This is a genomic window from Streptomyces sp. NPDC059224, assembly GCF_042754285.1.
GTDB lineage: Bacteria > Actinomycetota > Actinomycetes > Streptomycetales > Streptomycetaceae > Streptomyces.
In genome coordinates this window covers 1-57,671 of the sequence record NZ_JBHZAN010000030.1, presented here as the reverse complement: position 1 = coordinate 57,671, position 57,671 = coordinate 1, and the positions used below count along the sequence as shown (strand labels likewise).

At 71.1% G+C, this 57,671-nt stretch carries 46 protein-coding genes and 1 tRNA gene (1 of these 47 running past the window's edge); 17 read left to right on the top strand and 30 right to left on the bottom strand.

The genetic code is table 11. The features are described from left to right. From ACFXI4_RS30985 to bldG, 13 genes are all read right to left on the bottom strand, one after another. Positions 1-905, bottom strand: the 5' end (the start) of a protein-coding gene (locus ACFXI4_RS30985; protein WP_384997132.1) for a BTAD domain-containing putative transcriptional regulator. 2,221 nt of this gene lie to the left of the window's left edge; 905 of the gene's 3,126 nt are visible here — the first part of the coding sequence; the start codon lies at positions 903-905; the stop codon falls past the left edge of the window. A 430-nt stretch (positions 906-1,335) separates the two neighbouring features. Beyond that, on the bottom strand, positions 1,336-2,229 hold the full coding sequence (locus ACFXI4_RS30980; RefSeq protein WP_384997130.1) for a glycosyltransferase family 2 protein: 894 nt from the start codon (positions 2,227-2,229) through the stop codon (positions 1,336-1,338). A gap of 421 nt (positions 2,230-2,650) precedes the next feature. Further along, a tRNA-Thr gene (locus tag ACFXI4_RS30975) sits at positions 2,651-2,724 on the bottom strand. A gap of 107 nt (positions 2,725-2,831) precedes the next feature. Continuing rightward, the gene (locus ACFXI4_RS30970; protein ID WP_384997128.1) at positions 2,832-4,433 is read right to left on the bottom strand and encodes an alpha/beta hydrolase; all 1,602 of its coding nucleotides are present in this window, start codon (positions 4,431-4,433) and stop codon (positions 2,832-2,834) included. 133 nt (positions 4,434-4,566) lie between these two features. Further along, entirely contained in the window at positions 4,567-5,772 is a 1,206-nt protein-coding gene (locus ACFXI4_RS30965) for a DNA polymerase III subunit delta' (RefSeq protein WP_384997126.1), read from the bottom strand. A gap of 265 nt (positions 5,773-6,037) precedes the next feature. Beyond that, positions 6,038-9,292, bottom strand: coding sequence for a dTMP kinase (gene tmk / locus ACFXI4_RS30960; RefSeq protein WP_384997124.1), 3,255 nt, complete (start codon positions 9,290-9,292; stop codon positions 6,038-6,040). Between the two features lie 188 nt (positions 9,293-9,480). Further along, the gene (gene topA / locus ACFXI4_RS30955) at positions 9,481-12,312 is read right to left on the bottom strand and encodes a type I DNA topoisomerase (protein ID WP_384997122.1); all 2,832 of its coding nucleotides are present in this window, start codon (positions 12,310-12,312) and stop codon (positions 9,481-9,483) included. A gap of 254 nt (positions 12,313-12,566) precedes the next feature. Beyond that, the gene (locus tag ACFXI4_RS30950) at positions 12,567-12,764 is read right to left on the bottom strand and encodes a hypothetical protein (RefSeq protein WP_351747218.1); all 198 of its coding nucleotides are present in this window, start codon (positions 12,762-12,764) and stop codon (positions 12,567-12,569) included. Positions 12,765-13,061: 297 nt separating this feature from the next. Next, complete coding sequence (locus ACFXI4_RS30945; RefSeq protein ID WP_384997120.1) at positions 13,062-14,591, bottom strand: methyltransferase; 1,530 nt, start codon at positions 14,589-14,591, stop codon at positions 13,062-13,064. A gap of 187 nt (positions 14,592-14,778) precedes the next feature. After that, a complete protein-coding gene (locus tag ACFXI4_RS30940) occupies positions 14,779-15,381 on the bottom strand; it encodes a small secreted protein (protein WP_362733060.1) in 603 nt (200 codons plus the stop codon). Positions 15,382-15,711: 330 nt separating this feature from the next. Beyond that, entirely contained in the window at positions 15,712-18,123 is a 2,412-nt protein-coding gene (locus tag ACFXI4_RS30935; RefSeq protein WP_362723304.1) for a sodium-translocating pyrophosphatase, read from the bottom strand. A gap of 327 nt (positions 18,124-18,450) precedes the next feature. After that, the gene (locus ACFXI4_RS30930) at positions 18,451-18,885 is read right to left on the bottom strand and encodes an ATP-binding protein (RefSeq protein WP_384997118.1); all 435 of its coding nucleotides are present in this window, start codon (positions 18,883-18,885) and stop codon (positions 18,451-18,453) included. A gap of 238 nt (positions 18,886-19,123) precedes the next feature. Then, complete coding sequence (bldG, locus tag ACFXI4_RS30925) at positions 19,124-19,465, bottom strand: anti-sigma factor antagonist BldG (protein WP_010986038.1); 342 nt, start codon at positions 19,463-19,465, stop codon at positions 19,124-19,126. Positions 19,466-19,548: 83 nt separating this feature from the next. Between bldG and ACFXI4_RS30920 the strand changes: the two genes are divergently transcribed. Continuing rightward, complete coding sequence (locus ACFXI4_RS30920; RefSeq protein ID WP_384997116.1) at positions 19,549-22,011, top strand: DEAD/DEAH box helicase; 2,463 nt, start codon at positions 19,549-19,551, stop codon at positions 22,009-22,011. 4 nt (positions 22,012-22,015) lie between these two features. Here ACFXI4_RS30920 and ACFXI4_RS30915 read toward each other — a convergent pair whose 3' ends face one another. From ACFXI4_RS30915 to ssd, 7 genes are all read right to left on the bottom strand, one after another. Beyond that, positions 22,016-22,411 carry an Rv3654c family TadE-like protein gene (locus ACFXI4_RS30915; RefSeq protein WP_384997114.1) on the bottom strand — a complete coding sequence of 132 codons (396 nt, stop codon included), beginning with the start codon at positions 22,409-22,411 and terminating at the stop codon, positions 22,016-22,018. Then, complete coding sequence (locus tag ACFXI4_RS30910) at positions 22,408-22,728, bottom strand: TadE family type IV pilus minor pilin (protein ID WP_384997245.1); 321 nt, start codon at positions 22,726-22,728, stop codon at positions 22,408-22,410. The genes ACFXI4_RS30915 and ACFXI4_RS30910 overlap by 4 nt, the downstream gene beginning before the upstream one ends. A 28-nt stretch (positions 22,729-22,756) precedes the next feature. Further along, on the bottom strand, positions 22,757-22,936 hold the full coding sequence (locus ACFXI4_RS30905; RefSeq protein WP_384997112.1) for a DUF4244 domain-containing protein: 180 nt from the start codon (positions 22,934-22,936) through the stop codon (positions 22,757-22,759). Positions 22,937-22,998: 62 nt separating this feature from the next. Then, on the bottom strand, positions 22,999-23,778 hold the full coding sequence (locus ACFXI4_RS30900; protein ID WP_384997110.1) for a type II secretion system F family protein: 780 nt from the start codon (positions 23,776-23,778) through the stop codon (positions 22,999-23,001). Continuing rightward, on the bottom strand, positions 23,775-24,635 hold the full coding sequence (locus ACFXI4_RS30895; protein ID WP_384997108.1) for a type II secretion system F family protein: 861 nt from the start codon (positions 24,633-24,635) through the stop codon (positions 23,775-23,777). Before ACFXI4_RS30895 ends, ACFXI4_RS30900 begins: the two co-directional genes overlap by 4 nt. Positions 24,636-24,654: 19 nt before the next feature. After that, positions 24,655-25,836 carry a TadA family conjugal transfer-associated ATPase gene (locus ACFXI4_RS30890; RefSeq protein ID WP_384997106.1) on the bottom strand — a complete coding sequence of 394 codons (1,182 nt, stop codon included), beginning with the start codon at positions 25,834-25,836 and terminating at the stop codon, positions 24,655-24,657. After that, the gene (gene ssd / locus ACFXI4_RS30885; RefSeq protein WP_384997103.1) at positions 25,833-26,930 is read right to left on the bottom strand and encodes a septum site-determining protein Ssd; all 1,098 of its coding nucleotides are present in this window, start codon (positions 26,928-26,930) and stop codon (positions 25,833-25,835) included. Before ssd ends, ACFXI4_RS30890 begins: the two co-directional genes overlap by 4 nt. A gap of 594 nt (positions 26,931-27,524) precedes the next feature. On the opposite strand from ssd, the gene ACFXI4_RS30880 reads away from it, so the two are divergent. Continuing rightward, positions 27,525-28,349, top strand: a complete 825-nt coding sequence (locus ACFXI4_RS30880) for an HAD family hydrolase (RefSeq protein WP_362725683.1) — start codon at positions 27,525-27,527, stop codon at positions 28,347-28,349. A 399-nt stretch (positions 28,350-28,748) separates the two neighbouring features. Here ACFXI4_RS30880 and ACFXI4_RS30875 read toward each other — a convergent pair whose 3' ends face one another. Continuing rightward, positions 28,749-29,570, bottom strand: a complete 822-nt coding sequence (locus ACFXI4_RS30875) for an oxidoreductase (RefSeq protein WP_384997101.1) — start codon at positions 29,568-29,570, stop codon at positions 28,749-28,751. Positions 29,571-29,671: 101 nt separating this feature from the next. On the opposite strand from ACFXI4_RS30875, the gene ACFXI4_RS30870 reads away from it, so the two are divergent. Continuing rightward, positions 29,672-30,652, top strand: a complete 981-nt coding sequence (locus tag ACFXI4_RS30870; protein WP_384997099.1) for an ATP-binding protein — start codon at positions 29,672-29,674, stop codon at positions 30,650-30,652. Between the two features lie 39 nt (positions 30,653-30,691). On the opposite strand, the gene ACFXI4_RS30865 is transcribed toward ACFXI4_RS30870, so the two are convergent. Beyond that, a complete protein-coding gene (locus ACFXI4_RS30865; protein ID WP_384997097.1) occupies positions 30,692-31,951 on the bottom strand; it encodes a hypothetical protein in 1,260 nt (419 codons plus the stop codon). A 340-nt stretch (positions 31,952-32,291) separates the two neighbouring features. On the opposite strand from ACFXI4_RS30865, the gene ACFXI4_RS30860 reads away from it, so the two are divergent. From ACFXI4_RS30860 to ACFXI4_RS30835, 6 genes are all read left to right on the top strand, one after another. Continuing rightward, entirely contained in the window at positions 32,292-34,691 is a 2,400-nt protein-coding gene (locus ACFXI4_RS30860; RefSeq protein WP_384997095.1) for a SulP family inorganic anion transporter, read from the top strand. Between the two features lie 173 nt (positions 34,692-34,864). Next, positions 34,865-36,823, top strand: a complete 1,959-nt coding sequence (acs, locus tag ACFXI4_RS30855; protein WP_384997093.1) for an acetate--CoA ligase — start codon at positions 34,865-34,867, stop codon at positions 36,821-36,823. A 204-nt stretch (positions 36,824-37,027) separates the two neighbouring features. Next, a complete protein-coding gene (gene nhaA / locus ACFXI4_RS30850) occupies positions 37,028-38,416 on the top strand; it encodes a Na+/H+ antiporter NhaA (protein WP_384997091.1) in 1,389 nt (462 codons plus the stop codon). Between the two features lie 207 nt (positions 38,417-38,623). Continuing rightward, entirely contained in the window at positions 38,624-39,109 is a 486-nt protein-coding gene (locus ACFXI4_RS30845) for a phage holin family protein (protein ID WP_351713371.1), read from the top strand. Further along, positions 39,106-40,026, top strand: a complete 921-nt coding sequence (locus ACFXI4_RS30840) for an alpha/beta fold hydrolase (protein WP_384997088.1) — start codon at positions 39,106-39,108, stop codon at positions 40,024-40,026. The genes ACFXI4_RS30845 and ACFXI4_RS30840 overlap by 4 nt, the downstream gene beginning before the upstream one ends. A gap of 127 nt (positions 40,027-40,153) precedes the next feature. Next, on the top strand, positions 40,154-40,333 hold the full coding sequence (locus ACFXI4_RS30835; protein WP_362727662.1) for a hypothetical protein: 180 nt from the start codon (positions 40,154-40,156) through the stop codon (positions 40,331-40,333). Between the two features lie 4 nt (positions 40,334-40,337). Here ACFXI4_RS30835 and ACFXI4_RS30830 read toward each other — a convergent pair whose 3' ends face one another. The 3 genes from ACFXI4_RS30830 to nth form a co-directional block, all read right to left on the bottom strand. After that, positions 40,338-41,537: a MarP family serine protease gene (locus ACFXI4_RS30830; RefSeq protein WP_384997243.1), complete on the bottom strand. Its 1,200-nt coding sequence runs from the start codon at positions 41,535-41,537 to the stop codon at positions 40,338-40,340. Between the two features lie 13 nt (positions 41,538-41,550). Then, on the bottom strand, positions 41,551-42,258 hold the full coding sequence (locus tag ACFXI4_RS30825; protein WP_384997086.1) for an NUDIX hydrolase: 708 nt from the start codon (positions 42,256-42,258) through the stop codon (positions 41,551-41,553). A gap of 97 nt (positions 42,259-42,355) precedes the next feature. After that, positions 42,356-43,420 carry an endonuclease III gene (gene nth, locus ACFXI4_RS30820; protein ID WP_384997241.1) on the bottom strand — a complete coding sequence of 355 codons (1,065 nt, stop codon included), beginning with the start codon at positions 43,418-43,420 and terminating at the stop codon, positions 42,356-42,358. A gap of 399 nt (positions 43,421-43,819) precedes the next feature. Between nth and ACFXI4_RS30815 the strand changes: the two genes are divergently transcribed. Further along, a complete protein-coding gene (locus ACFXI4_RS30815; protein WP_018547939.1) occupies positions 43,820-44,494 on the top strand; it encodes a Crp/Fnr family transcriptional regulator in 675 nt (224 codons plus the stop codon). Positions 44,495-44,587: 93 nt separating this feature from the next. Then, positions 44,588-45,418 (top strand): nucleotidyltransferase, encoded by an 831-nt coding sequence (locus ACFXI4_RS30810; RefSeq protein WP_384997083.1) that lies wholly within the window; start codon positions 44,588-44,590, stop codon positions 45,416-45,418. Between the two features lie 8 nt (positions 45,419-45,426). Here ACFXI4_RS30810 and ACFXI4_RS30805 read toward each other — a convergent pair whose 3' ends face one another. The 4 genes from ACFXI4_RS30805 to ACFXI4_RS30790 all read right to left on the bottom strand — a co-directional run bounded on the left by ACFXI4_RS30805 (position 45,427) and on the right by ACFXI4_RS30790 (position 48,122). Continuing rightward, positions 45,427-46,257, bottom strand: coding sequence for an MBL fold metallo-hydrolase (locus tag ACFXI4_RS30805; protein WP_384997081.1), 831 nt, complete (start codon positions 46,255-46,257; stop codon positions 45,427-45,429). A 2-nt stretch (positions 46,258-46,259) separates the two neighbouring features. Then, on the bottom strand, positions 46,260-47,135 hold the full coding sequence (locus ACFXI4_RS30800) for an NUDIX hydrolase (RefSeq protein WP_384997079.1): 876 nt from the start codon (positions 47,133-47,135) through the stop codon (positions 46,260-46,262). A 349-nt stretch (positions 47,136-47,484) separates the two neighbouring features. Beyond that, a complete protein-coding gene (locus ACFXI4_RS30795; RefSeq protein WP_384997077.1) occupies positions 47,485-47,952 on the bottom strand; it encodes a RidA family protein in 468 nt (155 codons plus the stop codon). After that, the gene (locus tag ACFXI4_RS30790; protein WP_352092726.1) at positions 47,949-48,122 is read right to left on the bottom strand and encodes a DUF4177 domain-containing protein; all 174 of its coding nucleotides are present in this window, start codon (positions 48,120-48,122) and stop codon (positions 47,949-47,951) included. The genes ACFXI4_RS30795 and ACFXI4_RS30790 overlap by 4 nt, the downstream gene beginning before the upstream one ends. 25 nt (positions 48,123-48,147) lie before the next feature. On the opposite strand from ACFXI4_RS30790, the gene ACFXI4_RS30785 reads away from it, so the two are divergent. From ACFXI4_RS30785 to ACFXI4_RS30765, 5 genes are all read left to right on the top strand, one after another. Then, positions 48,148-49,806 carry a recombinase family protein gene (locus ACFXI4_RS30785; protein WP_384997075.1) on the top strand — a complete coding sequence of 553 codons (1,659 nt, stop codon included), beginning with the start codon at positions 48,148-48,150 and terminating at the stop codon, positions 49,804-49,806. Between the two features lie 371 nt (positions 49,807-50,177). Then, the gene (locus ACFXI4_RS30780; RefSeq protein ID WP_384997073.1) at positions 50,178-50,906 is read left to right on the top strand and encodes a hypothetical protein; all 729 of its coding nucleotides are present in this window, start codon (positions 50,178-50,180) and stop codon (positions 50,904-50,906) included. 180 nt (positions 50,907-51,086) lie between these two features. Beyond that, positions 51,087-51,350, top strand: coding sequence for a helix-turn-helix domain-containing protein (locus ACFXI4_RS30775; RefSeq protein ID WP_384997071.1), 264 nt, complete (start codon positions 51,087-51,089; stop codon positions 51,348-51,350). Positions 51,351-51,837: 487 nt separating this feature from the next. Continuing rightward, positions 51,838-52,815: an ArsA-related P-loop ATPase gene (locus ACFXI4_RS30770; protein ID WP_362722864.1), complete on the top strand. Its 978-nt coding sequence runs from the start codon at positions 51,838-51,840 to the stop codon at positions 52,813-52,815. Then, a complete protein-coding gene (locus ACFXI4_RS30765; protein WP_384997069.1) occupies positions 52,812-54,326 on the top strand; it encodes an ArsA family ATPase in 1,515 nt (504 codons plus the stop codon). The genes ACFXI4_RS30770 and ACFXI4_RS30765 overlap by 4 nt, the downstream gene beginning before the upstream one ends. A gap of 113 nt (positions 54,327-54,439) precedes the next feature. Here the strand turns inward: ACFXI4_RS30765 and wblA are convergent, their stop codons facing one another. Continuing rightward, positions 54,440-54,778, bottom strand: a complete 339-nt coding sequence (gene wblA / locus ACFXI4_RS30760) for a transcriptional regulator WblA (RefSeq protein WP_063777071.1) — start codon at positions 54,776-54,778, stop codon at positions 54,440-54,442. Positions 54,779-55,325: 547 nt separating this feature from the next. Between wblA and ACFXI4_RS30755 the strand changes: the two genes are divergently transcribed. Next, complete coding sequence (locus tag ACFXI4_RS30755; RefSeq protein WP_384997067.1) at positions 55,326-57,620, top strand: transglycosylase domain-containing protein; 2,295 nt, start codon at positions 55,326-55,328, stop codon at positions 57,618-57,620. Positions 57,621-57,671 lie beyond the last annotated feature (51 nt).

Below are 57,671 nucleotides of genomic sequence, written 5' to 3'. Positions count from 1 at the left end.
TCGGCGTCGCCGCCGTCGTCCGCCGATCGCCGGTCACCCGACGCCTCGGTCACGGAGACACCCGAACCCGTCCGTCCGCCGCCCCCTGCCTGCGCACTTGGCGGACTCCCGTCGCTCGCACCCTGGTACGGCGCGCCCTCCCCCGCCCCGTCGCTCCCTCGCAGCACCCGCACATGGGCCTCGCGTACGGCCGTTCCCGGCTCGACGCCGAGTTCCTCGATCAGCCGGTTGCGGAGGTCGCGGTGGACGGCGAGGGCCTCGGCCTGACGGCCGGTGCGGTGCAGGGCGAGCATCAACTGACGGTGGTAGGCCTCACGGAGCGGGTACTCCGCGACCAGCGCCGTCAGCTCCGGGACGACACCGCCGAGCCGCGGGCCGCCGAGGGCGAGTTCCGCGTCGTAACGCCACTCCAGCAGGAGCAGCCGGGCCTCCTCCAGGCGCTGCACGAAGGCGTAGCCGCCGAAGCCGGCGGGGAGGCCGCAGAGCGGGCTGCCGCGCCAGAGCCCGAGCCCGTCGGCGCACACGCTCAGCACCGTCGCCCACTCCCGGCGCCCGTGTGCCGCGCGCGCCTGCGCCACCCGCGTGTCGAACACCTCGACGTCCAGCTCACCGCCGTCGACGCGCAGCAGGTAGCCGGGCGGTACCGCGCGCAGCCGCTCCGGGTCGTCGAGGAGCCGGCGCAGCCGGGTGACGTGGTTGTGCAGCGAGGCCTGTGCGGACACCGGGGGCGCCCCGCCCCACAGCGCGTCCTTGACCGAGCCGACGGAGACGATCCGCCCCGCCTCCAGGAGGAGCGTGGCGAGCAGCGCGCGCACCTTGGGGCTGCCGATCGGCCGCACCTCGCCGCCGGGCAGATACAGCACCGGAGCTCCCAGCAGTCCGAACCGCAGCTCGTACCGCCGCATCACCGCGCCCCTCGCCTTCCCTACGGTCGTGGCCGACCGCGCCGTACGGCGGGGATGCCCGCCGCTGCCTGGCGCCTGACCTGGCTTCTGGCGGAAAGCGATCCCGTCGTGGACGAGTTCCCGCCACCTTCTCCGTGCCGTCGGAGCCGGAATCCCGCAGGGTTTCCGGCTTGTGCCCGGAGGCGTACCACGGCTTCACGCCAACCGGTCGGCGACCTCCAGGAGAACCGCTGGCCATATGTTAGCGATCCGTTGGCGAGCCCTGATGTGATCTTTGTATCGGACCGGGCCCGACGGCGCGCGTGTACACCGCGCAACTCGGGGGAGTGTCGCCGCAGGCCTGGATCCGGGGACGCGAGAGGGTCCCGGTCGGCGGAGGTGAACGACCGGGCCCTCGTCGTGTTTCCGGTCTCCGGCGGAGCCACCGGACTCAGATGACGGGTGGGCGGCCGAGCCGGGTGAGCCGCCAGACCGTGCGCCAGCGCATCGGCCGCCGCTCGCCGGCAGGTTCACGCATCCCCTCCGCGAAGCCCGCGAACCAGGCCCGCAGCCCGCCCGGCGACCGGGTACGCAGGACGGTGATCAGCATCCACACGGCCAGATGCACCGGGATCAGCGGCAGGGGCAGCCGACGGCGGGTCAGCCAGACCCGGTTGCGGGCGGTCACCCGGAAGTAGACGGCATGCCGGGCCGGCGAGGTCCGGGGGTGCTGGAGGAGCAGCTCGGGCGCGTAGAGGATCTTCCAGCCGGCGTCGGCGGCCCGCCAGGCCAGGTCGGTCTCCTCGTGCGCGAAGAAGAACTCGGCGGGCCAGTCGCCGGTCTCCGTGAGCATGGCCATGCGCAGGGCGTGCCCGCCACCGAGGAAACCGGTGACGTACCCCCCGCGCATCGGGTCGGCGTTCCCGACGCGCGGCACGTGCCGCTGCTGGGTCGCGCCCTGCTCGTCCGCGATGCGGAAGCCGACGATGCCGAGGCGGGGGTCGGCGGCGAACAGATCCCGGACCTGCCGGAACACCTCGACGTCGACGAGCACCCCGTCGTCGTCCAGTTCGACGACGACGTCCACGTCACCGAACATCCGCAGCCGGGCGAGGGCGACGTTGCGGCCGCCGGGGCAGCCGAGGTTGTCCTCGACGTCGACGGTGGTGACCTCGCCGGGCAGGCCGAGGCGGTGCGCGAACTCGGGGAGCCGGCAGCCGTTGCCGACGATCACGATGCGGTCGGGGGCGAGGTCCTGCTTGGCGACGGACCTGAGCAGGGCGTCGACTTCGTCGGGCCGGTTCCCCATCGTCACCACGGCCACCGCGAGCCTCGGCTGCGCCATGCCCTCACCCCATCCAGCCGATTCCGGCACCCTCGCGTCGAACGGGCAACCCTCATTGTTCATAAAAAAGTTGTCCCGAGTACTCCGGCACTCCAGAAATGGCCGCGCCTTGCGGTGAATTTGAGGGTGACTTGATGTCACTTCCCACGCTGTCGGGCTCTCGCGCGCGACAGCGCCCGCCGCCCCTCCGGCACGAGCTCTGCAGCCCGAGGTGGCGGCTTCAGCGCCTCACCCGACGACGCGGCTGCGGGAACGCCCGAGTGTGCGGTGGGAAGGGCCGGCGGTTCGATCCGTGCCGGAACCGCGACCAGGGCCGGAACGGAGACCGCCGACAGCCGCGCGGCCCGTTCCCAGCGCCGTCGCCGCATCCACTGAACGAGAAAACCCAGCTCAGAGAGTGTCTGAGCTGGGTTTCCAGTAGAGCCGCCTTCGGGATTCGAACCCGAGACCTACGCATTACGAGTGCGTTGCTCTGGCCATCTGAGCTAAGGCGGCGCGTCGCCCGCACTATGGTGCGATCAGCGACGTCGGTAAGTCTACACAGTTTCCGAGGATGCTCAGGACACGCCCCGGGAGCGCGGCTCCCGGGACGCGTGCAGGGGCTATGAGCAGCGCTTTCCCTCCGCCGGCGGGGTGCCCTTGAGGAGGTAGGCGTCGATCGCCGAGTCGATGCAGGTGCTGCCCCGGCCGTACGCGGTGTGACCGTCGCCGACGTAGGTGAGGAGACGGGCCGAGGTGAGCTGGCGGGCCAGGGACTGGGCCCAGGGGTACGGCGTCGCCGGATCACGGGTGGTGCCGACCACGACGATCGGGGCGGCGCCCTCCGCCTTGATGCGATGCGGCTCCCCCGCGGCCCGCACCGGCCAGTACGTGCAGTTAAGCGAGGCCCACGCCAGGTTGGCCCCGAACACCGGCGACGCCTTCTCGAACTCGGGCAGCGTCTTGTCGACCTGCTCGGGTCCGTTGAAGGCGGGCGGCAGGTCCAGGCAGTTCACCGCCGCGTTGGCGAACATCAGGTTCGAGTACCGGCCGTCCGCGTCCCGCTCGTAGTAGCTGTCGGAGAGGGCGAGCAGGCCCGCGCCGTCGTTGTCCTTCATCGCCGCGTGCAGCGCGTCGCGCAGCCGCTCCCACTCCGCCTGGTCGTACATGGCCGCGATCACCCCGGTCGTGCCGAGGGACTCGGTGAGCTTGCGGCCGTCCGCGTCGCCGGTCGGGATCGGGTGTGCGTCGAGCTTCCGGAAGAACGTGCCGAGGTTGTCCGCGATCTCGGTGGGCGAGCTGCCCTTCGCGCCCAGCGGACAGTCCGTGCGTTTCGCGCAGTCCTTCGCGAACGACTGGAACGCCGTCTCGAACCCGGCCGTCTGCTCCAGGTTCATCTGGCGCGCGGACAGGGAGGGGTCGATCGCGCCGTCCAGGACCATCCGCCCGACCCGCTCGGGGAACAGCCCCGCGTAGGTCGCACCGAGGAAGGTGCCGTACGACGCCCCCACGTAGTTCAGCTTCGGGTCGCCGAGCACCGCACGCAGGATGTCCATGTCGCGTGCCGAGTCGGCGGTGGAGACATGGCGCAGCAGCTCCGCCGAGTGCCTCCCGCACTCCTCGGCGAACTTCTTGAACTGCCCGACCAGTTCGTCCGTCTCCCTCTGGTCGTCGGGTGTCACGTCGGTCTCGGTGAACCTGTCCATCTGCGGTCCGTCGAGACACTCGACGGGCTCGCTGCGGGCGACCCCGCGCGGGTCCATCGCGACCATGTCGTAACGCGCCCGCACCTCGGCGGGGTAGCCGATGCCGGCGTACTGCTGGAGGTAGTCCACCGCCGAGCCACCCGGGCCGCCCGGGTTGACCAGCAGCGACCCGAGCGGCTTGGTCTTGCCTGTGGCCTTCTTCCGGGCGACCGCCAGCCGGACGTCGCCCGCGCCGGGCTTCCCGTAGTCGAGCGGGGCCTTCATCGTCGCGCACTGGAAGCCGGGGACTCCGCAGCTGCGCCAGCTGAGCTTCTGGTCGTAGTACGGCGCCAGCGCGGACGGCGTCGACCGGGGCAGCGCGGCCAGCTCGGCGATGCCGGCCGACGCGGATGTCGACGCGCTGTCCGGGGCGGAGCACGCGGAGACGAGCAGGGCAGCGGCCGACAGCAGAGCCACCGAGGTCAGGGCGCCGGCGCGAGTCCGGGTCCGGATACGGCGGAGGGTTCGCCTGGTGTGCATCAATCGAGCGTAACGCTGAGAGATGATCTCCGTGCGGTGCGTGTTGACCATGGCTCGTACGGGTGACCCCGGTCAACCGGCGGCCCCACCTCCCCGGGGACCGTGCCGAGCCCGCTCACCCAGCTCGGCCCGCTCAGCCCGCTCTGAGCGCCATCGTCATCGCCTCCACCGCGAGCAGCGGCGCCACATTGCGGTCGAGGGCGTCCCGGCAGGCCGTGATCGCCTCGATCCGGCGGAGCGTGGCCTCGGGCGAGCCGGCGCGGGCCAGCCGCTGCAGGGCGTCCTCGGCGTCCCCGTTGGCGATCGCGACCCGCGAGCCCAGCTGGAGGGCGAGGACATCGCGGTAGAAGCCGATGAGGTCGGTGAGGGCGACGTCGAGGCTGTCCCGCTGGGTCCGGGTGCGACGGCGCTTCTGCATGTCCTCCAGGTCCTTCATCACGCCCGCCGTGCCACGCGGCAGCCGCCCGCCCTCGGCGGCGCCGAGCGCCGCCTTCAGCTCCTCGGTCTCCTTGCCGTCCGTCTCCTCGGCGAGCTGCTTGGCGTCCTCGGCCGCCGCGTCGACCAGCTCCTGGGCGGCCTTCAGGCACGCGCCGATCTCGTCCAGCCGCAGCGGCAGCTTCAGCACGGCGGCACGGCGCGCACGGGCGGCCGGGTCCGAGGCCAGCCGGCGGGCCCGGTCGACATGCCCCTGGGTGGCGCGGGCGGCCGCCGCGGCCACCTCGGGCTCGATGCCCTCGCGCCGTACGAGCATGTCGGCGACCGCCTGCACCGAGGGAGTGCTGAGGTTCAGGTGACGGCAGCGGGAGCGGATCGTGGGCAGCACGTCCTCGACGGACGGCGCGCACAGCAGCCAGACCGTGCGGGGCGCGGGCTCCTCGACGGCCTTGAGCACGGCGTTGGCCGACTTCTCGTTCAGCCGCTCGGCGTCCTCGACGAGGATGATCTGCCAGCGGCCGGTCGCCGGGGCCGTGTAGGACTTGCGGACCGTGTCACGCATGTCCCTGACCAGGATCTCGGAGCCGACGGCCGCGACCGAGGAGACGTCCGCGTGGGTGCCGATCAGGGCGGTGTGACAGCCGTCGCAGAAGCCGCAGCCGGGGGCTCCGCCTAGGGCGCGGTCGGGGCTCACGCACTGCAGGGCGGCGGCGAAGGATCGCGCCGCCTGGATCCGTCCGGCCCCCGGCGGGCCCGTGAACAGCCAGGCATGCGTCATCTTCGACGTCTCCGGCAGCGGCTGCTGAGCCGCGGCGGCGGTGACCAGGGCGTCGGCGTCCCGGGCGGCGGCGGTGAGCACCTCGCTCACCCGCTCCTGCCCGACGAGGTCGTCCCATACGGTCATGGGTCACGCCGCCCTTCCGTCCGTGCCACGTCGTGATTCTCTTTCCGGATCCGCAGGCCACCGGTTCCGTGGTGCGGACTCCATTGTGCGGGCGCCCACTGACAACGGGGCCGCGCCGGCGGGAGGCCCCAGGCCGGCGGAGGGTCCCTGCCGCCGTGCGGACGTCCGCCGCCGTGCGCACCTGCGCACGGCGGCGGGGGCGGCACCGGCCGGCATCCCGACCCGTACCGCCCCCGTACGAGCGCTTCCGGCCTCAGGGGCCGGGTCAGCCGCGCCGCCCACGGCCCCGGCGGCCCCGCTCGTCGTCGAACTCCTCTTCCTCGTACGACCCCAGCAGCTCGTCCGCCAGCGACGGCAGGTCGTCCAGCGGGGTCTCCTCGGCCCAGTCGGGCCGGGGGCGCTGCCGCCGGGCCGTACCGTCGCCGTCCACCTGCGGCAGCTCGCGCGTACGGCCTTCGGATCCGTCGGGGTTGCCGTCCGGACCGCCCTCCCGCTCGTCCCGGAAGAAACCGGGCGGCATCCGGTCCGCCGGGGCGTCCGTGGGAGCGGTGGCGTCGTCGCGCACCGAAGGCAGCACGGCCGTCTCATCGGCGGCGCCGGGCACCACGGGCGGCAGGACCGCCGTCTCGTCCGCTGCCCCCGGTACCACCGGAGGCAGCACGGCCGTTTCGTCGGACGGCCCCGCAGGCGGCTGCGGCAGCTGCGCCGTCACCTCGGACTCGGACTCCCGGGCCGCGGGCTCGCGGTCCGCGCGCACCGGGCGCAGTACCGCCGTCTCGTCCGCCGCGCGCTGCGGCGCCGCGGGCGGTTCGTCGTCGGGGCGCACCACCGGCGTCGGCATGGTCGTCGCCTCCGGTGTGACACCGGGCGCGGTCGGCCGGGGGGCGGCCGACTCCCGGGCGGCCACGTCGGCCGCGGCCGCCGCCTCCGCCGCCGCACGCCGCGCCTGCTCGGCCTTGAGCAGGGCTTCCTCGGCCTTACGCTGCTTCTCCAGGCGCCGTTCCTCGGCCTCGGCGTGCAGCCGGGCCTCCTCCTCGGCCTGCTGGCGGCGCCGCTCCTCCTCGGCCCTGCGGCGGGCCTCGGCCTCCGCTCGGGCCTGCTCCTCGGCGAGCAGCCGGGCCTGCTCCTCCTCGGCACGCCGGCGGGCCTCCTCGGCACGCAGCCGGGCCTCCTCCGCCTGCCGTTCGGCCTCGCGGCGCTGCGCCTCCTCCAGCTCGCGGCGCTTGCGCTCCTCCTCCTCGGCGCGGAGCTTGGCGAGCTGCTCCTGGCGCTCCCGCTCCTGACGCTCCTCCTCGGCCTTGCGCGCGGCCTCTTCCTCGGCCTTGCGGCGGGCCTCCTCCTCGGCGGCCTTGCGCGCCTCCTCGGCGGCCTTGACCTCGGCCTCGGACAGCGGCAGCACGGTGTCGAGCCGCGCCCGGATGACGGTGGTCACCGACTCGGGCTCCTGGCCGGCGTCGACGACCAGGTAGCGGCCGGGGTCGGCGGCGGCCAGCGTCAGGAACCCGGCCCGCACGCGCGCGTGGAACTCGGCGGGCTCCGACTCCAGCCGGTCGGGGGCCTCGGTGAACCGCTCGCGGGCGGCCTCCGGCTCCACGTCCAGCAGGACCGTCAGATGCGGGACCAGTCCGGCGGTGGCCCAGCGGTTGATGCGGGCGACCTCGGTCGGGGACAGGTCCCGGCCGGCGCCCTGGTAGGCGACGGAGGAGTCGATGTAGCGGTCGGAGATGACGACCGCGCCGCGCTCCAGGGCGGGCCGGACGACGGTGTCGACGTGCTCCGCGCGGTCGGCGGCGTACAGCAGCGCCTCCGCGCGGTGCGACAGTCCGGCCGAGGAGACGTCGAGCAGGATCGAGCGCAGCCGCTTGCCGACCGGGGTGGCACCGGGCTCGCGGGTGAGGACCACCTCGTGGCCCTTGGCGCGGATCCACTCGGCGAGGGCCTCGGCCTGGGTGGACTTCCCGGCGCCGTCGCCGCCCTCCAGGGCGATGAAGAAGCCGTTGGCCGTGGGCTCCTGCACCGGGTCGTCGCCGCCGAGCAGCGCGTCCCGCAGATCGTGCCGGAGCGGCACGCCCGCGCGGTCGTCGACCTTGGCCAGCACCAGCGCGGCCACCGGCAGCAGCAGCGCGCCGACCAGCATCAGGGTGAACGCGGCGCCGCCGTGCGCGAACACGAACTTGCCGTTCTCCAGGCGGTGCGGCCCGATCAGGGCGGCCACCAGGGGGGCGATCAGCGCGCCGAGCGCTATGGCGACCCGGACCACCGCGTGCAGGTGCTCGGTGGTCCGCGGCTTGCGGTAGTCCTCGGTCTCCTGGTCGAGCAGGGTGTGCCCGGTGTTGGCGGCCACACCCGCGCCGACACCGGCCAGCGCGACGATCAGCAGCACGGTGGTGACGTCCGGGACCAGACCGCCGGCCAGCAGCGCGACACCGGTGAAGGCGATCGCCAGCGACAGCAGCCGGCGCCGGGAGAGCGTCGGCAGCAGCGCGGGCGCGGTGCGGATGCCGACGGCCACCCCGCCGGTCAGCGCGAGCACCAGCAGGCCGTACAGCACCGGGCCGCCGCCCAGGTCCTTGGCGTGCAGCACGGAGACGGCGACCGCGGCGGAGATGGCGCCGGCGACCGCGGCGCAGGCCGTCACCAGCAACGGGATGGCGCCGGTACGGCCCCTGTCGGTGCCGGTGCCGGCCCTGGGGCGGCGCAGGCCCTCCAGCGGTGACCGCGCGCGCGGGGTGCGCGCGCCGGGCACCTCCAGGTAGACCAGCACCGAGAGGGAGGCGGCGAACAGGCCCGCCGCCACGTACGACCCGAGGGCCGCCTGGTGCTGGGCGAACCACTCGATGCCGGTGCCCAGCAGGTTGTTGACCAGGGAGGCGACGACCAGCGCCGCGGCCGCGAGCGGGACGGCGAGGAACGTCGTCCGCAGCGACAGGCGGCGCAGCGCGTCCAGGTGGTCCGGCAGCGGCCGTACCGTGGCGCCCTCCGGGGGCGGGGCCGGCAGCAGCGCGGGGGCCGCGCTCTCCCGGCAGACCGTCCAGAAACGCTCGGCGACGGCGGTGACGAAGGCGGTGACCAGAAGCACCGCCGGGGCGTTCTCCGGCGTCCAGTCGATCCACAGGGGGGCGACGATCAGCAGGATCGCGCGCAGGCCGTCGGCTCCGACCATGGTCCAGCGGCGGTCCAGCGGGCCGTCCTGGGCGGTCAGCGTGGTCAGCGGGCCCAGCAGGACCGCGCCGAAGAGCAGGGTGCCCAGAATGCGCACGCCGAAGACGACCGCCACCGCGAACGCCACACCGCGGTAGCCCCCGCCGAACGAACCCTGCACGATCGCCGCTTGAAGCGTGAGCACGACAAGCACGAGGAGGGCCAGCGTGTCGCCGACACCACTGACGAGCTGCGCGCTCCACAACCGCCTCAGCTCGGGTCGGCGCAGCAGCGAGCGGACGGCGCGTTCGCGGGAATCCGCTACCAGTGCGTCGTCCGGTTCTGTCCGGGGGGCCGTTGGCTGCTCGGCTGGCGTCATGCTTTCAGCCTATCGGCAGCCGCCGACAGCCAGCCGCGCCGTCCACAGGTACACACACCCCGACACCAAGTTGATGCCGGGGCGTGCGCGTTGCGAAGACACCGTGAACCGGTGTGACCGATATGAACCGGATTCGCCGACAGGAATCGGTATGCCCGGTGTGACCGGTACAACGTTCTGAGGGTGGCTCAGTCCTCCGCGGCCGCCTTGGCAGCCGCCGCCTTCTTGGCGGTCGTCTTCTTCGCGGCCGTCGTCGTCTTGGCAGCGGTCTTCTTGGCGGCCGTCTTCTTGGCGGGCGCGGCCTTCTTGGCGGCAGCCGTCTTCTTGGCGGGCGCCTTCTTCGCCGTCTTCTTGGCGGGCGTCTTGGCCCGCTTCTCGGCGAGCAGTTCGAAGCCGCGCTCCGGGGTGATCTCCTCGACGCTGTCGCCGGAGCGCAGGGTCGCGTTGGTCTCCCCGTCGGTGACGTACGGACCGAAACGGCCGTCCTTCACCACGACGGGCTTCTCGCTGACCGGGTCCGTGCCCAGCTCCTTCAGCGGCGGCTTGGCGGCGGCCCGGCCCCGCTGCTTGGGCTGGGCGTAGATCGCCAGCGCCTCTTCGAGGGTGATCGTGAAGAGCTGGTCCTCGGAGGTGAGCGAACGCGAGTCCGTGCCCTTCTTCAGGTACGGCCCGTAGCGCCCGTTCTGCGCGGTGATCTCCTGGCCCTCGGCGTCGGCGCCGACGACCCGCGGCAGCGACATCAGCTGGAGCGCGTCCGCCAGGGTGACCGTGTCCAGGGCCATGGACTTGAAGAGTGATGCCGTGCGCGGCTTGACCGCGTTCTTGCCGGTCTTCGGGGTGCCCTCGGGGAGCACCTCGGTGACGTACGGGCCGTAGCGGCCGTCACGGGCGATGATCTGGTGGCCCGTCTGCGGGTCCACGCCCAGCTCGAAGTCACCGCTCGGCTTGGCGAGCAGTTCCTCCGCCAGCTCGACGGAGAGCTCGTCGGGTGCCAGGTCCTCCGGCACGTCCGCGCGCTGGTGGCCCTCGGAGTCCTTCTCGCCGCGCTCGATGTACGGGCCGTAGCGCCCGACCCGCAGCACGATGCCGCTGCCCACCGGGAACGAGGACACCTCACGGGCGTCGATCGCGCCCAGGTCGGTCACCAGTTCCTTGAGGCCGCCGAGGTGGTCCCCGTCGCCGTTGCCGGCGTCGGCCGCGCCGCCCGTGGCGGTGTCCTCACCGCCCTCTCCGAAGTAGAAGCGCTTCAGCCACGGCACCGCCTGGGCCTGTCCGGCGGCGATGCGGTCGAGGTCGTCCTCCATCCTCGCGGTGAAGTCGTAGTCGACCAGCCGGCCGAAGTGCTTCTCCAGCAGGTTGACCACGGCGAAGGAGAGGAAGGACGGCACGAGGGCCGTGCCCTTCTTGAAGACGTAGCCGCGGTCGAGGATCGTGCCGATGATCGACGCGTACGTCGACGGGCGACCGATCTCGCGCTCTTCCAGCTCCTTGACCAGCGAGGCCTCGGTGTAGCGGGCCGGGGGCTTGGTGGAGTGCCCGTCGACCGTGATCTCCTCGGCGGAGAGCGCGTCGCCCTCGCCGACCTGGGGCAGCCGGCGCTCGCGGTCGTCCAGCTCCGCGTTCGGGTCGTCGGCGCCCTCGACGTAGGCCTTGAGGAAGCCGTGGAAGGTGATCGTCTTGCCGGAGGCGCTGAACTCCGCGTCCCGGCCGTCGGCGGCGGTGCCCGCGATCTTCACGGTGACGCTGTTGCCGGTCGCGTCCTTCATCTGGGAGGCGACGGTCCGCTTCCAGATCAGCTCGTAGAGCTTGAACTGGTCGCCGGTCAGTCCGGTCTCCGCCGGGGTGCGGAAACGATCACCCGAGGGGCGGATCGCCTCGTGCGCCTCCTGGGCGTTCTTGACCTTCCCGGTGTACACGCGGGGGGAGGAGGGCAGGTAGTCGGCGCCGTACAGCTGCGTGACCTGGGCCCGCGCGGCGGCGACGGCCGTGTCGCTCAGCGTCGTGGAGTCGGTACGCATGTAGGTGATGTAGCCGTTCTCGTACAGCTTCTGCGCGACCTGCATGGTGGCCTTGGCGCCGAAGCCGAGCTTGCGGCTGGCCTCCTGCTGGAGGGTCGTCGTACGGAACGGGGCGTACGGCGAGCGGCGGTACGGCTTGGACTCGACCGAGCGGACCGAGAACCGGGTGTTCTCCAGGGCGGCGGCGAGGGCGCGGGCGTTCGCCTCGTCGAGGTGGAGGGTGTTCGCGGTCTTGAGCTGCCCGAGCGAGTCGAAGTCACGGCCCTGGGCGACGCGCCTGCCGTCGACGGCCTGCAGTCGGGCGACGAGCGTCGACGGGTCCGACGGGTCGCCGGCACGGCCGGTCGCGAAGGTGCCGGTCAGGTCCCAGTAGTCGGCGGAACGGAACGCGATGCGGTCGCGTTCCCGCTCCACCACGAGCCGGGTCGCCACGGACTGGACACGGCCGGCCGACAGGCGCGGCATGACCTTCTTCCACAGGACCGGCGAGACCTCGTAGCCGTAGAGGCGGTCGAGGATGCGGCGGGTCTCCTGGGCGTCGACCATGCGCTGGTTCAGGTCGCGCGGGTTGGCGACGGCCTCGCGGATCGCGTCCTTGGTGATCTCGTGGAAGACCATCCGCTTGACCGGGACCTTGGGCTTGAGGACCTCCAGGAGGTGCCAGGCGATGGCCTCCCCCTCGCGGTCCTCATCGGTGGCGAGGAAGAGTTCGTCGGAGTCCTTCAGCAGGTCCTTGAGCTTCTTGACCTGCGCCCTCTTGTCTGCGTTGACGACATAGATCGGCTCGAAGTCGTGCTCGACGTCCACGCCGAGGCGGCGGACCTCACCGGTGTACTTCTCGGGCACCTCCGCGGCGCCGTTGGGAAGGTCACGGATGTGCCCGACGCTCGCTTCGACGACGTATCCGGGGCCCAGATAGCCCTTGATCGTCTTCGCCTTGGCAGGCGACTCGACGATGACGAGTCGGCGGCCGCCCTGTGCGGTCTCGCTGGTCGGGGACAACTTCGCTCTTCTCTCCGGTCGACGCTGGGCCTCCCCAGGCCTTGCTCCCGGGGCCGTGGCACGGGCACGGACGCCCGCTCACTTGGTGACGCTGCGGAGTGTGACGGTACATCCCGCCCCCGTGTCAAACGGGAAAAGCCCACAACGGCCACTCGAACGGTAACCCGACTACCGCCATTCCTGCCGCCCGGAGTCCCCGGCCACTCGCCCGGCCCTGTCCGGAGCGTGATGCTCCGATCACCGGAACGTGGCGCTCAGAGGCGGGTCAGGCAGTACGCGCCGAGGCCCAGCGCGATCACCGCGGCAAGGCTTGCGAGGGTGGCCGATGCGACCTGACTCACACCCTGGGCGACGGGTTCACCACGCCGGACCCGGATGCCGGTCCACACCAGCAGTGCGCCTCCGAACAGGGCGAACACCGCCCCCGCGAAGATCGCCGGTCCGCTCTCCATGACCCGCGCGCCCCTTCCCTGCCGTCCGTGACTGCCCAGCGCGGGGAGACTGGCACGGACGGACGGCGGGCGGGAGGCCGACGGGCGAAATCGCGGTGAACGAGGCACCCTCAGTCTTTCGAACATGCGATCGAGTGACTACGGGGTGAACATTCTGGCCACATTTTTCCGGCCTTTTTCCTTTCCCGGCGTGTCCGTGGGGCCGGGACGCCCGTCGACAGGCCGGGAGGACCTTCGGCAGAACGGGAGGACCGCCGGCCCACCGGCCCACCGGCCCCCGTCAGCCCGCCGGCCCCGTCACCCCGCCGGCTCCAGGAACCCCTGCTCCACCAGCAGCCGGATCTGTGCGGGCGTACGGTCGCGCAGCAGCACCGGATCCTCGCCCATCAGCTGGGCGATGGCGTCGAGGATCCGCCCCGCGCTCAACGAGCCGTCGCACACCCCGGCGAACCCGGCACCCACGGTGTCCACCTTGGTCGCGCGCCGCATCCCGCGGTGCTGGCGCAGCACCACATGCTCCGGGTCCTCGGCGCCGGGAAGCCCTACCTGCTCCTGAACCACCTCGACGGCGAGCCGGAAGTGACCTTCGAGCAGATCCGCGTCGTCGTGCCCACGGAGATAGTCGAGACGGTCGAAGTGCGCGCGGATCGTCTCACCGAGCGGCTGTTCGACCGGATGCGGCCACTCCTCCACCGTGACCGACGGCACGGCGGCCGCCGTCCTCCGCAGCGTGATCCAGCCGAATCCCACACCCTTGACCTTGCGCGCCTCGAACTCGTCGAGCCACGCGTCGTACCGCGCCTGGTACTCCGCCGCGTCCCCGCGGTGGTCGCCGGAGTCCCGGAGCCACAACTCGGCGTACTGGTTGACGTCCTGCACCTCGCGCTGCACGATCCACGCGTCGCACCCGCGCGGCACCCATGACCTGACCCTGTCCTGCCAGTCCTCCCCCGCGACGTGCTGCCAGTTGGCGAGGAACTGCGCGAACCCGCCCTCGGTCAGCCGCTCCCCGGCCTGTTGAACGAGCGAGCGGCACAGATCGTCCCCGCTCATCCCGCCGTCCCGGTACGTCAGCCGGGCACCCGGCGAGATCACGAAAGGCGGGTTGGACACGATGAGGTCGTACGCCTCCCCGTCCTTGACCGGCTCGAACAGCGAGCCCTCGCGCAGGTCGGCCGCCGGGGCCCCGGACAGTGCCAGCGTGAGCGCCGTGATGTGCAGCGCGCGCGGGTTGAGGTCGGTCGCCGTCACGTGCGTGGCGTGCTGGGCGGCGTGCAGCGCCTGGATGCCGGAGCCGGTGCCGAGGTCGAGGGCGGCGGAGACGGGGGTACGGACAGTGATGCCGGCCAGCGTCGTGGACGCGCCGCCGACCCCCAGGACGACGCCCTCGTGGCGCTGCCCGATGCCGCCGGCACCGCCTACCGCGCAGCCGAGGTCGGAGACGATGAACCAGTCCTCGCCGTCGGGCCCGCCGTACGGCCGGACGTCGACGGTGGCCGTGACCTCGTCGCCGCCCGCGCGGGTCAGCCAGCCGCCCTCCAGGAGGGCGTCCACGGGCAGCACGTCCGCCACGCGCGCGTGCGGTACGGGCTGCTGGAGCAGGAACAGCCGGACGAGCGTCTCCAGTGGCGTGTCCCCGCGGGTGGCCCGGAGCGCGGGCACCGTCTCGCTGCGGGCCAGCGCCGCGTAGGCGGGCGCGCCCAGCAGCTCCAGGAGCCCGTCGGCGGTGAAGGAGGCGCCCAGCAGGGCGGTGCGCAGCCTGGCGGCGACGTCGGGTCGGTCGGAGGCGGGAAGAGTGGCGAGGCCGGAGTCAGTCACGCCCTCCATTGTGGCCCGCGCCACCGCTCGGAGACCGCCTCAGCTCGCGGCGGCCGAGGCCCGGCGGGCGGCCACCGTCCATCGGCTCCCGGCACCGTGCGGGCGCGCCCCGCACGCCCGGACACCACCCGGCTCCCGGCACGCCACGCGTCCCGAGGCGGTCGCCGTCGCCTCGGGTGGACCTGAGCCCGGGGGGTCAGCTCGCGGTCGACGAGGCCGACGCGGAAGCCGTCACGGAGACCTTCTTGCAGCTGGCCTGCTCGGCGATCGCGTTCTTGACCTCGCCCTGCTCCAGGGCCTCCAGGGCCGCGGTGCCGCTCTTGTTCTGCGTCTCCAGGTCCGCCATCTGGGAGGCGACGTCGTGCAGGCCGGTGGCGAACTTCGCCTGGCTCTTGGTGTCGAGCGCGTCGACCTTCTTCTTCAGGTCGGCGTAGGACGCGGACAGGCTGTTGAGGTTCTTGACGACGTCCTGCTGGCGCTTGGCACCGTCGTCGATCCCAGGGGGCGCACCGGCGCTGCCGATGGCCGAGGCGAGCGCCTTGTAGCCGTCGGACATGTCCTGGAAGGCCTGGGAGTCGGTCTTCTGGATGGTCGCGGGCGAACTCGTGGTGTCCGAGGCCGTCTGCGCGATGGCCGCGTTGGCCGCCTTGATCTTCGCGTCCTGCGCCGGCACCGCGTCACACACGGTCTTGGCCCAGGCGATCAGCTTGGGATCGGTCCCCTTGTTGCTGCTGCACCCGGACAGTGCCACTACCAGTACCGCACCGCCGGACAGTGCGGCCGCGAGCTTCTTGTTCACCGGATAGGTCCCTTCAATGGCTCTCGGCCCCCGGAATCTACACGGCACCCGGACAGCACCCTCATGAAGACTGTCCATTAATTACACTTTTGGACGGTTTCACACCGTGAGAGAGAAGGCTCACGACGAGACGAGGCACACACCCCGAGCCGGAGGGCGCATCCGCACCCGGCCGCGCGCGGGAACCGTGACCGCCCCACCCGGCCGCGCACGGCAACCCGTGACCGCCCCTCGCGCGCGAAACGGGCGGACGGCGCGTCAGCACGCGCCGTCCGCCCGCTCGTTGGCCCGGCTCCCGCGCGGGATTCCGGGTGGCCGTCGTAAGGCCGCCTACGAAACCACCGCTGGGTCGGCGGACTTGGCCACGTGTTCCGCGCCGTCCTCGTCGTCGTCGCCGACGGCGATGCCGCGCCGCTTGGAGATGTACACCGCGCCGACGATCACGACCAGGGCGAGGACCGAGATCAGGATCCGGATGCCGATGCTCTTGTCATGACCGTACGAGAACTTGATCACCGCCGGTGCGATGAGCAGCGAGACCAGGTTCATGACCTTGAGCAGCGGGTTGATCGCAGGTCCCGCGGTGTCCTTGAAGGGGTCGCCGACCGTGTCGCCGATCACCGTGGCGGCGTGGGCGTCACTGCCCTTGCCGCCGTAATGGCCGTCCTCGACGAGTTTCTTGGCGTTGTCCCAGGCGCCTCCGGAGTTGGCCAGGAACACGGCCATCAGGGTGCCCGCGCCGATCGCACCGGCGAGGTAGGAGCCGAGGGCCCCGACGCCGAGCGTGAACCCGACGAAGATGGGCGCCATCACGGCGAGCAGTCCCGGCGTGGCCAGCTCCCGCAGGGCGTCCTTGGTGCAGATGTCGACGACCTTGCCGTACTCGGGCGTCTCCGTGTAGTCCATGATCCCGGGGTGCTCGCGGAACTGCCGCCGCACCTCGTAGACCACCGAACCCGCCGACCTCGACACCGCGTTGATGGCAAGCCCGGAGAAGAGGAAGACGACCGCCGCGCCGGCGATGAGGCCGACGAGGTTGTTGGGCTGCGAGATGTCCATCGACAGGGTCAACGGCGCGCCCGTGCCGGTCAGTTTCGCTCCCACGTCCCGCACGTTCGTGGTGATCGCGTCCCGGTACGACCCGAAGAGCGCCGACGCCGCCAGCACGGCGGTGGCGATGGCGATGCCCTTGGTGATCGCCTTGGTGGTGTTGCCGACGGCGTCCAGGTTGGTGAGCACCTGCGCGCCCGCGCCCTCGACGTCGCCGGACATCTCGGCGATGCCCTGGGCGTTGTCGGAGACCGGCCCGAAGGTGTCCATGGCGACGATCACACCGACCGTGGTGAGCAGGCCGGTGCCGGCCAGCGCCACCGCGAACAGCGCCAGCATGATCGACGTGCCACCGAGCAGGAACGCCCCGTAGACGCCGAGGCCGATCAAAAGTGCGGTGTAGACGGCCGATTCGAGACCGACCGAGATCCCCGCGAGGACCACGGTGGCCGGGCCGGTCAGCGAGGACTTGCCGATGTCCATGACCGGACGCCGGTTGGTCTCGGTGAAGTAGCCGGTCAGCTGCTGGATGACGGCCGCCAGCAGGATGCCGATGGCGACCGCGACCAGCGCGAGGATCCGCGGATCGCCGTCCTTGGCCTTGATGGCGGCGTCGGAGATGCCGTCGAGGTCGGCGTACGTGCCCGGCAGGTACACGAAGACCGCGACCGCGACCAGCGCGAGCGAGATCACCGCGGAGATGAAGAAGCCGCGGTTGATGGCGCTCATGCCGCTGCGGTCGCTGCGGCGCGGGGCGACCGCGAAGATGCCGATCATGGCGGTGAGCACACCGATGGCCGGCACCAGGAGCGGGAAGGCGAGACCCGCGTCCCCGAAGGCCGCCTTGCCGAGGATCAGCGCGGCGACCAGGGTCACCGCGTAGGACTCGAAGAGGTCGGCCGCCATGCCCGCGCAGTCGCCGACGTTGTCGCCCACATTGTCGGCGATGGTCGCGGCATTGCGCGGGTCGTCCTCCGGAATGCCCTGTTCGACCTTGCCGACCAGGTCGGCGCCGACGTCGGCGGCCTTGGTGAAGATGCCGCCGCCGACACGCATGAACATGGCGATCAGCGCGGCGCCCAGGCCGAAACCTTCGAGCACCTTCGGCGCGTCGGCCGCGTACACCAGCACCACACAGGAGGCGCCGAGCAGGCCGAGCCCCACCGTGAACATGCCGACCACGCCGCCCGTGCGGAAAGCGATCTTCATGGCTTTGTGCGAGACGGCGGTGAGATCCTTTTCCGGTTCGCCTTCCGCCGGGGTGGCTTCCCGGGCGGCCGCGGCGACGCGGACATTGCTGCGTACGGCGAGCCACATGCCGATATAGCCGGTGGCCGCCGAGAAGGCCGCGCCGATCAGGAAGAAGATCGATCGGCCGGCGCGTTGGTTCCAGTCGTCCGCGGGCAGCAGCAGAAGCAGGAAGAACACCACGACAGCGAATACGCCGAGGGTGCGCAGCTGCCGGGCCAGATAGGCGTTCGCGCCTTCCTGGACCGCCGCCGCGATCTTCTTCATGCTGTCGGTGCCTTCGCCGGCCGCGAGCACCTGGCGCACCAGGATCCAGGCGACCACGAGCGCGGCCAGCGCCACGACGGCGATCACCGCTACCAGGACCCGGTTGTCGTCGGTCAGGACCGCGGCCGCGAGGGTTGTTGGGTGACCGAACTGATGAGGGGTAGGAAGCCCCGCCATTCGTCCTCCTTGACGCTTGGGCTGAGCTCAAGATGTGGACGGATTCTAGGTACCCGCGAGTGATCTAAACAGGGGACGGTAAGCGGAATTGACCTTCTCGTGCTCTTCAGCAAATGATCGAGGTCACGGCGGCGAACCCGAAAGTGGTAACGCCCTAAAAGCATTGACGATCACCACTGGCCTATTCGGCGCTTGATCAAATTATCGGGCGATCCGCCGGCGCATTGATCGTGAATTCTTTCACGAATTCGGCGACCGGATGACATTGGCCGGAAAATAACAAGAAGGGCCCTGCTGAGCAGGGCCCTTCTCATGATCGGGTGACTCTCATGTGAGCGTGACCCCGGGCGGGGTGGTGGGCCAGGTCATGCGGATCAGGCCACCGTGCTCTCCGGCGGTGACCTCCACGTCGTCGACGAGACCGCTGATGACCGCGAGGCCCATCTCGTCCTCCTCGGCCTCCACGTCCGCGTCCGGCGCCGCACCGGTCGCCCGGTCGACGGGAACGGATCGCGGTGCCTCGTCGCCGACCTCGATGGAGAACTGTTTCTCGTCCTCGATCAGCGCCACCCGCACCGGCTCGTTGATGCCGACGCTCTGGTGCAGTCCGACAGCGCGGGAACAGGCCTCGCCGACGGCCAGCCGGACCTCGTCCAGGACGGCCTCGTCCACTCCGGCCCTGCGTGCCACCGCCGCCGCCACCAGTCGGGCGGTGCGGACGTGCTCGGGCAGCGCGCTGAAGCGGAGTTCAACGGTGGCCATACGTCCCCCTCGGAACTACAGGCGTGCGGTAGGGGGCCGGATCGCCGAAAACCCGGCCCCCCGATGAATTGCGTCCGCCCCAGGCCTGCGACCCGTGAGCGGCTGCCGACACGGGCTGTGCGAGCCCGAGCGGGCGGGGGCGACACGGGCTTGCGTACGGCTTCGTACGACCCCGTGTCGGAGGCCGACCGGACGGCGCGGACCGATCGGCGGTCCGGAAGCCGTCGGCCGGCCCGGGTCAGTCGGTGGCCGCTACCGCTTCCTCGACCGAGGTGTGAATCGGGAACACCTTGGTGAGGCCGGTGATGCGGAAGATCTTCAGAATGCGCTCCTGGTTGCAGACCAGGCGCAGCGAGCCCTCATGGGCACGCACCCGCTTCAGGCCTCCGACCAGCACGCCGAGTCCGGTGGAGTCGAGGAAGTCCACGCCCTCCATGTCGACGACGAGGTGGAAATTCCCGTCGTTCACCAGCTCGACCAGCTGCTCGCGCAGCTTGGGCGCGGTATATACGTCGATTTCGCCACCGACCTCAACGACCGTGCGATCGCCGACGGTACGGGTCGACAGGGACAGGTCCACGGATCCTCCAGCACCTTGCTATCGAGCGGGTCGCCCCTTGGGACACCTCGGCCTGCGGCCCCCGGGACGGTACGCCAGCCGCGATGGCATTCAATCACTTACCGGCAGGCGTGCACGACGCCTTGGCCCCATTGTCCGTCACGCCGGTGACACACTCGGTCCCGATGGCCATAAATCACCGATCCGATCGACCCTTGGTTCCGGCCGCGTCCGGGTTCTCTCCGGGCACGGTCCTGGACCGGCTCGCCTCCGGGCCGAGCCGGGCTTCGCGCATCACTCATACGGAGCACTTGCCCCCGCGAGCGGGTCGGCATGCCGTCTGGCCTGACCGGATTCGCTCAGAGGTGGTCGCGGCCGTTCAGGCATGCGGCATCGACCATCCGTGGGAGCACCAGGCCCTGGCCGCCGAGCACGCCCTGGACGGCGACTCGGTGGTGGTCGCCACCGGCACCGCCTCGGGCAAGTCGCTGGCCTATCTGGTACCGGTCCTCTCCACCCTCCTGGACGGCTCCGAGGCGCCCAACGGCCGCGGAGCCACCGCTCTCTACCTGGCACCCACCAAGGCGCTGGCGGCGGATCAGTGCCGATCGGTGAAGGAACTTTCACAACCGCTGGGCAACGCCGTACGGCCCGCCGTGTACGACGGTGACACCCCTTACGAGGAACGGGAGTGGGTCCGCCAGTACGCCAACTACGTGCTCACCAACCCGGACATGCTGCATCGCGGGATACTTCCCGGGCACGCCCACTGGTCCTCCTTCCTGAAGTCGCTGAAGTACGTCGTCATCGACGAATGCCACACCTACCGGGGCGTCTTCGGCTCTCACGTCGCCCAGGTACTGCGCCGGCTGCGCCGGCTGTGCGCCCGCTACGGCGCCTCCCCGGTCTTCCTGCTGGCATCCGCGACCGCCGCCGAGCCGGCCGTCGCCGCCCGCCGGCTCACCGGCCTGCCGGTCGTGGAGATCGCCGACGACGCCTCCCCGCGCGGCGAACTGGTCTTCGCCCTCTGGGAACCGCCGCTGACCGAGCTGCACGGCGAGAAGGGCGCCCCGGTCCGCCGTACCGCCACCGCCGAGACCGCCGACCTGCTGACCGACCTCGCCGTGCAGGGCGTGCGCTCGGTGGCCTTCGTCCGCTCCCGGCGTGGCGCCGAGCTGATCGCCCTCATCGCCCAGGAACGGCTGGCCGAGGTGGACCGCTCCCTGGCCCGGCGTGTCGCGGCCTACCGCGGCGGCTATCTCCCCGAGGAGCGGCGCGCCCTGGAACGCGCCCTGCACTCCGGGGAGCTCCTCGGGCTTGCCGCCACGACGGCCCTGGAGCTGGGCGTGGACGTCTCCGGGCTGGATGCCGTACTGATCGCCGGGTATCCGGGTACGAGGGCCTCTGTGTGGCAGCAGGCGGGCCGCGCGGGCCGCTCCGGTCAGGGCGCCCTCGCGGTACTGGTGGCACGCGACGACCCGCTGGACACGTTCCTCGTCCATCATCCCGAGGCCCTGTTCGACCAACCGGTGGAGTCGACGGTCCTCGACCCGGACAATCCGTACGTCCTGGCACCGCATCTGTGTGCCGCCGCGGCCGAGATCCCGCTCACCGAGGACGACCTCGTCCTGTTCGGTCCCGCCTGCGAGGAGCTGCTGCCGCAGCTGGAGGCCGCGAAGCTGCTGCGCCGCCGTACCAGGGCCTGGCACTGGACCCGCCGGGAACGGGCCGCCGACCTGACCGACATCCGCGGCGAGGGCGGCCGCCCGGTGCAGATCGTCGAGGCGGGCACGGGGCGGCTGCTGGGCACGGTGGACGCGAGCGCCGCGCACTCCACGGTCCACGAGGGCGCGGTCCATCTGCACCAGGGCCGCACCTACCTGGTGCGCTCCCTGGACCTGGAGGACTCGGTCGCCCTGGTCGAACAGGCCGAGCCGCCGTACTCCACGGTCGCCCGCGACACCACGGCCGTCTCCGTCCTGGAGACCGACACCGAGATCCCCTGGGGCGACGGCCGCCTCTGCTACGGCTCCGTCGAGGTCACCAACCAGGTGGTCTCCTTCCTCCGCCGCCGGCTCATCACCGGCGAGGTGCTGGGTGAGACGAAACTCGACCTTCCGCCTCGGACACTGCGGACCCGCGCGGTGTGGTGGACCGTCACCGAGGACCAGCTCGACGAGGCCCGGATCATCCCGGAGATCCTCGGCGGCGCCCTGCACGCCGCCGAACACGCCTCCATCGGCCTGCTGCCGCTCTTCGCGACCTGCGACCGCTGGGACATCGGCGGCGTGTCGGTCCCCCTGCACCCCGACACGCTGCTGCCGACGGTCTTCGTCTACGACGGCCACCCGGGCGGCGCGGGCTTCGCGGAGCGCGCCTTCCACACGGCCCGCGCGTGGCTCACGGCCACCCGCGAGGCGATCTCCGCGTGCGAGTGCGAGGCCGGGTGCCCGTCCTGCATCCAGTCGCCCAAGTGCGGGAACGGGAACGATCCCTTGCACAAACGGGGCGCGGTACGGCTGCTCACGGTGCTGCTGAAGGGGGCACCGGACCAGGCACCGGACTAGACGGTCACCCGGGGGCGGCCCGGGGGCCGGTCGCGCACTCCCCCGCGTCCCCGGGGAGGACGACGCAGCGGGGGCCGGCTCTTGCCCGGACCTCTGCCGTGAACGGCCCGCCGCCCGAGGCCGCCGACACGTCCGAGACGTCTCCCACGATCACGCACCGCGTCAGCCGCGCACCCTGTGCCCGTGCCACCCGACCGGCCCGGGCACAGGCTCCCGCGGTCCCTTCGGCCCAGTGGTCCGCCGCCGCGAGCGCGGCCATGTCGGCGCCGCCGGCCGCACGGTGCCGGACCACCACCGCCTGCCCCAGCCCGAGCACCACGCCGAACACCACGCACAGGACGGCGATCGCTCCGAGGCTCCAGACGGTGGCCGACCCCCGATCCGCGTACCGGCTCCTCACGGCCCCGCCTCCTCCGCCAGCGCCACCGCCGACTCCCGCACCTCGAACGGCAACGCGCCGAGCACCGGCGGCCTCGCCACCACCGTCACCCGGACCTGGTCACCCTCCCGGCCGACGGTGACCGTCGCCCCGTCCGGCGCCACCGCCTCCGTCACGGCGACCACCGCGCCCTCGGCGTCCTGCCGGGCAGCGGCCCGGGCCCCGGCGCGGGCCGCGTCCACGCACCGGATCTGGTCGGCCACCACGAGCAGCCCCCACACCAGTGCCATCGTGAACGCCACCAGCACCGGCAGCACCACGGCCGCCTCCGCCGTCACGAACCCGTGGTCCGCCCCGCGCCGCCGTTCACGTACCCGCACTGAGGGCTCGTTTCACGATGTCCTGGAGCTCCGCACTGACCTGCCCGCTCGTCACGACCGCGTAGAGAACCGCCGCGAACCCGACGGCGGCGATGATCCCCATCGCGTACTCGGACGTGACCATTCCCGCGTCCCGGCGCAGCAGTTTCCGCATTTTCCCGCACATCTCGACTCCTCTGAATTCCGAATCCGGTGATCTGATCCCGCCGACTGCCCGTATGGCCGCTTTCATCCACCACCCCCTCGCATCACCCCGCCCGCCAGCCCGATCACCACGGGCAGCACTCCGACCGCGATGAAGGCGGGCAGGAAACACAGCCCCACCGGCGCGGAGATCAGCACGGCCGCCCGCCGCGCCCGTGCGGTCGCGTTTCTCGCCCACTCGGCGCGGGCGTCCGCGGCCAGCCGGGCGACCGGTGCGGCCGCCGGCAGCCCGGACTCGTCCGCGCGCGCCAGCAGCCGGGCCAGGGCGGCGGCCCCCGGCAGTGCCGCCAACCGCCGCCAGGCGTCGGCCGGTTCACCGCCCAGCCGGACCTCCGCCGCGCCCCGTGCGAGCCCCTCCCCGACCGGCCCTCCGAGCGCCTCTCCCACAGCCTGGGCGGCGACCACCGGGCCCGCCCCGGCGGCGATGCAGGCGGCCAGCAGGTCGGAGGCGAGCGGGAGCTGGCGGGCGGCACGGGACGCCTCGTCCTGCGCCGCCCGTCCCGCGTCCCCCTCCCGGCGCCGCCACTGCCACAGCCCCGCGGCGACGCCCAGGCCCAGCAGCACTCCAACGGCCCCACCGGCCAGCGCCCAAGCGCCGCACACCACGACGGCCACCGGCAGCCAACCGCGGACGGCCACACCGACGTCGGACCTCCGCTCCGGCATCTCCAGGCCCAGCAGTTCGGCCACCTTGCGCCGGGCCCAGCGCCTGCGCCGGGCGGTCCACAGCCGCCACGCCGACCACCCCAGGGCCGACAGCGCCACGACCGCCACCCCCAGCCCCTGGACGAGTTCCGCGTTCACGCCGCCTCAGCTCCCCGGACGATCCGGGCCGCCCACCACACCCCGGCGGCCTCGAACACCGCTCCGACGACCAGGCAGCCCAGTCCGGCCCCGGTGTGCAGCAGCACGCGCAGCGGGTCGGCGCCCATGGCCGAGCCCAGCAGGAGGCCGAGGGCGGGCAGCGCGGCCAGCAGCACCACGGTGGCCCGCGCGCCGGACAACTGAGCACGCAGGTCGGCCCGCTGGTCCCGTTCGGCGCGCAGCGCCGCGTCCAGGCGGTCGAGGCCGGCCGCGAGCCCGGCGCCCTGGTCGACGGCCACCCGCCAGCACGCCGCGAGCCCCAGCAGGCCTTCGGCACCCGGCCGGCCCGCGGCCGTCGCGAGCGCGCCGGGCACGTCCCCGCCGAAGCGTGCCGCCGCCACCACCGCCGCCCGGGCCTCGCCGAGTCCGCCGGAGTCCCGCGCGGCCCGCAGCAGCGCCTCGCCCGGCTGCCGTCCCGCGCGCACCTCACCCGCGAGCGCCCCGCACAACGTGATCACCGCGTCGGCACGCGCCTGCCGGACCTGGCCCGCCTGCCGGGCCAGCCGCAGCCGGCGCAGCGCCGGCACTCCGGCCGCACCGGCGAGAACCGGAAGCACCGAGGCGGCGACGAGGGCCAGCACGATGCCGACGGCCAGGGCCCACCACTCGCCCCGCCAACGGCCGCGCAGCCGCCGCAGCTCCCCGACCGTCCGCTCCCAGGAGGGCGGTCCGGCCGACACCGCCCCACCCCCGGCGAGCAACAGCCGGGCCCGCCGGACCTCGCGCTGCCGTTCCGCGAGGAGCCACGCCACGACCCCGCCGCACACCACGGCCGCGCCGATCGTCGTCTCACCCATCACACAAACCCCTTCCGACTCACAGATCACGTACGCCACTTGGCAGCAGTCCCCGCAGCCGCTCCCACCCCGGTTCGCGCACGAAGGCCTCCGCGCCCCAGCGCAGTGCCGGTACCGTCCGGACCAGGCCCGAGGGATCCCGCTCCAGCACATGCACCTCGGCGATCCGCCGCCGCCCCGCGCGGTCCCGTACGAGGTGCAGCACCACCGAGAGCGCGGCCGCCAACTGACTGTGCAGGGCGGCCCGGTCGAGCCCTGCGGCCGTGCCGAGTGCCTCCAGACGGGCGGGGACGTCCGCCGCCGCGTTGGCGTGCACCGTGCCGCAGCCGCCCTCGTGCCCGGTGTTGAGCGCGGCCAGCAGGTGCACGACCTCGGGTCCGCGCACCTCGCCGACGACCAGCCGGTCGGGGCGCATCCGCAGCGCCTGCCGGACCAGGTCCTCCAGGGTGACCAGGCCGGCGCCCTCCTGGTTGGCTGGTCTGGTCTCCAGCCGCACGACGTGCGGGTGTTCGGGCCTGAGCTCCGCCGAGTCCTCGGCGAGCACGATCCGCTCCCCCGCGCCCACCAGGCCGAGCAGCGCGCTCAGCAGGGTCGTCTTGCCGGTCCCCGTGCCGCCGCTGACGAGGAACGAGAGCCGGGCCGTCAGCAGCGCGTGCAGGATCCGGTCACCGCCCGGTGGCACGGTCCCGGCCGCCACCAGTTCGTCGAGCGTGAACGCCCGCGGTCGCACCACCCGCAGGGACAGGCAGGTGCAGCCCACCGCCACCGGGGGCAGCACCGCGTGCAGGCGGGTGCCGTCGGGCAGCCGGGCGTCCGCCCAGGGCCGGGCGTCGTCCAGGCGCCGGCCGGCCACCGCGGCCAGCCGCTGCGCGAGCCGTCGTACGGCCGCCGCGTCCGGGAAGGCGACCGGGGTCAGTTCCAGTCCGCCGCCGCGGTCCACCCAGACCCGGTCCGGGGCGGACACCAGGACGTCGGTGACCGTGGGGTCGGCGAGCAGGGGTTCCAGGGGGCCGCTGCCGACCAGTTCGGAACGCAGTCGCTCGGCCGCGCCGAGGACCTCGGCGTCGCCGAGCACCCGGCCCTGTGCGCGCAGCGCCTGTGCCACGCGCGCGGGGGTCGGTTCGGCGCCGCTCTCGGCAAGCCAGCGCCGGACCCCGTCGAGCAGGGCCGGGCCGTCCGCCTCCCCGGGGCCGGGCCTCATGTGCCACCCGCCTCGACGAGTGTGCGCTCCCAGAAGTCCTTGCAGAAGCGGGCCAGCGGTCCGCGTGCGGCGGACCCCGGGGGTTTCCGGTTCGGTCGGGACAGGCCCGGTTCGGCGGGCACCTCGCCGACCAGCGGCAGGCCGAGCAGCCGGGCCACCTCGCGGTCGTCCAGTCCCGGCGCGTACGGGCCCCGCACCGCCACCCGCAGATCGCGCACGACCATGCCGACGGTGGCCGCGACCCGGCCCGCCGCCGCGACCGCGCGGAGTTCGGCCGGGACCACCAGCACGGCGAGGTCCAGCTGGGTGAGGACCTCGGCGACCTCGTCGTCCAGGCGGCGCGGCAGGTCGACGACGACCGTGCCGCCCCGCCTGCGGACGGCGGCGAGCACCGCGCGCACGGCGGGCGGCGGGATCGCCACGCTGTCCCCCCGGTCCCAGCTGAGGATCCGCAGCGAGTGCAGTTCCGGCAGCGACTCCTCCAGGGCACCGCTGCCGAGGCGGCCGCGGGAGGCGGCGAACGCGGGCCAGCGCAGGCCCTCGGCCGACTCGGCGCCGAGGAGGACGTCGATTCCGCCGCCCAGTGGATCCGCGTCCACGAGAAGGGTGCGCACTCCCTCCCGCGCGGAGGTGACGGCGAGCGCGCAGGCCAGCGTGGAAGCGCCGGCCCCGCCGCGGCCGCCGATCACCCCGACGGTGAGGGCCGGGCGGCACACGCCCTCGACGACGTCGGCGATCCGGTCCACGAGCCACTGTTCGCCGTCGGGGAGCATCAGGACGTGGTCGGCGCCGATCTCCACGGCCCGTTTCCACACATCGGGGTCGTCCTGGTCCTGGCCGACCAGCACCACCCCGCGCCGGCGCGCGGCCCCGCGCACCCGGCGTGCGGCGTCGTCGCCGACCAGGACGAGCGGGGCCGACTCCCAGCCCCCGCCGCGTTCCGGTACCCCGTGGTGGACCTCGGGTTTGGCACCGGCCGCCGCGCACAGGCGCAGCAGGTCGTCGAGGAGTCCGGCGTCCTCGGTGACGATCATCGGGCGTCCGGGCCGTCCCGGGGCGGCGGACGGTGGTTCGTGGGTGACAGTTCCGGCCACGTGAGCTTCCCCCTTGGCTGCGTTCTCACGCGCGGCCTCCGGGGCCACGCGATTCCCATACCTGTGAAGAACCGGCGAGCGGCCTCCATATGCGCGGCCGACAGAAACCGGCCATTGGCGTCCGGCAATCGGAACCGGCCATGAACTCGCCGCCGCCGGAGCGCGCTGGAATCACGGTGCAGCGAACCCGGAAATCGTGTGGATCTTGGTCCAAAACTGTGGACAACTCGGCGGCTGTGAATATCGCCGTCACCCATACCGGTGAGGCCTGTTCTGCGCTCTGTGCGAGTTCCACAGAGCAGCGAAACGGCTACCCGGCGTGACGGATCATGGGTGTGCGGAAGGGGCGGCAGCAGCCGCCCGGCAAGGCCTCAGGGCCAGGAGAGGAATCTGAAGAGGAGGGGAAAAACCCGTCCGGACATGCGACGACCCCCACCGGGGGGGAGAGTGGGGGTCGTCTCCACGGCCGACTCGGGGGGGGAGGAGCCGGACCGGGTTAGCACGGTCGCGAACGATCCGTGACTTCCATGGTGTACCCGAGAGCCCTCTCAGGCAAACCCACGCGCCACACCTTACGCCGAATGGTGGGCGCCTATGCTCGGGGACGTGGAAAACCACTCCTTGCCCCGCACAGCGGCCTTCTTTGACCTGGACAAGACGGTCATTGCGAAGTCGAGCACGCTCACCTTCAGCAAGTCGTTCTACCAAGGCGGTCTGATCACCCGCAGGGCCGCGCTGCGCAACGCGTACTCCCAGTTCGTGTTCCTGGTCGGCGGTATGGACCACGACCAGATGGAGCGCACCCGCGCCTACCTGTCCGGTCTGGTCCGTGGCTGGAATGTCCAGCAGGTCAAGGAGATCGTCGCCGAGACCCTGCACGACCTGATCGACCCGATCATCTACGACGAGGCCGCCTCCCTCATCGAGTCCCACCACCGGGCCGGCCGGGACGTCGTCATCGTCTCCACCTCGGGCGCCGAGGTGGTCGAGCCCATCGGCGAACTGCTGGGCGCCGACCGGGTGGTGGCCACCCGCATGGTCGTCGGGGACGACGGCTGCTACACCGGCGAGGTGGAGTACTACGCCTACGGTCCGACGAAGGCCGAGGCGGTCCGGGAACTGGCCGCCTCCGAGGGGTACGACCTCGACCGCAGCTACGCGTACAGCGACTCGGCGACCGACCTGCCGATGCTCCAGGCGGTCGGGCACCCGCACGCGGTCAACGCGGACCGGGCGCTGCGCCGCGAGGCACTCGCGCGCGGCTGGCCGATCCTGGACTTCCACCGCCCGGTCCGGCTCAAGCAGCGGATCTCCGCGCCTCCGCGTCCGGCGCTGGTCGCCGCGGCCGCGATAGGAGCGGCGGCGGCCACCGCGGGTCTGGTCTGGTACGCGAGCAGGCGCCGGAACCCGGTCGCCTGAACCGGTACAGCAGCTCCTTTTTCGCCCGTTCAGCGGATCGATGCCCCTTTAGTAATCCTTAGTTCCTCTTTGAACCCAAAAGTAAAGAACTACAGGCAGGGGTTCCGCTTGCTCCGGGCTTGCAGTACAAAGGGGTTAGCGGCCCGCGAGACCGAAGGACATCCGAGAGGATCACCTTTTAAAACGCATTTGGCCCCACGGACCCAGCATGGACACCGAGCACCCACGCGACGTCGACCCGTCGATTACGGGCCAGCCGCACCAGGTGACGGGCAAAGCACCCGACCTGATGGGCGACATTTCGAGGACGCTTGGTAACCCGGTGGACATGCCAGCGGCGGTACGAGAACTCGTACCGCCGCAACCCGTTGCGGCGGACTCCCCGGCCCGCCACCGCCGTTACGCCGCGCCGCGCTGCAGCGCCTCGCACACCGCGGTCGACTCCCGGACGCCCAGCTCGACCGCCCGCCCGCAGTGCCTGATCCAGGCCGCCATGCCGTCCGGAGTGCCCGAGACATAGCCGCTGAGGGCCGCCGCATAGGACGCTCGGCCCAGTTCGGCGTGGCCGACCTCGGCGGGGCAGACCGATTTGGGGTCGAGGCCGCTGCCGATCAGCACGATCCGTTCGGCGGCGCGCGCGATCAGCCCGTTGTGCGAGGTGAAGGGCCGCAGCGCGAGCAACTCCCCGTGCACCACGGCGGCCGTCACCAGCGCCGGCGCGGAACTCCCCGCGCTGATCAGCTCGGAGAGGCCGTCGAGACGCCCCGACACCTCGTCGGCGTCCGGCAGCGGCAGCTCGATCAGCGGCTCGTCGACGACCTCACCGGCCCGGCGCGGCCGGCCCACCTCGTCGTCCCCGGTCGCGGCCGCCACCAGGTGCAGCCGGGCCAGCACCCGCAGCGGCGACTGCCGCCAGATGGAGAGCAGTTGGCCCGCCTCGGCGGTGAGCCGCAGGGCCGCCCCCACCACGCGCGCGTCGTCGGCACCGAAGTCGGAACGCCGCCGGACCTCCTCCAGCGCCCAGTCGGCGCCGGACAGCGCCGCACTGCCCCGGGCGCCACGCAGCGCGGCCTCGGACGTGACGGCGTTGCTGCGGCGCCGCATGACCCGGTGCCCGTACACCCGGTCCACGGCCTTGCGCACGGACTCCACGGACTCGGCCACACCGGGCAGCGAGCCCAGGGCCGCGAGCGGATCGGCGGTCGCACGTGTCGTACTCATGAGTACGACCCTACGCACCCACTGCCCGCCACTCCACGAAGGAGTGGTCTTCTTCACTTCGCCAGACACGTACAGCCACCAAACGACTACCCTTCGTGAACATGAAAATTGCTTTCGTCGGGAAGGGCGGCAGCGGCAAGACCACGCTCTCCTCCCTGTTCATCCGCCACCTCGCGGCCGCCGGCGCTCCGGTCGTCGCCGTCGACGCCGACATCAACCAGCACCTGGGTCCCGCGCTCGGCCTCGACGAGTCGCAGTCGGCCGCGCTGCCCGCGATGGGCGAACAGCTCTCCGTGATCAAGGACTACCTGCGCGGCAACAACCCGCGCATCGCCTCCGCCGCGACGATGATCAAGACCACCCCGCCCGGCGAGGGTTCGCGGCTGGTCCGGGTACGGGAACCCAACCCGGTGTACGACGCCTGTGCGCGCCCGGTGGAACTCGACGGCGGCGCCGTCCGTTTGATGGTCACCGGGTCCTTCACGGACTCCGACCTGGGCGTCTCCTGCTACCACTCCAAGACCGGAGCGGTGGAGCTGTTCCTGAACCACCTCGTCGACGGCCCCGACGAGTACGTCGTGGTCGACATGACGGCGGGTTCGGACTCCTTCGCCTCCGGCATGTTCACCCGCTTCGACATGACCTTCCTCGTCGCCGAGCCGACCCGCAAAGGCGTCTCCGTCTACCGCCAGTACAAGGAGTACGCCCGGGACTTCGGCGTCGTGCTGAAGGTCGTCGGCAACAAGGTGCGGGGACAGGACGACATCGACTTCCTCCGCGCGGAGGTCGGGGACGACCTGCTGGTCACGGTGGGGCACTCGGACTGGGTGCGCGCCATGGAGAAGGGCCGCCCGCCCCGGTTCGAGCTCCTGGAGGACGCCAACTCCCGCGCCCTGCGCACCCTCAAGGTCGCCACTGACGCCACGTACGACCTGCGGGACTGGGAGCGCTACACCCGGCAGATGGTGCACTTCCACCTGAAGAACGCCCAGTCGTGGGGCAACGAGCGCACCGGGGTCGACCTGGCGGCGCAGATCGACCCCGGCTTCGTCCTCGGCGAGGGAGTGGCGGCTGCCGTCTGACGGAGGTGGGCACTCCGCCGGCAGGGCGCCGGTCCCCGCCTACTGCTTGACCGCCGGCGCCCCGGGCACCCCCTTGGGCGCCGGGGCGGGACGACCGGAGAGGAAGGACGCCCAGCCCTGCCGCGGGGCCTCGCCCACGTTCAGAGTGCGCAGCCTCGCCAGGACCTTCGGGTCCTGGGCGTCCAGCCAGTCGGCCAGCTCGCGGAAGGAGACACAGCGCACCTCGGGCTTGTTGCAGACGTTCTCGACGACCTCGTCGATGGCCCGCATGTAGGTGCCGCCGTTCCAGGACTCGAAGTGGTTGCCCATGACGAGCGGCGCGCGGTTGCCGTTGTAGGCCCGGTTGAAGCCCTGGATCAGACCGTCACGCATCTGGTCGCCCCAGTAGTCGTACTTGTCGGGATCGCCCTGGGTCGAGGTGCCGGACTGGTTGACCATGAAGTTGTAGTCCATGGTCAGCTGCTCGAAGGAGTGACCGGGGAAGGGGACAAGCTGCATCGACAGGTCCCACAGCCCTTCCTTCTTCTTGGGCCAGACCTGGTCGTTGACTCCGCTGGTGTCGTAGCGGAAGCCCAGCTGGCTCGCCGCCTTCACGAAGTTCTTCTGCCCCTCCAGGCAGGGGGTGCGGCCGCCGATGAGCTCCTTGTCGTAGTCGAAGGGCAGAGGCGCCGCGTCCTTCATGCCCGTGTTGGTCTTCCAGTTCTTCACGAACCGCTTGGCCTGGGCGATCTCGCTCTTCCACTCGGCCACCGACCACTCGCCGACCCCTCCGTCGGGGCCGCAGAAGTGCCCGTTGAAGTGGGTGCCGATCTCGTTGCCCTCCAACCAGGCCAGCCGCAGCTGCTTGACGGTGTCGGAGATGCCCTGCTCGTCGTTGAAGCCGATCTCGGAACGGCCGGGCGAGTGCTGCGGGGGCCGGTAGAGGTCACGTTTCTCCTCGGGCAGCATGTAGACGCCGCTGAGGAAGTACGTCATGGTCGCGTTGTTCTCCTTGGAGATCTTGCGGAAGTGCGAGAACAGCTTCTGGCTGTCCTCGCCCGCGCCGTCCCAGGAGAACACCACGAACTGCGGGGGCTTCTCACCCGGCTGGAGCTTCTCCGGCCGGGGCAGATGGGGTTGCGCCCCGGTGTACGCGGTGGAACCGTCACCGATCAGACGGACCACGCTCTGGGGCGCCGGTGCTCCCTTCTGCGGCCCCGGCGCCCCTTCCTTGGTGTTGGTGCCGGTCGCGCAACCCGCCAGCGACGCGGCACAGGCCGCGGCCACGGCGCCGACGGCGATCCTCTGGGTGGCGGCCAATTCCGCCCACCTTCTTCCTTCTCTCGGCAAACGCCGATCACGGCGTTCTATGGCGATGTGCCGGATATGCGCCGACAGCGCCGTCAAGGTCGCATAGGACCGAGAGAGGGATTAATACGACAAGCCGATGAACTGCTCACTTCACCCATGGAGGTGAAGAGGTGCCCCATTTGCGTAGAAAATCCATGCCTGACCTTTACTCTGCATTACGATTCATTTACCGAGTGTTGATTCATCCCGCCCCTGCACGCCGTGACCCACGACCGCGGCCATGTCCCGGCCCGCTGGCGAGGGGACCCCCCTGTTCCGCGACCGCGCTGCCCCGGAGGAGACGGGAAACATGTCATCCGCCTGCGTACCCACCCACCCCGAGAACCTCGGCCCGGCCCGGTTCGGAGTCCGGGCCGAAGCCACAAGTCCCCAGCCCACCAAGGGCACCGACCGGCCGCCGAGCTCGCCGGTGCCCCCGCGCCGCCACCTGCGGATCGCGGGCGCCGACCTGTCCGCGTCCGTCTCGGTCTTCCTGATCGCGCTGCCGCTCTCCCTCGGCATCGCCCTCGCCACCGGCGCCCCGCTCCAGGCCGGGCTGGTCGCGGCGGCCGTCGGCGGACTGGTCGTCGGGCGGCTCGGCGGCTGCCCACTCCAGGTCAGCGGCCCGGCCGCCGGCCTGACCGTGGTCACCGCCGATCTGATCCACCGGTACGGCTGGCAGGCCACCTGCGGCATCACCGTCCTCGCCGGACTGGCCCAACTGGGCCTCGGCTGCCTGCGTGTGGCACGCACCGCGCTCGCGGTCAGCCCGGCCGTGGTGCACGGCATGCTGGCCGGCATCGGCGTCACCATCGCCGTCGCCCAGCTGCACATCGTGCTCGGCGGCAATCCGCAGAGTTCGGTCCTGGCCAACATCCGCGCGCTGCCCGCCCAGTTGGCGCACCTGCATCCGGCCGCCGTGGCGATGAGCATGCTGACCCTGGCCCTGCTGTTCGGCTGGCCCCGGATCCCCGGCAGAGCCGGCCGCCTGTTGCGGACGGTCCCGGCGGCCCTGGTGGCCGTCGCCGGTGCCACCGTGACCGCCTCGCTCACCGGACTCGCCCTGCCCCGGGTCGACCTGCCGTCCTGGAGCAGCCACGCCCTGGCGGGGCTGCCAAAGGGGCCGGTGCTCAGCGTCGTCGCCGCCGTGCTCACCACCACGCTGGTGTGCAGCGTGCAGTCGCTGCTCGGCGCGGTCGCCGTCGACAAACTGGTGGCCGGCCGCCCCGGACCCCAGTCCCGGGTCAAACGCTCCGACCTGGACCGCGAACTGCTCGGTCAGGGCGCGGCCAACATGGTCTCCGGGGCGCTTGGCGGACTGCCGGTCGCGGGGGTCGCGGTGCGCAGTTCGGCGAATGTGCAATCCGGTGCCGTCAGCCGGAACTCCACGATGCTGCACGGCGTTTTCGTAGTAGCCGCCGCGCTGCTGATGGTCCCGGTCCTGGACCTCATCCCGCTCGCCTCGCTCGCCGCCCTGGTGATGGCCGTCGGCATCCAGATGGTGTCCCTGCACCACATCCGCACGGTGACCCGCCACCGTGAGGTCGCGGTGTACGTCGTCACCACCCTCGGCGTGGTGCTCCTCGGCGTCCTGGAAGGCGTGCTCCTCGGGGTCGCCGTCGCCGTGGCCGTCGCCCTGAACCGCCTCGCCCGCACCCGCATCACCCACGAAGAGCAGGAAGGAGTCCATCGCGTACATGTAAGAGGACAGCTGACGTTCCTGGCGGTGCCCCGGCTCAGCAGAGCCCTGCACCTGGTACCCCAAGGCGCTCACGCGGTGGTGGAGTTGGACGGTTCGTTCATGGACCACGCGGCCTACGAGTCACTGCGGGACTGGCGCCGGGCCCACATCGCGCAGGGCGGCTCCGCCGAGCTGACCGGCTGCCGGGTGGGCGTGCGTGCACCGCAGTACGGGCACGGACCGGAGCACGGGCCTCAGCCCGAGCCCCGTGCGGGTCACGGCCGTGGACCGGGCCTCGTCGGATCGGGCCTCGCCCGCCCGGGCGGCGGCGGAGCGGTTGCCGCCGGCCATGAACTCGCCCACGGGGTCGGCGTGTTCCAGCGCGACACCGCTCCCCTGGTACGGGAGGAGCTGGCCCGGCTGGCTCGTGAGGGGCAGCAGCCGTCGCAGCTCTTCCTGACCTGCGCCGACTCCCGGCTCGTCACGTCGATGATCACCTCCAGCGGTCCGGGGGACCTGTTCGTGGTCCGCAATGTCGGGAACCTGGTCCCCCTTCCGGGCGAGGAGAACGGCGACGACTCGGTGTCGGCCGCGATCGAGTACGCGGTGGACGTGCTGAAGGTGCGGTCCATCACGGTGTGCGGCCACTCCGGGTGCGGGGCGATGCAGGCGCTGCTGGACTCCGGGTCCGGGGGCGGCACGAGTCCGCTCGGGCGCTGGCTGCGGCACGCGCTGCCGAGCCTGGCGCGGCTGGCCGACGACGGCCGCTCGGGGGTGCGGCTGGCCGGGCGCGCGGCGGCGGACACGGCGGAACGGCTCTGCCTGACCAATGTGGTCCAGCAGCTGGAGCATCTGCGGGCGCACGACTCGGTGGCGGGCGCGCTGGCGGCCGGCGAGCTGGAGCTGCACGGGATGTACTTCCACGTGGGCGAGGCGCAGGCGTATCTGCTGCGCCGGGCGGACGGTGGGGACGAGGGAGAGGTGTTCGAGGGGGTACCGGGCGCGGAGGAACTGCGCGACCCGGCCTGAGGAAGGGCGGCGGAGACCTGCCGGCGCCGTCCAGGCCGGCGCCGGCGGGCTCCTCGCGATCCGCCACCCGCGACAGGTCTAAACCAATTTTTCGACGACCCTTGTCACCGGGCCCCCGGGTCTGATGAGCTGTGGCCCGGGACACAACGGACACCCTTGGAAAGGGAGATGTCGTGAGCAACGAAAGCCTGGCCAACCTCTTGAAGGAGGAGCGACGCTTCGCGCCGCCTGCTGACCTGGCCGAGAAAGCCAATGTCACGGCCGAGGCGTACGAACAGGCCAAGGCTGACAGGCTCGGCTTCTGGGCCGCGCAGGCCCGCCGGCTGACCTGGGCCAAGGAGCCGAACGAGACGCTGGACTGGTCGAACCCGCCGTTCGCGAAGTGGTTCAAGGACGGCGAGCTCAATGTCGCGTACAACTGCGTGGACCGGCACGTGGAAGCCGGCAACGGCGACCGGGTCGCCATCCACTTCGAGGGCGAGCCCGGCGACAGCCGCGCGATCACCTATGCCGAGCTGAAGGACGAGGTCTCCAAGGCGGCGAACGCCCTGCTGGAGCTCGGAGTCCAGAAGGGCGACCGGGTCGCGGTCTACATGCCGATGATCCCGGAGACGGCGATCGCGATGCTCGCCTGCGCCCGGATCGGCGCCGCGCACTCCGTGGTCTTCGGCGGCTTCTCGGCGGACGCGCTCGCCACCCGCATCCAGGACGCGGACGCCAAGGTGGTCATCACCTCCGACGGCGGCTACCGGCGCGGCAAGCCGTCGGCCCTCAAGCCGGCCGTGGACGAGGCGGCCGGCAAGGCGGGCAACGTCGAGCACGTGCTGGTCGTACGGCGCACCGGGCAGGAAGTGGCCTGGGACGACACACGGGACGTGTGGTGGCACGAGATCGTGGAACGGCAGTCGGCCGAGCACACGCCCGAGGCCTTCGACGCCGAGCACCCGCTGTTCATCCTCTACACGTCCGGTACGACGGGTAAGCCGAAGGGCATCCTGCACACCTCGGGCGGCTACCTCACCCAGGCGTCGTACACGCACTGGGCGGTCTTCGACCTCAAGCCGGAGACGGACGTGTACTGGTGCACGGCCGACGTCGGCTGGGTGACCGGCCACTCGTACATCGTGTACGGGCCGCTGGCCAACGGCGCGACCCAGGTGATGTACGAGGGCACCCCGGACACCCCGCACCAGGGCCGGTTCTGGGAGATCGTGCAGAAGTACGGGGTGACGATCCTGTACACCGCGCCCACCGCGATCCGGACGTTCATGAAGTGGGGCGACGACATCCCCGCGAAGTTCGACCTGTCCTCCCTGCGGGTGCTGGGTTCGGTGGGCGAGCCGATCAACCCCGAGGCCTGGATCTGGTACCGCAAGCACATCGGCGCCGACCGGACCCCCATCGTGGACACCTGGTGGCAGACCGAGACCGGCGCGATGATGATCTCGCCACTGCCTGGTGTCACCGCGACCAAGCCCGGTTCGGCGCAGACTCCGCTGCCCGGCATCTCGGCCACCGTGGTGGACGACGAGGCCCACGAGGTGCCCGACGGCGGTGGCGGCTACCTGGTGCTGACCGAGCCGTGGCCGTCGATGCTGCGCACCATCTGGGGCGACGACCAGCGGTTCCTGGACACCTACTGGTCGCGCTTCGAGGGCAAGTACTTCGCCGGTGACGGGGCGAAGAAGGACGACGACGGCGACATCTGGCTGCTCGGCCGGGTGGACGACGTCATGCTCGTCTCCGGGCACAACATCTCGACGACCGAGGTGGAGTCGGCGCTGGTGTCGCACCCGTCGGTCGCCGAGGCGGCCGTGGTCGGCGCGGCGGACGAGACGACCGGGCAGGCGATCGTCGCCTTCGTGATCCTGCGCGGCACGGCGAACGCCGAGGACGAGGGCCTCGTCAACGCGCTGCGCAACCACGTCGGCGCCACGCTCGGCCCGATCGCCAAGCCCAAGCGGGTCCTGCCGGTGGCGGAGCTGCCGAAGACCCGCTCCGGCAAGATCATGCGCCGGCTGCTGCGCGACGTCGCCGAGAACCGCCAGCTCGGCGACGTCACCACGCTGACGGACTCGACGGTCATGGACCTCATCCAGACGAAGCTCCCGGCTGCGCCCAGCGAGGACTGACCCCGTCCGACGGTCCCGGAGGGGCGCCCGGTGCGAAACGCGCCGGGCGCCCCTTTTGCACCTAGCGTGAGAACCACCTGGCAGTCCCCGGCGCACCTTAGGTAAACTAAGCAAAGTAGCGTCAACCTCACAGCGTGATTCTCAAGGTGTGCCGGGAAGTCTGGTCGGCAGTAGTCCCGTCCTGCCCACCGACCGGAGGTCTTCGTGTCCGCGCCCCGCACCAACGCCGCCCGCAAGGTCCTCGACCGGCTCTCGCTGCCCGAGCGCACCTTCGTGGCGGACGCGCTGCGGACCGAGACCGTCGGCGGCGTGCTGCTGCTGATCGCCACGATAGCCGCGCTGGTCTGGGCGAACATCCCGGCGCTGCACCACGGCTATGAGAGCGTCGGCGACTTCCACTTCGGCCCCGGCGCCCTCGGCCTGAACCTCTCCGTCACCCACTGGGCCGCCGACGGACTGCTGGCGGTCTTCTTCTTCGTCGCCGGCATCGAGCTCAAGCGCGAACTGGTGGCCGGCGACCTGCGGGACCCGAAGGCGGCCGTGCTGCCGGTGGTCGCCGCGCTGTGCGGGATGGCCGTACCGGCGCTCGTCTACACCCTCACCAACCTCGCCGGCGGCGGCTCCACCCAGGGCTGGGCGGTGCCCACGGCCACCGACATCGCCTTCGCTCTCGCCGTGCTGGCCGTCATCGGGACCTCGCTGCCGGGCGCCCTGCGCGCCTTCCTGCTCACCCTCGCGGTCGTCGACGACCTGTTCGCCATCCTGATCATCGCGGTCTTCTTCACCGCCCGGATCGACTTCGCCGCGCTCGGCGGCGCGGTCCTCGGGCTGGCCGTCTTCTGGCTGCTGCTGAGGAAGGGCGTACGCGGCTGGTACGTGTACGTGCCGCTCGCCCTCGTCATCTGGGCGCTGATGTACAACAGCGGGGTGCACGCGACCATCGCCGGTGTCGCCATGGGCCTGATGCTGCGCTGCACCACTCGCCAGGGTGAGCAGCACTCCCCCGGCGAGCACATCGAACATCTGGTGCGTCCGTTGTCGGCGGGGCTCGCCGTCCCGCTGTTCGCGCTCTTCAGCGCGGGCGTGACGGTGTCCGGCGGGGCGCTCGGGGACGTGTTCGGCAAGCCCGAGACGCTCGGGGTGGTCCTCGGGCTGGTCGTCGGCAAGACGGTCGGGATATTCGCCGGGACCTGGCTGACCGCCCGCTTCACCCGGGCCTCGCTGAGCGAGGACCTGGCCTGGGGTGACGTCTTCGCGGTCGCCTCACTCGCCGGCATCGGCTTCACGGTGTCGCTGCTCATCGGCGAACTCTCCTTCGCCGGCGACGCCGTGCTCACCGACGAGGTCAAGGCCGCCGTGCTCACCGGCTCGCTGATCGCGGCCCTGTGTGCCACGGTGCTGCTGAAGATCCGCAACGCCCGCTACCGCCGGCTGGTCGAGGCCGAGGAGCGGGACGAGGACCTCGACGGCATCCCGGACGTCTACGAGCAGGACGATCCGGCGTACCACCTGCGGATGGCGGAGATCTACGACCGCAAGGCGGCCGAACACCGCCGGATAGCCGCCGAGAAAGCCGGACGGGCGGCCGGGTAGGGGACCCGCCGGGCAGGCCCCCGCGAAGCGCCTGGCGGGGCCCGCGAGGGCCGTCGCGGGCACGACCGGGCGGGGGCCGGCGGAGGCGGCCACGGGCACGACGCGCTTGCCTAAGTGCCGGGCGGGGCAGGCGCGCAGGGCAACCGTCCGGCATGATCTGACGAGACGGTACAAAAGACGATGACACGTACGCAGAGGGAGACCGCGATGAGCGCACCCGACGGCAGCCCGGTCGGTGCCGAACGCAGCATCGGCCAGTTGTTCGCCTCGGCCACGGCAGAGATGTCGGCGCTGGTGCACGACGAGATCGCGCTGGCCAAGGCCCAGCTGAAGCAGGACGTCAAGCGGGGCGCGACGAGCGGCGGCGCCTTCTCGGCGGCCGGCGTGCTGCTCCTGTTCTCCCTGCCGATGCTCAACTTCGCGCTGGCGTACGGCATCCGGACCTGGAGCCACTGGAACCTCGCGATCTGTTTCCTGCTCTCCTTCGCGGCGAACGTCCTGGTGGCCGTCGCCCTCGCGCTGATCGGCGTGGTGTTCGCGAAGAAGGCCAAGAAGGGCAAGGGCCCGCAGAAGGTGGCCGCGTCCGTGAAGGAGACGGCCGGCGTACTGCAGAACGCCAAGCCGCATCCGCGTCCGGCACTCCCCAGGGATGACGTGCCGGCCATCGAGGCTGTGGGACGCTCGTCGTCATGAGCGATCCCGCCCCCTCGGCCGTACGGCTCGAAGGCCCCTGGACCCACCGGGACGTCGCCGCGAACGGCGCGCGCTTCCACATCACCGAACTCGGCGACGGCCCGCTGGTCATGCTGGTGCACGGCTTCCCGGAGTTCTGGTGGACCTGGCGGCACCAGCTGGTCGCGCTCGCCGACGCGGGCTTCAGGGCCGTCGCGATGGACCTCAGGGGCGTCGGCGGCAGCGACCGGACCCCGCGCGGCTACGACCCGGCCAACCTCGCCCTCGACATCACGGGCGTGATCCGCTCCCTCGGCGAGCCGGACGCCGCACTGGTCGGCCACGACCTGGGCGGCTATCTGGCATGGACCGCGGCCGCGATGCGCCCCAAGCTGGTACGACGGCTCGCGGTCGTGTCCATGCCGCACCCGCGACGCTGGCGCGCGGCGATGATCCGGGACCGCCGGCAGTCCGCCGCCGCCTCCTACATCTGGGGCTTCCAGCGGCCGTGGATCCCCGAGCGGCAGCTCACCGCCGACAGGGGCGCGCTGGTCGGCCGGCTGATCCGGGACTGGTCAGGCCCACGGCTGCCGGACGACGACGCGGTGGAGACGTACCAGCGGGCCATGTGCATCCCCTCCACCGCGCACTGCTCGATCGAGCCGTACCGCTGGCTGGTGCGCTCGCTGGCCCGCCCGGACGGTATCCAGTTCAACCGCCGGATGAAGCGCCCGGTGCGCGTCCCGACACTGCATCTGCACGGCTCCCTGGACCCGGTGGCCCGCACCCGCAGCGCGGCCGGCTCCGGCGAGTACGTCGAAGCCCCCTACCGCTGGCGGCTGTTCGACGGGCTCGGGCACTTCCCGCACGAAGAGGACCCGGTCGCGTTCTCCACCGAACTGATCAACTGGCTGAAGGACCCCGAGCCGGATCGGTGACCGCGCCGCTGCGCCCGGTATCCGGACCTGCACACCTGTTCTACGAACGGCCACATGCCCCGCGCATAGGCCGATTGAGGGCCGCGCCGGAGGTTATCGACCTTGGGGCGGGGGCAGACGTCGGGGTATGGGCTGGACGCACGACTACAGTGACGCACCCCGCAACCGCCGTACGACGGGCGGTCTGAACTCCCATCGAGGAGCCGTCCCGCAGTTGCCGGGCACGGACCTCAGGGTGGGGATCCCGCACATCCTGCGCCGCCGGGCCCGCTGGGTCTCGGTCCGTCTGCGCCATACCCGCGCATGACCCCTCACAGCGCGCAGCTGTCGGTCCCGACCTGCTGATTCGCGGTACGGCCCCGGGCGATGTCCGCTTGGATCTCGTCGGCCGTGAGGGCGTAACCGGTGTCCGCGTCGTCCAGTGACTTCGCGAAGACGACCCCGTACACCCGGCCCTGCGGCGTGAGCAGCGGGCCGCCGGAGTTGCCCTGGCGGACGGTCGCGTACAGCGAGTAGACGTCACGGCGGACGGTGCCGCGGTGGTAGATGTCCGGGCCGTTGGCGGTGATACGGCCGCGCACCCGCGCGGCACGGACGTCGTACGACCCGTTCTCCGGGAACCCGGCGACGATCGCGCTGTCGCTGGTCCCGGCGTCCGCCGCGGAGAACCTCAGGGCCTTCGCCGGCAGGTCCGGCACGTCGAGTACCGCGATGTCGCGCCGCCAGTCGTAGAGGACGACCTTGGCGTCGTACTTGCGGCCCTCGCCGCCGATCTGGACGGTCGGCTCGTCGACACCGCCGACCACGTGCGCGTTGGTCATGACACGGCGGTCGGCGAAGACGAAGCCGGTGCCCTCCAGGATCTTGCCGCAGCTCTGCGCCGTGCCCGTCACCTTGACGATGGACCGCTTGGCGGTGGTGGCCACCGCGCTGTTCACGAGGGCGGGGTCGGGCGGCGGGACATCGGTGATCGGCTCGTTGGCGAAGGGGCTGAAGACCTGCGGGAAGCCGTTCTGCGCGAGGACCGCGGAGAAGTCGGCGAACCAGGTGTCGGCCTGGTTGGGCAGCGCTCTGGACACCCCGAGGAGCACCTTGGAGCTGCGGACCTCCTTGCCGAGCGTCGGCAGCGTGGTGCCCGCGAGCGCGGAGCCGATCAGCCAGGCGACCAGCAGCATCGCCAGCACGTTCACCAGCGCGCCGCCGGTGGCGTCCAGGGCGCGCGCCGGGGACCATGTGATGTGCCGGCGCAGCTTGTTGCCCAGGTGCGTGGTCAGGGCCTGGCCGACCGATGCGCAGACGATGACGACGACCACGGCGACCACCGCGGCGGTCGTACCCACCTCGGCGTTGTCGGTCACCGCGTCCCAGACGACGGGCAGCGTGTAGACGGCGACGAGCCCGCCGCCCAGGAAACCGATCACCGACAGGATGCCGACGACGAACCCCTGGCGGTAGCCGACGATCGCGAACCACACGGCGGCGACCAGCAACAGGATGTCCAGCACATTCACGGTGGACACCCTGTCATGACCGCCAGTCGAGCGGGACCAGCTTCTCGCGGTCCCAGGAGCGCTCCCATCCGGCGTAGTGCAGCAGCCGGTCGATCACCCCGGCCGTGAACCCCCACACCAAGGTTGATTCGACCAGGAATGCCGGGCCTCGGTGGCCGCTGGGGTGCACGGCGGTGGCCCGGTTGGCCGGATTCGTGAGATCCGCCACGGGGACGGTGAAGACCTTCGCGGTCTCGTTCGGATCCACCACCCCCACCGGGCTCGGCTCGCGCCACCAGCCGAGCACCGGGGTGACCACGAAGTGACTCACCGGGATGTACAGCCGGGGCAGCACCCCGAACAGCTGCACTCCGGCCGGATCGAGCCCGGTCTCCTCCTCCGCCTCGCGGAGAGCGGCCCGCAACGGCCCGTCGGCCTTCGGGTCGCCGTCCCCGGGGTCGAGGGCACCACCGGGGAACGAGGGCTGCCCGGCGTGCGAGCGCAGCGAGCCGGACCGCTCCATGAGCAGCAGCTCCGGCCCCTCCTCACCCTCGCCGAACAGGATCAGCACGGCCGACTGCCGTCCCGCGCCGTTCTCCGGCGGCAGGAAGCGGCTCAGCTGCAGCGGCTGGACCGTCTCGGCGGCCCGCATCACCGGGTCCAGCCACTTCGGCAGGCCTTCCTTGCTGAGCGCCACGTCCGCGTGCGGATCCCCCGTGTGCGCCTTGCCGCCCTGTGTCATGGCATTCCCCGTCCCGCCCCGCTGCCCCGGCCTGCCTGTTCCAACGCCCGAAGCCTCCTTGATCGTTCCGTCTCCCGCCCCTCAGAAGTTCCCTGGGTCACATCCCTGATGCGGCGCTCAGCGGCGGCGCCGGCCTGCCGCCCGCGTCCAGATACGCCTGCGGCGGCTTGAGGCGCTGTCCGGGGAAGCCGCCCTTCTCGTACTTGAGCAGCTTCTTCGCCTTCTCCGGGTCGGTCTCGCCCTCGCCGTAGGCCGGGCAGAGCGGGGCGATGGGACAGACCCCGCAGGCGGGCTTGCGGGCGTGACACATCCGGCGGCCGTGCCAGATCACGTGGTGCGAGAGGTCGGTCCAGTCGCTCTTGGGGAACAGCGCGCCGACGGCCGCCTCGATCTTGTCGGGTTCGCTCTCCGCGGTCCACCGCCAGCGGCGGACCAGCCGCTGGAAGTGCGTGTCCACGGTGATGCCGGGGCGCCCGAAGGCGTTGCCCAGCACGACGAAGGCGGTCTTGCGGCCGACGCCCGGCAGCTTGACGAGGTCTTCGAGCCGCCCGGGGACCTGGCCGCCGAACGACTCCACCAGGGCCTTGGAGAGCCCTATCACCGACTTGGTCTTGGCCCGGAAGAAACCGCACGGCCGCAGGATCTCCTCGACCTCCTCCGGGTTGGCCTCGGCCAGCTCCTCGGGGGTGGGGTACTTCGCGAACAGCGTCGGGGTGGTCTGGTTGACGCGCAGGTCGGTGGTCTGGGCGGAGAGCACCGTGGCGACCAGCAGCTGGAAGGGGTTCTCGAAGTCCAGCTCGGGGTGGGCGTAGGGATAGACCTCCGCGAGCTCGCGGTCGATCCGGCGGGCCCGGCGCACCAGGGCGGTGTGCGACTCGGGCTTCCAGGCCGCCTGCGGCTGCTCGGCGACGGCCTTCCCGGAAGCGGCCCTCTCAGGCGCGGCTTTCTTCGCCGCGGCCTTCTTGGGCCCGGCGGCTTTGGACGCGGGCCGCTCGGCGGCGGTCCGCGCGGCCGCGGTCCTGACCGGTGCCGACTTCTCCGCCACGGCCTTCTTCGCGATGGCCTTCTTCGCGGTGGCCTTCTTCGCGGCGGCCTTCTTCGTCGGAGCCGACTTCTTCGCCGCGGCCGTTTCGGCCACCGCAGTCTTCGCCGTCTTGGCCACCGCCGTCTTGGCTACGGCCGTCTTCGCCACGTCCTTCTTCACCGCTGCCTTCTTTATGGCTTTTGCTGCTTTCGTCGCCTTTTTTGGCTCATCAGAGGCAGGATCGGACCCCTGTTCGCCCACGGCGGAATCACGACGTACAACCACCCGCCCAGCCCCCTTGGCCTGTGCTCTCACCGGCGATTTGGACACTCGGCCAGCCTAGAGCCCGGCACCGACATCCGCCCCGGACCCGGAAGATCAGCCCCCGATTGGACCCCTGCCGCTTACCTCGGGACACCTGTGCGGCATCCTTGTGACAGATCACACTGTTTGAATCGTCCGGCAAAATGGGGAGCACGGTCCCCTGGTACCAAGGGGAAGCAAGATCCCCTGAGCAGGTCGACAAGGAGAGAACTCGTGGACGACGTTCTGCGGCGCAACCCGCTCTTCGCGGCGCTCGATGACGAGCAGTCCGCGGAGCTGCGTGCCTCCATGAGTGAGGTGACCCTCGCGCGTGGCGACTCCCTGTTCCACGAAGGCGACCCGGGCGACCGGCTTTATGTCGTCACCGAGGGCAAGGTAAAGCTCCACCGCACTTCCCCCGACGGCCGCGAGAACATGCTCGCCGTCGTCGGTCCCGGCGAACTGATCGGCGAGCTGTCGCTGTTCGACCCGGGCCCGCGTACGGCGACGGCGACCGCGCTGACCGAGGTCAAGCTGCTGGGCCTGGGCCACGGCGACCTCCAGCCGTGGCTGAACGCCCGTCCGGAGGTGGCCACCGCCCTGCTGCGTGCCGTCGCCCGCCGGCTGCGCAAGACCAACGACGCCATGTCCGACCTGGTCTTCTCCGACGTCCCGGGCCGGGTGGCACGCGCCCTGCTGGACCTGTCGCGGCGCTTCGGTGTGCAGTCCGAGGAAGGCATCCACGTCGTCCACGACCTCACGCAGGAGGAGCTGGCCCAGCTGGTCGGCGCGTCCCGCGAGACCGTGAACAAGGCGCTGGCCGACTTCGCCCAGCGTGGCTGGCTGCGCCTGGAGGCGCGGGCCGTGATCCTGCTGGACGTCGAGCGGCTGGCGAAGCGTTCTCGGTAGTCGCCGTTCCCGGGGGCCACCGCCCCCGGACCTCCGCGTGCCGGCCTTCGGCCTCGTCCTCGATCGCCGGACGGGCTCAGATTTGGTTGCGCCATGGCTGAAACTGTTCCGTCCAGGGGCCTCGACGCCCTGGGCTTCATCGAGCGCGAGGGCTCGCACGCGCGCGTGCCGCACGTTTTCCGCCCGGTGGTCGCCGCCGCCCGCGACCGGCTCCTGGACGTCTTCGGAGCTCGGCTGGACAGCGCCTATCTCTACGGCTCGATCCCCCGCGGCACCGCGCGAGTGGGACGCAGCGACCTGGATCTGGTGGCCGTCCTGCGGGCCGAGCCGACCGGCGCCGACCGGGACGCGGCCCGTGCCCTCGGCGAGGCGCTCGACAAGGAGTTCCCGGAGATCGACGGGGCCGGGACCCTGCTCTGCTCCCGCGCGCGGGTGCTCGACGAACGGGAGCGGTACGACACCGGCTGGTTCGTGGCCTGCCAGTGCACCCCGCTGCTCGGCGAGGACCTCGCCGAGTTCCTGCCCCGCTACCGCCCCGACTCCCTGCTCGCCCGCGAGACCAACGGCGACCTGGCCCGGCACCTGCCGCGCTGGCGGCAGCGGATCGCGGCCGCGGACGACCGCGAGGAGGCCCTGCGGCCCCTGGTGCGCTTCATGTCCCGGCATCTCGTACGGACCGGCTTCACCCTCGTCATGCCCCGCTGGAACGGCTGGACCAGCGATCTGCGGGACATGGCCGCGGCGTTCGCCGAGTACTACCCGGAACGGGCCGGGCAGCTGTGCCGCGCGGCCGGGTCGGGGTACGAGCCGGTCGGCGACCGTACGGTCCTGCGGTCGTACGTCGACGACCTGGGCCCCTGGCTCGCGGACGAGTACGCGCGCGTGCACGGCGTGAAGGCCCCCAGGCCCGAGGGCTGGGAGTAGATCCGGCGTCAGATCAGCCCGTGCTCGCCGAGGTAGTCCAGCTGGGCCCGTACCGACAGCTCCGCGGCCGGCCACAGGGAGCGGTCCACGTCCGCGTAGACGTGGGCGACGACCTCGGCCGGGCTGCGGTGGCCGTTCTCCACGGCCGTCTCGACCTGGGCGAGGCGGTGGGCACGGTGGGCCAGATAGAACTCGACGGCCCCCTGGGCGTCCTCCAGGACGGGTCCGTGGCCCGGCAGGACCGTGTCGACACCGTGGTCGACGGTCAGGGAGCGCAGCCGCCGCAGCGAGTCCAGGTAGTCGCCCAGACGGCCGTCCGGGTGGGCCACCACGGTCGTGCCGCGCCCGAGGACGGTGTCGCCGGTCAGGACCGCACGGTCGGCCGGGAGGTGGAAGCTGAGGGAGTCCGCGGTGTGACCGGGGGTGGACACGACCCGCAGCTCCAGGCCGCCGGTGGTGATCACGTCGCCGGCCGCCAGTCCCCCGTCGCCCAGGCGCAGCGCCGGGTCGAGGGCACGCACGCGCGTGCCGGTCAGCTCGGCGAAGCGGACGGCGCCCTCGGCGTGGTCGGGGTGGCCGTGGGTCAGGAGGGTGAGCGCGATGCGCCTGCCCATCTTCTCCGCCGTGTCGACGACGTTCTGGAGGTGACCGTCGTCCAGTGGGCCGGGGTCGATCACGACGGCCAGGTCGGAGTCGGGCTCGGCGACGATCCAGGTGTTGGTGCCGTCCAGGGTCATCACGGAGGCGTTGGGTGCCAGCACGTTGACGGCCCGCGCGGTGGCGGGACCCGACAGGACCCCGCCGCGCGGCTGACCGGGCAGGGCTGCTGCGTTCGTCATGCTCAGGCTCCCCCGGTCGTGAGGTCGGTCGGTATGCGCTTGGTGAACTCGCCGTGGCCCGGCCAGGTCAGGACGATCTCGCCGTCCTCCAGGCGGGCGCGGGCCAGCACCGGCGTCATGTCCCGCGCGGGCGCCGCGGCGAGCGCCTCGGCGGCCGTGCCGTACGGCATCAGCTGGCGCAGGGTCGCGATGGTGGGCGGCATCATCAGCAGCTCGCCCTTGTCGTACCCGGCGGCCGCCTCCGACGGGCGGATCCACACCGTGCGGTCGGCCTCCGTGGAGGCGTTGCGGGTGCGCTGGCCCTGTGGGAGGGAGGCGACGAAGAACCAGGTGTCGTAGCGGCGGGTCTCGAACTCCGGGGTGATCCAGCGCGTCCACGCGCCCAGCAGGTCCGAGCGCAGTACCAGGCCCCGCCGGTCGAGGAACTGGGCGAAGGACAGGTCACGCGCGACCAGAGCCGCACGGTCGGCCTCCCAGTCGTCCCCGGTGGTGTCCCCGACCACGGCGTCCGCGGCCGGGCCCGCGAGCAGGACGCCGGCCTCCTCGTACGTCTCCCGCACGGCCGCGCAGACGATCGCCTGGGCGCCCGCCTCGTCGACGCCGAGCCGCTGGGCCCACCACGCGCGCGTGGGGCCCGCCCAGCGGACCTGGTGGTCGTCGTCGCGCGGGTCGACGCCGCCGCCGGGATACGCGTACGCGCCGCCGGCGAAGGCCATGGAGGCGCGTCTGCGCAGCATGTGGACCACGGGACCGCCGGGGGTGTCCTTCAGGAGCAGGACGGTCGCCGCGCGCTTCGGGGACACCGGCACGAGGGTGCCCTCCGCGTGTGCGCGGATGCGGTCCGGCCACTCCGGGGGATACCACTGTCCATCGGCCATTACCGGAGGCTATCCCGTGGGGAGCGAATGTTCGAGAGGGGCTCCGGGGCACCCGGATGTGCCGCGGAGGAGGCGGCCCGGTACGGCCGCCCCGGCCATCCCGGGCGCCTGGTGCAGCAGCAGCGGCGACGGCCGACAGCGGCGATCCGGGACAGCCTCAGCGGTGATCCGGCGGGGCCAGAGTGACGATCCGGTACGGCCATGGCGGACGCGGCCGGGGGCGGACATCGCCGCCCCCGGCCCGACGCGGCTTCCGCGGCCCAGCCCGCTGCGGTCACCGCGGCGGGCAGACGCGATCACGGCAGGGCAGCGACGGAGGCGGTTACGGCAGGGCACCGACCGCAGGCGGTCACGGCAGCAGTTCGACCTGGACCTCGACCTCGACCGGCGCGTCCAGTGGCAGTACCGCGACGCCCACCGCGCTGCGCGCGTGCACGCCCTTGTCGCCGAGGACCTCGCCGAGCAGCTCGCTGGCGCCGTTGATCACGCCGGGCTGGCCGGTGAAGTCGGTCGCGGAGGCGACGAAGCCGACGACCTTCACGACGCGCGCGACGCGGTCCAGGTCACCGGCGACGGACTTCACGGCGGCCAGGGCGTTCAGCGCGCAGGTGCGGGCCAGTTCCCTGGCCTCCTCCGCGGTGACCTCGGCGCCGACCTTGCCGGTGACCGGAAGCTTGCCGTCCACCATCGGCAGCTGGCCGGAGGTGTAGACGTACACCCCCGACTGGACGGCCGGCTGGTAGGCGGCGAGCGGCGGGACGACCGCCGGCAGCGAAAGACCGAGTTCGGCCAGCTTGGCCTCGACGGAGCTCGTCACGGCTTCTCCCGCTTCAGGTAGGCCACCAGCTGCTCGGGGTTGTTGGGCCCGGGCACGACCTGGACGAGCTCCCAGCCGTCCTCGCCCCAGGTGTCCAGAATCTGCTTCGTGGCATGGACGAGCAGCGGCACGGTTGCGTATTCCCACGAACGATGGCGAGAATCAGCCATGACAACACCCCAGGTGGTAAGCGGTATGAACCTTCACGTCGCAGGCTACACACGACAGTCCTACGGACGGGTCAACGGTAGCGAGGCAAGCCCCGCGAGCCAGCGCGACGCCAACGCCGCACGGTTCGAGGCATTCGCCGCTGAGGCTGCCAGGCAGGGCCGTGAAGCCATCTGGTGCGGGCACTATGAGGACGTTGGTATCTCGGCCTACAGTGGGACAGAACGGCCGGATTTTGAGCGGCTGTTGCGTGACTGCCGAGTGGGCCGAATCAATGCCGTAATCGTCTACAACATCAGCCGACTGTCTCGACTCGAACCACTCGACGCGCTGCCCATCGTGAATGAGCTGATGTCGCTGGGGGTCACGATTGTCTCTGTGGCCGAAGGCATGTTCCGGCCCGGCGAAGTCATGGACCTGATCCACCTGATCTTCCGCCTCGACGCAGCGCACCAGGAGTCCAAGAACAAGTCGACGGCCGTCCGTGACGCTGCTGCCCTGGCCCGTTCGCTGGGCGGTTACGTAGGCGGGAAGGCGCCATACGGCCGCAGACTTCAGCAGGAGAACCGAACGGCCCCCGGCGGTAAGCCTGTCGCTGTACAGACCCTCATCACTGAGCCGGATGAGGCGGAGGTTATCCGGCGCGTCGTGAAGGCTCTGCTCGCTGGCACTGACTCCGTCCATTCGATCTGCTCGACGCTGAACGCCGAGGGGGTCCCGACCCTGGGTGCCTCGCGCGGGAAGCGTACGGCCGGTAGCTCATGGCACCCCAAGACGCTTATCCGCATGCTTCGTCACCCGCATATCGCTGGCTTCCACGCTGAGGCCACCTACGACGCCAGCAGGCGGGTAACCGGGCACCGGGTACAGCGGGACACCGACGGTAAGCCGGTCCGCGCATGGGAACCGATCCTCAGCGAAGCTGACTGGTTCGCCGTACAGGAATGGCTCGACGCCCGGCCGGTCCGCATGAATGAGCACCGGACTACGGCGCTGCTCTCGTCCATGGGCGTACTGGTCTGTGCGTGTGGCTGCTCGATGTCCGCCAACAACTCAGCGCGCCCCAGCTACTTCTGCAACCGCCCGGCAGGCAAGCCGCTGAGCACTGCCCCTGGTGACCATGAGGGTCGCAGCTACATTTCGCGCGCCGCCCTTGACGATCATGTGGTCCGGCGCATTTTCGCGCTGATTGCGGCAGCGGAATGGGATGAGGAGTCGCGGGAGATCCTCACGCGCGTCACCGCGCACTACGCCGAGGTGAACGAGACGCCGGAGGCAGCGCAGGAACGACAAGCGGTCATCCAGGAGCGGGCGGACGCTACGCGGGCTCTGACGCAGTTGTACGACGACCGTGACCTGTACGCCGGTGACCCCGTCGGACGGGCACGCTGGCAGGAAGACATCCGAACTCAGCAGGAGCGGCTACATGCCGCCGACAGCAGGCTGGAGGCACTCGGGCAGGCTGGTTCGCCGGTGCTGCCCATTGGCGCGTGGACCGAGTCGGACAACGGTGACCCGCTGGGTCCGGGGTCCTGGTGGGAGTCGGCGACGCTGGCCGACCGGCGTGACTTCGTGGCGCTGTTCTGCAAGCGCGTGACCGTGCGGAAGGCGCTGCCCAGCGAAAAAAGCCGAGGCAGCAAGGCACCCACCGTGATCGAGGGGCGCGTGTCCACCGAGTGGGTGTAGGCGCCCCCTGGGCCTCCTAGGGCTTTCTCTTGCCCGCAGACAGCCTTACCGCACGCTGGGAAGCCTTGCGCTCCTAGAGGTGCATGGCACGTCGGTGTGGCTGACGGCAGTGACGAATTGGCTCGCCCCATCAATGCGCTGGCCTGCGGAAATGACGAAGGTGACGTTCGGGGTGTCACTTCGGCATTGCGCTACAGCGAGAGATGGTTTTGTGTCTCTCTAATCACCTACTCGTGTTCGGACCTGTTCAAATGAGGTAGCTCGATCGCCCCTTCCGGGGGGTATCCGGCCCCCAGCAAGTCACCTGATCGGCTGCTCACCTACGAGGCAGCGCGGGCCAGCCACAGCAAGAAGGAGTTACGCGCTTGCCGATGTACATAGAGAACGCTCGCGCCCGCGCAGCGCTCGCCGTCGCCGCACAGCACGCCGACAAGGCCCCGAACCCGCTCCCGTTCCTTTGGGATGGTTCCGCGTGGGCCACTCCATCGGGCGAGCGGCGTGATCTCCCACTGATTCGTGGCGGGATGGGTGACTGGCTGGCCAGCCTTGCCAAGGAGCTTGACTCTTGCCACGCGTGTCACAACGGTGCGCCCGATCCCAAGCGCGCCGCACAACTGAGGCAGAAAGCAGAGCACCTGCTGATCTCTATTGACCCGCTGGATACCGCGAACGCTGAGTACATACGCGCCGACGTTGCACTACTGCACGCCGAAGCCGACATGCTTGAGGTGGCAGTGACCTTTGGGGAGGTGACGGCCCTCAAGGCGGTGTCCGATGAGGTCCTGTCCGCCCCCAACGGGAGGGCAGCTCATCTGCTCTCGCTGGCCTCTCAGTTCGACGCTTTCCGCGCGCCGATGCGTGACCCTGCGGAGTGGGTGAAGCGTCTCGGCGACGCGCCGCGAACCGTTCACGTCCGTACATCTGCCGTGTGGGATGCGTTCTGCCTGGCTGAGCCGGGGGTGGTCCGCTCACTGGGTGCAGTGGCGGGCAAGCGTGCCTTGTTCGCTGCAATGGACAAGCGTTTCGGTGCGCGCCGGAAGCTGGGGGGGTACGAGGGTTGGCGTGGTGTGGCACTTCCGGACGCGGGTGTCCCGTCTTAAACGGTCTGCCCCCCACCCAGGCCGGTGACCCGGGGGACAGATCGGTTGAGACGTCAGCGTGCTGAAGATCTCGATTGATCTGGTCCCGGGCGACTGAGTGCCGGACGTCGTCCCCGCTGATCTGGTCCGCTGTTATGCGTCCCGGGCGGCTTCCTGAGCTGCACGCTCCAGTCGGCTCCGATGAAAGGTGAGGGCAAGTTCTTCTTCACGATGATGGTTGCCTTTGCTGAACTTGAGCGCGACATGATCGTTGAGCGCACTCGGGCAGGTCTCAACGCTGCCAAGGCCCAGGGGCGTACGGGCGGACGACCGACCGTGATGGACGCTGACAAGCTCGCTGCGGCCAAGGCGCGCAAGGCCAAGGGGGAGAGCGTTACGGCCATCGCCAAGGCGCTCAACGTGTCCCGCGCGACGCTGTACCGGGCGCTTGCCGACATGGAGTGATCCGGCCGACTTGGGAGACCGTCTGCCCGGCGTGGTGGACGGTCTTTCTCGTGTCTGGTACCGGGGGGGGTGGGCCAATCTCTGAGCGAAGACACCCTGGGGACCCGGCCCCCAGCTCCGCACGCATCGCCGCGAAATTTCGACCGGGGGGCATCCCGGATCAGCCCTGATCTGTGTGGCGCCCGCACTGCGGGGCTTCGACGATTGTCGTACCTGTCACACGACCGGGCAGGTTCCGTGCCCCTTGTGCCCGGTTGGATCGCTGGCGAGATGGCAGCCCCGTTGAGGCTGGAGGAGCACGCATAGTCGCAGGTCGGACGACGACAACTAGCTAGTGACATGGTTTGTGGCGTAACTTTTGCGTATTCCCACTTGGTCATGGGGCCGACTGTATCCGCTGTGACGGACGGGACACGTGGCCGACCGTACGCACGGTTATCCACAGCCTCCCGCGTGAGTCTCCGGCCGAATGGTTAGTCTCGAAGATGTGAGCAGGCTCCAGGTCGTCAGCGGCAAGGGCGGGACCGGAAAGACGACGGTCGCCGCCGCACTCGCGCTGGCCCTCGCGACCGAGGGGAAGCGGACGCTTCTCGTGGAGGTCGAGGGTCGGCAGGGCATCGCCCAGCTCTTCGAGACGGAGGCGTTGCCCTACGAGGAGCGGAAGATCGCGGTCGCGCCGGGAGGTGGTGAGGTCTTCGCGCTGGCCATCGATCCCGAACTTGCGCTTCTGGACTACCTCCAGATGTTCTACAAGCTCGGCGGGGCCGGCCGGGCCCTGAAGAAGCTCGGCGCGATCGACTTCGCCACCACCGTCGCACCGGGCCTCAGGGACGTCCTGCTGACCGGCAAGGCGTGCGAGGCGGTGCGCAGGAAGGACAAGTCGGGCCGGTTCATCTACGACTACGTCGTCATGGACGCCCCGCCCACCGGCCGCATCACCCGCTTCCTGAACGTGAACGACGAGGTGGCCGGGCTGGCCAAGATCGGCCCGATACACAATCAGGCGCAGGCCGTGATGCGGGTGCTGAAGTCCAGGGAGACGGCCGTCCACCTGGTCACCCTCCTGGAGGAGATGCCGGTCCAGGAGACCGCCGACGGCATCGCCGAACTGCGGGCCGCGCGGCTGCCGGTCGGGCGGGTCATCGTGAACATGGTGCGGCCGCAGGTGTTGGACGCGGCCGACCTGGAACTCGTACGGACCGTGCCGCGCACCGCCGTGGCGCAGGCGCTGTCCGCCGCCGGTCTGGGCGGGGCGCGCCGCGACGGGAAGGCCGGGCAGCTGGTCGGCCCGCTGCTCGCACAGGCCACCGAGTACGCCGAGCGGTACGCGCTGGAGCACGAACAGCGCACGGTCCTCGCCGAGCTGGACCTGCCGCGGCACGAACTGCCGCTGCTCGTCGAGGGGATGGACCTGGCAGGCCTGTACGAACTCGCCACCGAGCTGCGGAAACAGGGGATGTCATGACTTCGGACCCGGACCCGGCGCAGGACGGCACGCGCCGGCTGGCCCACGCGCCCGCGCTCGACGTCGACGCGCTGCTCGACGACCCGAACACCCGGATCGTGGTGTGCTGCGGCTCGGGCGGGGTCGGCAAGACGACGACCGCGGCGGCGCTGGGGCTGCGGGCCGCCGAGCGCGGCCGCAAGGTGGTCGTGCTCACCATCGACCCGGCGAAGCGGCTGGCGCAGTCCATGGGCATCGACTCGCTCGACAACGTGCCACGGAAGGTGAAGGGCACCGAGGAGCGGGGAGAGCCGTCACCCGGGGACGCGGCCGCGGCCGGCGGACAGGGCGCGGGCGGCGATCCGGCGGTGGACGACGGGCGGCGGCCCGGCGGCGAACTGCACGCCATGATGCTCGACATGAAGCGCACGTTCGACGAGGTCGTCGAGGCGCACGCGGACGCCGAGCGGGCGGCGGCCATCCTGGCCAACCCCTTCTACCAGTCGCTCTCAGCGGGCTTCGCGGGCACGCAGGAGTACATGGCTATGGAGAAGCTGGGCCAGCTGCGGGCCCGGGACGAGTGGGACCTGATCGTCGTCGACACCCCGCCGTCGCGTTCCGCGCTGGACTTCCTGGACGCGCCGAAGCGGCTGGGCTCCTTCCTGGACGGCAAACTGATCCGTCTGCTCACCGCGCCGGCGAAGCTGGGCGGCCGCGCGGGCATGGCCTTCCTGAACGTCGGCATGTCGATGATGACCGGCACCCTCGGCAAACTGCTCGGCGGCCAGCTGCTGAAGGACGTGCAGACGTTCGTGGCCGCGATGGACACGACGTTCGGCGGGTTCCGCACGCGCGCCGACGCGACGTACAAGCTGCTTCAGGCGCCCGGTACGGCCTTCCTGGTGGTGGCGGCTCCGGAGCGGGACGCACTGCGCGAGGCCGCGTACTTCGTGGAGCGGCTGGCCGCGGAGGACATGCCGCTGGTCGGTCTGGTCCTCAACCGTGTCCACGGCAGCGGCGCCGACCGGCTGTCCGCCGAGCGGGCGCTCGCCGCCGCGGAAAACCTCGAGGTCGCGGAAAATCTTGAGGAGCCCCGCATTGTGGATCAGGGTGACGGGAAAGCTGGACTTCGTAACTCTCCCGACACGTACGGCAGTTCTGAATCATCCGCGTCCGAGTCCGACGGCTCCCCCTCGTCCGGACCCGACGGGACGACGACGCCCCAGCCCCTCCCGGCAGCTCCGGTCTCTGCGGCATCCCAGGCGGACGAATCCCCCTCGTCCCAGCCCGAGCCCGGCTCCTCCGGCGACCCGGCCCGCACCGTGGACCAGCTCACCGCAGGCCTGCTGAGGCTGCACGCCGAGCGCATGCAGCTGCTCTCCCGCGAGCAGCGCACACGTGACCGCTTCACCGCACGTCACCCCGAGGTGGCCGTGGTCGAAGTGGCCGCGCTGCCCGGCGATGTGCATGACCTCGCGGGACTGCGGGACATCGGCGACCGGCTCGCGGCCGGCCGGACGGAGCTGCCGTAGCCGGCCCGCCGTACACCGGCGGCCAAACCGGTCGCATGCCTGCGGAGTCTCCGGACGGACTATGCCTCCGGTAGGACCGGCAAGGTCGTTCAGTGGCTCGTGCGGCGGGTGAGTCAGCTCACTGCCGCGTAGTTCTCGTACACCTCGTCGTTGTCGAGGGGGACGATGCCGGTCCCCCGCTCGTATTCCGAGCGCGCTGTCTCCAGGAGCCTGCGCCAGGAGGTCACGGTGGGCCGCCTGCGCAGCAGTGCGCGGCGCTCCCGCTCGGTCATTCCTCCCCACACGCCGAATTCGACGCGATTGTCGAGCGCGTCGGCCAGGCACTCCGTGCGTACCGGACACCCGGTGCACACCGCCTTGGCCCTGTTCTGCGCTGCTCCCTGAACGAACAGTTCATCCGGATCGGTAGTGCGGCAGGCGGCCTGCGCACTCCAGTCGGTTACCCAGCCCATACCGGCGCCGTCCTCTCCCGAATCGAGGCTCCCCCACGGCGGCAGCGGCATATTCACCGCCGCCAGTTGAGGACGTTACGGAAGGTGGGCACAGCGCAACACCCCCTTCGGGCCCAATCTTGAATGGCCCGAACGGACTATGGGTAAGCGGCAGATCACCCGCGGGAGTGAGCTGACGACATCCGTGATCATCCCGGCAATCCGGGACAGCTCTGGCGCGCCACAACGGACGCCGGATGACACACGAGGCGGATTCGGACACACCATCAACACGTCACCCGAAAAAATGGACGGGTTCCGGAACGATTCGGGGTCGCCGGACGTATTGATACGTGGCCGCGCTGCTGTGACAGTTGAGAGCAGCTTAGGCCAAGGCCTGCACGTGTGTCCGGCGAATGGCAAGGTAGACCGTTCATGTCGTCGTGCCGTGCGCCGGGCCACGCAGGCTCCGTGCGGCCCGGTCCCGTATGTCACGATCCGGCACTGGAACATCCCGAGAGCCACCCGCTCACGCGGAATGCTCAGCCCTACGGATTAGGCTGCCCCCATGCCAAAGAAGCGCTCGGGCGGCGGTCTGTCGACCACGCAGCAGGCCGCCAAGTTCCTCGGTGTCAGTGTGCTCGCGGGAGCCGTGATGGCGGGCATCGCACTGCCCGCGGCCGGCGCCCTGGGTCTCGCGGCCAAGGGTTCGGTCCAGGGCTTCGACGACATCCCGGCCAACCTGAAGAGCCCGCAGCTCAGCCAGCGGACGAGGATCCTCGACAGCAAGGGCAACCAGATCGCCCAGGTCTACTCCCGTGACCGCACGGTGGTGGAGCTCAAGGACATCTCGCCGTACATGCAGAAGGCGATCGTCGCGATCGAGGACTCGCGCTACTACCAGCACGGCGCCATCGACCTGAAGGGCGTGCTGCGCGCGCTGAACAAGAACGCGGTGAGCGGCGGCGTCGCCCAGGGTGCCTCCACCCTCACCCAGCAGCTGGTGAAGAACTACTTCATCGAGGAGGCCGGCGACGACCCCACCAAGGTCGCCGAAGCCACCCAGCAGACCCTCGGCCGCAAGGTCAAGGAGCTGAAGTACGCGATCCAGCTGGAAGAGAAGCTCGGCAAGAAGAAGATCCTCGAGAACTACCTGAACATCACCTTCTTCGGCGAGCAGGCCTACGGCATCGAGGCCGCCTCCCAGCGCTACTTCTCCCAGCACGCCAAGAACCTCAACCTCCAGCAGTCGGCCCTGCTGGCCGGCATCGTGCAGTCGCCGAGCCGCTACGACCCGGTCAACGACGAGGCCGAGGCCACCAAGCGGCGCAACGTCGTGCTGGAGCGCATGGCCCAGCTCGGTGACATCTCCCAGGCGGAGGCCGCCAAGGCCAAGGAGGCCCCGCTCGGCCTGCACGTCACCCAGCCCAAGAACGGGTGCATCACCGCCACCAGGGGCGCCGGGTTCTTCTGCAAGTACGTCGAGAACGTCTTCCTCACCGACCCGACCTTCGGCAAGACCCGCGAGGCGCGCGCCAAGCTCTGGAACCAGGGCGGCCTGACCATCCGGACCACCCTGGACCCGCAGGCCCAGGACTCGGTGCAGTCCTCGATCAAGGACCACGTCTACAAGGCCGACTCGGTCGCCGCGGCCGCCACCCTCGTGGAGCCCGGCACGGGCAAGATCCTCGGGATGGGCCAGTCGAAGCCGTACGGCTACAACAAGAACGAGACCGAGTACAACTTCTCGGTCGACCGGGACTACGGCGGATCCAACTACGGCTTCCCGACGGGTTCGACGTTCAAGCCGTTCGTGGCCGCGGCCGCCATCGAGGGCGGCAAGCCGGCGACGCAGGAGTACTCGGCGCCGTACAAGATGAACTACCCGAGCCCCGTCCAGCAGTGCGACGGCAAGCAGTGGGTCAACACGGAGAACGAGCAGGTCGAGAACGAGAACGAGTCCGAGGTCGGGCCGTACCAGATGAAGAAGGCGATGGCGAAGTCCATCAACACCTACTTCGTCCAGCTGATCTCCGACATCGGCCTGTGCCCGGTGGTCAAGATGACCGACGCGCTCCACGTCCACCAGGGCGACGGCTCGAAGCTCCCGCAGACCCCGTCCATCGCCCTCGGCGCGATCGGCCTCTCCCCGCTGACCATGGCGAGCGCGTACGCCACCTTCGCCGACCGCGGCATGTACTGCACGCCGGTAGCCATCGAGTCGATCACCCAGAAGGTCGGCAACGAGCAGAAGTCCCTGGCCGTGCCGAAGTCGACCTGCTCGCGTGCGATGAGCGAGAAGACCGCCGACACCATCAACACCCTGCTGCGCGGAGTGGTCGACTCCGGTACCGGCCAGGAGGCCGGCCTGGACGACCGCGAGAGCGCCGGCAAGACGGGTACGACGGACTCCCGCAAGAACGCCTGGTTCGTCGGCTACACCCCCAACCTCGCGGGCGCGGTCTGGGTCGGCAGCGCCAAGCAGAACGTCGAGATGACCAACATCACCATCGGCGGCGTCTACCACGGCGAGGTCTACGGCGCCGACACGCCCGGCCCGATCTGGAAGGACGCCATGACCGGCGCTCTGGAGGGCAAGCAGACGGAGTCCTTCAACCTCGTCGACATCCCGGACGAGGAGGACCACGACAAGGGCAAGGGGAACGGCGACGGTCACGGCCGCGGCGACGACACCGGCGGCCTGATCGGCGGTCTCATCGGCGGCCCGGCGAACGGCGGCGCGGCGAACGGCGGGAACAACGGCGGCAACTCCACCCCGAACCCGACGTTCTCCTTCCCCGACGGCTTCATCCAGGGCAACGGAAACGGCGGGAACAACGGGAACGGCGGACGCCGGAACTGACGCGCCCGCGAGTACGACGGCGGGGCCGCACCTCGTGACAGAGGTGCGGCC

What these genes read in the sequence shown, in the direction of transcription:
- ACFXI4_RS30980 (WP_384997130.1), bottom strand. Translation starts at nt 2,229, where the DNA reads ATGGCGCAGCCGAGGCTCGCGGTGGCCGTGGTGACGATGGGGAACCGG.
- ACFXI4_RS30970 (WP_384997128.1), bottom strand. Translation starts at nt 4,433, where the DNA reads ATGCACACCAGGCGAACCCTCCGCCGTATCCGGACCCGGACTCGCGCC.
- ACFXI4_RS30965 (WP_384997126.1), bottom strand. Translation starts at nt 5,772, where the DNA reads ATGACCGTATGGGACGACCTCGTCGGGCAGGAGCGGGTGAGCGAGGTG.
- tmk (WP_384997124.1), bottom strand. Translation starts at nt 9,292, where the DNA reads ATGACGCCAGCCGAGCAGCCAACGGCCCCCCGGACAGAACCGGACGAC.
- ACFXI4_RS30950 (WP_351747218.1), bottom strand. Translation starts at nt 12,764, where the DNA reads ATGGAGAGCGGACCGGCGATCTTCGCGGGGGCGGTGTTCGCCCTGTTC.
- ACFXI4_RS30945 (WP_384997120.1), bottom strand. Translation starts at nt 14,591, where the DNA reads ATGGAGGGCGTGACTGACTCCGGCCTCGCCACTCTTCCCGCCTCCGAC.
- ACFXI4_RS30935 (WP_362723304.1), bottom strand. Translation starts at nt 18,123, where the DNA reads ATGGCGGGGCTTCCTACCCCTCATCAGTTCGGTCACCCAACAACCCTC.
- ACFXI4_RS30930 (WP_384997118.1), bottom strand. Translation starts at nt 18,885, where the DNA reads ATGGCCACCGTTGAACTCCGCTTCAGCGCGCTGCCCGAGCACGTCCGC.
- ACFXI4_RS30920 (WP_384997116.1), top strand. Translation starts at nt 19,549, where the DNA reads ATGGCATTCAATCACTTACCGGCAGGCGTGCACGACGCCTTGGCCCCA.
- ACFXI4_RS30905 (WP_384997112.1), bottom strand. Translation starts at nt 22,936, where the DNA reads ATGTGCGGGAAAATGCGGAAACTGCTGCGCCGGGACGCGGGAATGGTC.
- ACFXI4_RS30895 (WP_384997108.1), bottom strand. Translation starts at nt 24,635, where the DNA reads ATGGGTGAGACGACGATCGGCGCGGCCGTGGTGTGCGGCGGGGTCGTG.
- ACFXI4_RS30890 (WP_384997106.1), bottom strand. Translation starts at nt 25,836, where the DNA reads ATGAGGCCCGGCCCCGGGGAGGCGGACGGCCCGGCCCTGCTCGACGGG.
- ACFXI4_RS30880 (WP_362725683.1), top strand. Translation starts at nt 27,525, where the DNA reads ATGCTCGGGGACGTGGAAAACCACTCCTTGCCCCGCACAGCGGCCTTC.
- ACFXI4_RS30875 (WP_384997101.1), bottom strand. Translation starts at nt 29,570, where the DNA reads ATGAGTACGACACGTGCGACCGCCGATCCGCTCGCGGCCCTGGGCTCG.
- ACFXI4_RS30870 (WP_384997099.1), top strand. Translation starts at nt 29,672, where the DNA reads ATGAAAATTGCTTTCGTCGGGAAGGGCGGCAGCGGCAAGACCACGCTC.
- ACFXI4_RS30860 (WP_384997095.1), top strand. Translation starts at nt 32,292, where the DNA reads ATGTCATCCGCCTGCGTACCCACCCACCCCGAGAACCTCGGCCCGGCC.
- ACFXI4_RS30845 (WP_351713371.1), top strand. Translation starts at nt 38,624, where the DNA reads ATGAGCGCACCCGACGGCAGCCCGGTCGGTGCCGAACGCAGCATCGGC.
- ACFXI4_RS30840 (WP_384997088.1), top strand. Translation starts at nt 39,106, where the DNA reads ATGAGCGATCCCGCCCCCTCGGCCGTACGGCTCGAAGGCCCCTGGACC.
- ACFXI4_RS30835 (WP_362727662.1), top strand. Translation starts at nt 40,154, where the DNA reads ATGGGCTGGACGCACGACTACAGTGACGCACCCCGCAACCGCCGTACG.
- ACFXI4_RS30825 (WP_384997086.1), bottom strand. Translation starts at nt 42,258, where the DNA reads ATGACACAGGGCGGCAAGGCGCACACGGGGGATCCGCACGCGGACGTG.
- ACFXI4_RS30810 (WP_384997083.1), top strand. Translation starts at nt 44,588, where the DNA reads ATGGCTGAAACTGTTCCGTCCAGGGGCCTCGACGCCCTGGGCTTCATC.
- ACFXI4_RS30805 (WP_384997081.1), bottom strand. Translation starts at nt 46,257, where the DNA reads ATGACGAACGCAGCAGCCCTGCCCGGTCAGCCGCGCGGCGGGGTCCTG.
- ACFXI4_RS30800 (WP_384997079.1), bottom strand. Translation starts at nt 47,135, where the DNA reads ATGGCCGATGGACAGTGGTATCCCCCGGAGTGGCCGGACCGCATCCGC.
- ACFXI4_RS30790 (WP_352092726.1), bottom strand. Translation starts at nt 48,122, where the DNA reads ATGGCTGATTCTCGCCATCGTTCGTGGGAATACGCAACCGTGCCGCTG.
- ACFXI4_RS30785 (WP_384997075.1), top strand. Translation starts at nt 48,148, where the DNA reads ATGAACCTTCACGTCGCAGGCTACACACGACAGTCCTACGGACGGGTC.
- ACFXI4_RS30780 (WP_384997073.1), top strand. Translation starts at nt 50,178, where the DNA reads ATGTACATAGAGAACGCTCGCGCCCGCGCAGCGCTCGCCGTCGCCGCA.
- ACFXI4_RS30775 (WP_384997071.1), top strand. Translation starts at nt 51,087, where the DNA reads ATGAAAGGTGAGGGCAAGTTCTTCTTCACGATGATGGTTGCCTTTGCT.
- ACFXI4_RS30765 (WP_384997069.1), top strand. Translation starts at nt 52,812, where the DNA reads ATGACTTCGGACCCGGACCCGGCGCAGGACGGCACGCGCCGGCTGGCC.
- wblA (WP_063777071.1), bottom strand. Translation starts at nt 54,778, where the DNA reads ATGGGCTGGGTAACCGACTGGAGTGCGCAGGCCGCCTGCCGCACTACC.
- ACFXI4_RS30755 (WP_384997067.1), top strand. Translation starts at nt 55,326, where the DNA reads ATGCCAAAGAAGCGCTCGGGCGGCGGTCTGTCGACCACGCAGCAGGCC.